Origin of the sequence: Streptomyces sp. NPDC025273, assembly GCF_040638585.1 — a bacterium.
In the GTDB taxonomy this organism is placed as follows: Bacteria; Actinomycetota; Actinomycetes; order Streptomycetales; family Streptomycetaceae; genus Streptomyces; species Streptomyces cinereorectus.
In genome coordinates this window covers 115,344-169,336 of sequence record NZ_JBEZYP010000001.1, presented here as the reverse complement: position 1 = coordinate 169,336, position 53,993 = coordinate 115,344, and the positions used below count along the sequence as shown (strand labels likewise).

Genomic DNA, 53,993 nt, shown 5'->3' with positions numbered 1-53,993 from the left:
GCTGCGTGGTGGTGACCGCGCCCGACGAGGAACGGTCCGAGATCAAGCGGCTCTGGACCGACCCCGCGTTCCGTGGCCGGAGCGTGGCCTCCCGTCTGATCGAGGCCGCGCTCACCCACTGCGCGGAGAGCGGCGTCGGCGGGGTTCGGCTCTCGGTGTGGGACTGGCGCACGGGGGCCATCGCCCTGTACGAGCGGCTCGGCTTCGCCGCCACCGAACCGTGGGACGAGAGGGACCGACTCGTCTGCATGGAGCGCGCCGTATGAACGGTTGGCGCCCGCGGCGCTCCGCGGATCCCTCTGCGGGGCGCCGCATCCGCTCACAGCCTTCAACAACTGGTGAAGGCCTGCTCACCCCCGCAGACCCGCACGGGAGACACTCATGCTGTTCGTCATCGCCCTCATCGGAATCTCCAGCTTCGGCTTCACATTGTGGTACTCGGTGCGCGTCGCCGGAATGCGCGGCCTGCCCGCGTGGCGCAGGTTCCTCCCCCTCTGCCTTCTTGTGCTGTCCGTCGCGGCCAGCCTGCTGCGAGCCGCCGACATCCCCCAGGTCGCGAACGCTGTCGCCTTCCCCCTGCTCCTGGCTGCGATCGCGGTGTCCCTGGTGGAGGTACGGGCCGAGGGCAACCGGCGCACAGCAGCAGTGACGCAGTAGAAACCCTCGCCCGCCCCGTCTCCGGGCACACGTCCGTCATCGGCGTCCCGGCCGGTGCCTCGCGGCCGGTGAGGAACAGCGGACCACGGGCGCGGCCCGCGATCAGGCGAGACAGCGGCTGGGCTCTGCCGGACCGCCGGAGAAGCTCTCCGGCACACCGGACCTCCCCCGCGCCTCACACATCTTCAGGTGCGTAGGCGCGCGCTGACTTCGCGCACCGATTGCGGCCACGTCCGACACGCGGCACGCCCCGGCCTCCCCGCCGGGTGCCGGAGGTCGCGCCTCCGGCACCGGGGAGGCGTCACGGGGCGACGCCTTTGCACATGAACGCCTCCGCCAGGCCCCGCTCGCCCTGTCCCTACGCGGACGGAGACGCGGACGGGGAGGAGGCCGGGGGCACCGCCGTCACGCTCAGCGGCAGGAGCTCCGGGCGCTTGGCGCTACGGCCGTCACCCGAGGACCTGCCGCGCAGCCGGCGGCCGATCCAGGGGCCGAGGAATCCGGCCGCCCAGCGCACCTCGGCTCCGGCCGCCCGCAGGCCCGTCGGGTGCGCCTGGGGCGGCAGGGGCAGCGCCCACGACTCGTCACTGCCGGGCAGGTGGAGGGCGTACGCGGCCGCCGCGGCGATCCGGGCGTGGCCCAGGGGGCTGGCGTGGAGGCGGTCCTCGCTCCACAGGCGCGGGTCGGTGGCGACCGCCAGCGGGGCGAAGTCGGCGACCGTGACGCCGTGGCGGGCCGCGGCGGCGCGGATGCGGGCGTTGATGTCGAAGACGCGGGACCGGACCGGCCGGGCGATGGGCGCGATCTTCCCGACGTCGGGGAAGGTCAGGGTGACCACATGGGCCCCGGCGGCCGTGAGCGCGGCGAACATCTCCTCCAGGTGTCCGGCCACCTCCTCCGCGTCGAACTTCGGCCGGAGCAGGTCGTTGACCCCGGCGACGACGGAGGCCAGGTCGGGGCGCAGGGCCAGCGCGGGCGCGAGCTGTTCCGCGTGGACCTGGGCGGCGACCCGTCCTCGGACCGCCAGATTGGCGTACCGCACACCGGGGCTGACGGCATCCAGGTGCTCGGCGAACCGGTCGGCCCAGCCGCGCAGGCCGAGGGTGTCGTCCCCGTCGCCGACGCCCTCGGTCTGGCTGTCGCCCAGGGCGACGTAGCGCAGGTACTCACCGCTCGGCATGGCTGCTCCGTCTCTCTCCCAGTACGGCCGCGATCCGCCGGCACCACTGCCGGTGCTCCCGTTCGAAGGACAGGCCGCGCAGGCAGGTCAGGTAGGGGCCGATGCGCTCGCCGGTCCGCAGGAACTCCTCCTCGTCCGCGTCGCCGCGCAGCCGGAGCAGCAGCTCGCCGAGCAGCTCGATCTTGGCGTCGGCCGCGGCGGCCCGCTCCTGAAGCTGCTCGATCACCGAAGCCGTGCCGATGCGGTCGGCGGCCTGCACCTTGACGAGCAGGTCGTCGCGGATGAACGAGGGCTTCGACACGTCGGCGGCGAACCGCTCCAGTTCGGCCTGACCGGCGTCGGTGACCCTGAAGAGGCGCTTGTTGGGCCGGGATTCCTGGATCACCTGCCGGCCGGCGACCAGCCCTTCCCTCTCCAGCTTGGCGAGCTCCGTGTAGAGCTGCTGAGGCAGGGCGTGCCAGAAGTTCGCGACGCCGATGTCGAACGCCTTCGCCAGCTGGTATCCGCTGTACTCGCCGTCCAGCAGCGCCGCCAGCACGGCATGCCGCAAGGCCATCGCCGCACCCCCTTCGTTCTCCGTGTCCGTCTGTGGGACTGGGACCTCCACCCTACTCAACAATCTGCCTATTCATATAATTGAGTATCGAGAAAGAGGGGCCGCGACGATGATGGCGGCATGAGAAACCACCCAGTTCCCGTAGAGGCCCTGATCGTCGTGGACGTCCAGGTGGCGTCCGTCACCGGTGCCGGGGCGCTGCCCGAGGCCGCCCGGCTGCTGGACAGGACGACGGATCTGATCGCGCGGGCCCGCGAGGGCGGGGCGGTCGTCGTCCACATCCAGAACGACGGGCCCGCCGGTGCGGGCGACGCGCCGCACACGCCCGGCTGGGAGCTCCACCACCCCGTCCAGGCCGGTCCCACGGAGACCGTGATCCGCAAGACGCACGACGACGGCTTCGAAGGGACGGCGCTGGGTGACCTGTTGACCGGCGCGGGCGTGCGGTCGCTCGCCGTCTGCGGCCTGATGTCCGAGATGTGCGTCCAGGCCACGGCCCGTACGGCGCTGGCACTGGGATACCGGGTCGTCCTGCCGTACGACGCCCACGCGACGCACGACATACCGGCGGAGCCCGGCATCAGCGAGACGGTCCCGGCCGCCGTGGTGTCCCGGGTCGCCGCATGGCCGCTCAGCGTGGACGCCGACGTCACCGTCCGGGCCGCCGACGTCACGTTCACGGCCCCGGCCGCCCGGGGGTGAGAAGCGGACCTACGCCACGGCCGCCGCGAGCGGGGAGCGGGGGGCGCGGCCCAGGAGTGCGCGCAGATCACCACCGGTCCTGGCCATGAATCCGGCGGCGATCGCGGAGTAGGTGCCGGTCAGCATCGGCACCTGGAACGCTTCGGCGCCGGAGGCGGCGAGGTGCGCGCGGGCCTGCGCGAGCGTGCCCGGTTCGTACGTGACGTGCGGGCCGTACGCCCGGGCGAGGTCGGCGCCGCCCACCGTCTCCTCACCCACGAGTTCGTGGACGCGGCCCCGATGGGCGGGTGCCTCCAGCACCACACGCACCGCCGCCTCGGCCAGGTCCGCGCGGGCGACGGCGGCCAGCCGCCCCTCACCGAGCGGGGCGGCGATCCGTCCGTCCGCCGACGGGGCCGCGAGCACCGCCAGCAGTTCCGCGTAGAGACCGTTGCGCAGCACGGTCCAGCTCAGCCCGCTCCCGCGGAGCCGCCGCTCGGTCCAGCGGTGCGGCAGCGCGTACGGGAGGTGGTCGCCGTCGGCGGTCAGGCTGGTGTACACGAGGTGACGCACCCCGGCCGCGCGCGCCGCGTCGATCGCGGCGCCGTGCCGGGCCGTGACGGCGTCGTCCTCGCCGTAGCCCGCCGAGATCATCAGCAGGACGTCCACGTCCGCGAAACCCTCGGTGAGGGAGCCCGGATCATCGAAGTCGATGCGGCGTACGGGCAAGGAGGCGGTCAGCCGCCCCGGATCGCGTGTCCCGAGAACGACGTCGTCGCGGCCCGCCAGGTGCTCGGCGACCAGCGTGCCCAGGGCGCCCGCGGCGCCGGTGACCAGGATCATCAGGGTCTCCCCGTTCAGGTAGGTTCTTTTCGGTAACCAGCACCATCCTGCGGATTCGAACCCGCTCCCGTAAGGAGGCACTTCCATGTCGGTGGGGCACACGGAGGTAACCGGGCCCGGGGAGGCGACCGGCGCGCCCGGGCAGGAGCCCGTGGTCACGTGCGGTGAGGAACACGAGGACTGCGGGATCCGCGACGTGCTCGACCGGATCGGCGACAAGTGGTCGGTCATGGTCGTGGTCGAACTCGCCTCGGGTGTCCGCCGCTTCCGTCAGCTGCAGCGCGCGGTCCCCGGGATCTCCCAGCGGATGCTGACCCTCACCGTGCGCCGGCTGGAGCGGGACGGGCTGGTGAACCGGACCGTCCACCCGACGGTGCCCCCGCAGGTCGAGTACGAACTCACCTCGATGGGCCACAGTCTGACGCACCTGGTCAAGGCCCTCGCGGACTGGTCGGCGGAGCACCGCGCCCCGATCGCCCACGCGCGCCACGCCTATGACACCGCACACCCCGACTCCGGAATCCGCTGACCGCGGTCGGAGCAACTCCCGCTGGCGTTCGACGAGTTCTACCGGACCCTCGCGCCCGGCGGTCATCTCCTGCCCGGCGGCCACCTCGGCGACGAACACCTGAGCCCGGCCCGGTCGTTCGGTCACCCGGTGTCCTACCGGTCCTACTTCCTGCCGCTGCCCCGTCTCGCCGGACTCCTGCGCAGCTCCGGCCCGATCGTCACCGCGCGGATGGAACAGGAGCCCGACGGACGGGTCAAGCGCCGCAGCGCCTGCCTTCTGGCCCGCAAGCCGGTACGCCCGTGAGCGGTCCGGCCCGCGGGATCAGGCGTAGTAGTTCACACTGACCGGACGGGTCCCGGTCCACGGCGTCCAGCCCTGCAGCGTGGCGGGCACCCCCACGCGGGTACTGCAGTTGATCACCTGGAAGTGCAGGTGCGGGGCCGTGGAGGCGCCCGTGCTCCCCGAATAGCCGACGATCCGGCCCTGCGGGACCCAGTCACCCGGTTCGTAGAACGACTGGTTCAGGTGGGCGTAGTGGGTGCACTGGCCGTTCGAGTGCCTGATGATCACCTCGATGCCGTTCTGCCAGTACGGCGACCAGTTCGAGTAGAGGATGGTGCCCCCCTGCGCGGCGGACACCTCGTACCAGGCCGGCAGCCCGAAGTCCCAGGCGTACTCGTTGTACGGGCCCGTGTGCGAGTACGTGCCCTCCGGCCCCTGGGTGACCGTGTAGGCCTCCCCCGCCGGATAGGGCATCTCGTAGTAGTAGTCCGCGGCGGCGGCGGGTGACGCTCCCACCATCGTGATGCCCACCGCTGTCAGCAGCGCACTGGCCCCTATGACCGTGCGGCGCAGCGCCGACTTGAGTCCGCTCATCTGCGTCTCCGTTCGTGTTCCACCAGAACCGGACTCCGCGTCCTGTCGGGGCGGAGGATGGCCAGAATTGACCCTGACGGTCTGTCACGCAAGGCCGCCGGGAAGAACCTGCAAGGCCCCGGATTGGTCTCGACCACTCACTCGCCGAACGTGCCGGTCCTGCGCATCGGCGCAGGCCGACGGGGTGTAACGGGGAAGCGGAGGACAAAAGTCCAGGCAGGGCGCCGAGAGCCGTCAGCCACCCCGCACACAGCGGCCGGCCGATCCGGCGGAAGATTCGGCCGGAAGGCGCGCAAACCCTCGCGGGGGAAGAAGTGCCGTCGCGAGAGCGTGGGAAGAGCGGGTCAGCTCTCGGAGGGCTCCGACCGCGTCCCCGACTCCGGCTCAGAGTCCGGCTCCGGCTCCGGCTCCGGCTCCGGCTCCGGCCCCGACGCGGCCAGTCTCCGCCGCGCGTGCGCGCGTTCGGGTTCGGTGCCGGCCAGACGCAGCGCCTCCCGGTACGCCGCCGCGGCCTCCGAACGGCGGCCGAGACGGTGCAGCAGGTCGGCCCGGGCGCTCGCGTACGGGTGGTAGGCGCGCAGCCGGGGCTCGTCGGCCAGCTCGTCGAGGAGTGCCAGGCCGGCCTCCGGGCCGTCCCGCATCGCGACGGCCACCGCCCGGTTCAGGGCGACGACCGGGGACGGGGCGAGCGCCCGCAGTACGTCGTAGAGCGCGACGATCTGCGGCCAGTCGGTGGTGGCGAGCGAGTCCGCCTCGTCATGCAGGGCGGCGATCGCGGCCTGCACCCCGTACGGGCCGGGCGGGCCGCCCTCCAGTGCGGTGACCACCAGCCGTGAGCCCTCCTCGATCATCGCGCGGTCCCAGCGGCCCCGGTCCTGGTCCTCGAGCAGCACGATCGCGCCGTCGGGTCCGGTCCTGGCCTCGCGCCGGGCGTGGACCAGCAGCATCAGGGCGAGCAGCCCGGCCGTCTCCCGCTCGGCGGGCAGCAGGGCCCGCAGGATGCGGGCCAGCCGGATGGCCTCCTGTGCCGGTCCGGTCCGCTGCAGGTGCGGGCCCGAGCTGGCGGCGTACCCCTCGGTGAAGATCGAGTAGAGGACCTGGAGAACCCCCGGCAGGCGGTCCGGCAGCTCGTCGGGCCCGGGCACGCGGAACGGGATGCGGGCCTCGCGGATCTTCCTCTTGGCCCGCACGATCCGCTGTGCCATCGTCGCCGGCGGGACGAGGAAGGCCCGCGCGACCTCGGGGGTCGTCAGGCCGGCGAGGCAGCGCAGGGTGAGCGCGCCGCGGTCCTCGGCCCCGAGCGCCGGATGGGCACAGGTGAAGAAGAGCTGCAGCCGCTCGTCGGGGAGGCCGCCGTCCGCATCGGCGGGCGGGGCCGGCCCGGCCCGTTCCGCCTCGACCTGGAGGACGGCCAGCCGGGCGGCGTACGCCTGGTCGCGGCGCAGCCGGTCGACGGCCTTGCGCCGGGCCGTCGTCAGCAGCCAGGCGCCCGGCCTGGCCGGTACGCCGTCGACCGGCCAGTGCACCAGGGCCGCCTCGATGGCCTCGGACGTGACCTCCTCGGCCAGGTCCAGATCGCCGTAACGGCGGACGAGGGAAGCCAGCAGCCGGCCGTGCTCCTCCCGGAAGACCGCGGCGACGGACGCCACGGCGGGCGGTGCGGGCCCGCGCTTCCCGGCACCGCCGGCTCCCTCGTCCATCACCGTCAGGCCCCGAAGTCGGCGACCGGGCGCACCACGACCGCCCCGCTGCCGCGCGCGCCCGGACACCGGGCGGCCCAGTCGAGGGCCGCGTCGAGATCGGGCACGTCGATGACGAGGAAGCCGCCCAGGACCTCACGGGTCTCGGCGAACGGCCCGTCCGTGACGGTCCGGTCCCCGGCGGGCCCGACCCGGACCGTCGTGGCGGTGACCAGGTCGGCGAGCGACTCCCCGGAGACCAGGATCCCGGCGTCCTTGACCTCCTTGTCGTAGATCATCCAGTCCTCGACCGTGCATTCGGCCGCGCCGCCGTTCTCGTCGGTCGCTCCGCTGTGGATCAACAGCATGTACTTCATGGTCCTGCTCCTGTCCGGCTCTGTCGTCTCCCGTACGCGTTTCCCGCGTACACCATGACGACGTACGGGGCACGCGCGTATCGACACACCCTTCGGAGATTCTCTGTCCGGCTTCTCCGCACGGGTCTGCTGAGAGGGTTCCGCCATGGCCACTCTGCCCCGGATCGCCCCCATGCTCGCCACCCCCGGACACCTGCCGCCCGCGGCCACCGACGACCGGTGGGCGTACGAGGTGAAGCAGGACGGTCAGCGGGCCGTGGCCTACCTGCCGGGGGACGGATCGCTCCAGCTGCTGGCGAGGTCAGGGGCCGACATCACCCCCGCCTACCCGGACCTCGCGGGGCTCGGGGCCGTGCTCGCCGGCGTACCCGCCGTGCTGGACGGCGAGATCGTCGCGCTGGACGGCCGGGGGCGCAGCGACTTCGAGCGGCTGCAGTCGCGGATGGGCCTGACCGGATCGCCGGCGAAGGCGGCGCGCATGGCCCGGCGGGTCCCCGCCCATCTCGTCCTGTTCGACGCCGTGTTCCTGCGCGGCAGGGAGCTCGTACCCCTGTCGTACACGGAGCGGCGCGCCGCTCTGGAGGGCCTCGGACTGGACGGGACCCACTGGTCGACGCCCGCGGCGGTCGTCGGGCACGGTGCGCAGGCCCTGGACATGACCCGGGAGGCCGGACTGGAGGGCGTGATCGCGAAGCGGCTGACCTCCGCGTACGAGCCGGGGGTGCGCTCCCGTGCGTGGATCAAGATCCGCCATGTCCGCACCATGGACGTGATCGTCGGCGGCTGGGTGCCGGGTCGCGGGCGGCTGGGCGGGCTCCCCGGGGCGCTGCTGGTCGGGGAGCGGCACGAGGGCGGCCTGCGGTACGCGGGCAGCGTCGGGACGGGGTGGAGCGACGCGGAGCGGACCAGGATCGCCGGGCTGCTCGGGGTCGCCGCGATCGACACGTGCCCCTTCGACGAGGTGCCCCCGGTCGCGGGCGCGCGGTGGGTACTGCCGCGGCTGGTCGGCGAGGTGCGGTACGCGACCCGGACCAGGGCGGGGAGGCTGCGCCAGCCCTCCTGGCACCGGCTGCGGCCCGACCTCGCGCCGGACGACCTCGCCTGACGGGCCTCAGGACGCGGTCCGCTTCCTCGCGGCCGTCTTCTTCGCCGTCTTCCCGGCCGTGCCCGTCGCCTTCGCCGTCTTCCCGGCCGTCTTCTTCCCGGCGCTCTTCTTCGCGGCCCGCTCGCGGGTGCCGGACTTCATCTCGTGCACGGTCGCGTGCTCGTCCTGCGTCGCTTCTCCCCGCGTCTCGCGCGCCGCCTTCACCGAGGCGTTGAGCGCGGCCATCAGGTCCATGACCTTCCCCGTCTCCTGCTCCTCGCCCTCGCGCGGCTCCGGCAGCTCCCTGCCCTGCGACTTGGCCGCGATCAGCTCCTCCAGGGCCTCCCGGTAGCGGTCCCGGAAGCCGGAGATGCCGTCGAGGGTCATGGTGGCGGTGAGCTGCACGGCCCGCTCGATCTCGTCCTCGTCCAGCTCGACGTCCCGGGGGGCCAGGGAGTCCGGGCTGCGGATCTCGTCCGGCCACCGCATGGCGTGCAGCACGATCGCGTCGTCCCGTACCCGCAGCAGGCCGAGCCGCTCCCGGTTGTGCCAGGCGAACTTCGCGACGGCGACCTTGTCGCTGCGCTCCAGCGCCTTGCGCAGCAGGGTGTACGGCTTCGCCGCGACCTGGCCGTCGACCGCGAGGTAGTAGCTGTCGCTGATCCGTACGGGGTCGACCGTGTCCGCGTCGACGAACGCGACGATCTCGATGGCCTTCGCCGTCGGCAGCGGCATCCGGTCGAGCTCCTCGTCCGTGACGGGCACGGTCCGGTCCTTGCCGACCTCGTACCCCTTGCCGATCTCCTCCTGCGAGAGCACCTCGCCGTCGAGCTCGCAGACCTTGCGGGTCCGGATCCGGCCCATGTCCTCCAGGTGGTACTGGTGGAAGGAGATCGAGTGGTTCTCGGTGGCGGACACCACCTTGATCGGGATGGTGACCAGCCCGAAGCTGATCGCTCCGGTCCACAGGGGCCGCGGCATCGAGTACCTCCAGACCCCCCTGGTGGCTTGGCCGGGAGGTGGACCGGGGCGCCCGGAAGGGAGAACCGACCCGAGAGGGTCAGGGCGCGCCCGGGCCACCGCCCGTAATCCCGATCCTCGCGCCGCAGCCCCGGGACCGCATGTGGATCACGGGCAGCCCGTCACCGAAGCCCCTCACCGGTGTGCGCCGCGGCCCGCCGGGCAGGCGCGGTCAGCCCTTCAGCGCGTACGCCGTGTTCGGGCCTGCCTCGATGCCGATGACGCCCGACTGCACCGTGCTGGGGACGGTGCCGGCCGCGCGTCCGCTGCCCCAGGCGATGACCTTGCCGTTCTTCAGCGCCAGGCTGTACCACTCGCCCGCCGAGATCGCCGACACCCCTGACAGGGCCTCCGCCGGCACGTTGGTCTGGCCCTGCCGGTTGTCGCCCCAGGCGATGACCTTGCCGTCCTTGAGCGCCAGGCTGTGGAAGATGCCCGCGGCGACGTCGTCCACGCCGGACTGCGCCTCGGCCGGCACCGTGATCGCACCGAAGAAGTCGCTGCCCCAGGCGATCGCCCGGCCGTCCTTCACGGCGAGCGCGGTGTAGACGCCCCCGGCCACCGCGGTGACGCCCGACAGGGCTTCGGCGGGAACGGTCGACTGGGCCGGGGTGTGGGTGCCCCAGGCGATGACCTTCCCGTCCTTCAGGGCCAGGCTGACCAAGGAGCCGGCCGCGATCGCGTCCACGCCGGACCGGGCCTCGGCGGGCACGGTCGTCTGCCCGTACTCGTTGCTGCCCCAGGCGATGACCTCGCCGTCCTTGAGCGCCAGGCTGTGGTCGTTCCCGGCCGCGATCGCGTCCACGCCCGACTGCGTCGCCGCGGGCATCGTCAGCTGCCCGTCGAAGTTCGTGCCCCAGCCCAGCACCCGGCCGTCCTTGAGCGCCAGACCGTGGTAGTAACCGCCCGCGATCGCGTCGACGCCCGACTGCGCCTCGGCCGGGACCGTCCCCTCGCTCCAGTCGTTGTTCCCGCCCCAGGCGACGACCGAGCCGGCCGCCGGCAGTGCGGCGGACGGCTCCGACGCCACCGCGGGGGCGGCGAGCAGTGCGGACAGGAGGCCGCTCATCACGAGCACCGCTCCGAAGCGGTGGCGTCGGACGAATCCGTTCGGCATGGATCAACCCTCACACGTCGTCGGTGGAACCGGATGTGCCCCCCATTCAAGTCCACCGGCCGCGCCGCCAGAGCGAGTTAATCGGCCAGTCCCGAGCGCGAGAGACGGCGGAGAGCGCCGCCCGGGTCACCTGCGCGCCACAGCTCCGGTCGCCACCGGAGGAGGGCTGCTCTTTTCATAGCTGATTTAAACAAGCTATAAATGAGCAACTTCGAGCACCATCCATCAGGAATCATGCACCTGCGAAGGAAGCCATGCCGCTCACATCCACCGGGGACATCGCACACGCCGCCCGAACGCACGCGACGGGCGTCGGCGCCTTCAACGTCGTGCAGATCGAACACGCGCAGGCCATCGTCAGCGGCGCGGAGGCGGCCGGGCTTCCGGTGATCCTGCAGATCAGCCAGAACACCGCCCGCTACCACGGCTCCCTCGAACCGATCGGACTCGCCTCGCTCGCCCTCGCGCGGGCGGCCGGCGTCCCCGTGTCCGTCCATCTCGACCACGCCGAATCGGCCGACCTGGTGCACGAGGCCGTCGGACTCGGCTTCACGTCCGTCATGTTCGACGCGTCCACACTCCCCTACGACGACAACGTCGCCGCGACCCGCGCGATCACGGAGTACTGCCACGGCCGGGGCGTCTGGGTCGAGGCGGAACTCGGCGAGGTGGGCGGCAAGGACGGGGCACACGCGCCCGGAGCACGGACCGATCCGGAGGAGGCCCGCGCGTTCGTCGGCGCCACGGCCGTCGACGCCCTCGCCGTGGCCGTCGGCAGCTCGCACGCCATGCTCACCCGGGACGCCGTCCTCGACTTCGCCCTCATCTCCCGGCTGCGGGACGCGGCGGGCGTCCCGCTGGTCCTGCACGGGTCGTCCGGTGTCGGGGACTCCGGCCTGGCCAGGGCCATCGGCGCGGGCATGACGAAGGTGAACATCTCCACCCACCTGAACAAGCTGTTCACCCGGGCCGTCCGCACCTACCTGGACGCCCACGCGGAGACGGCCGATCCCCGCACGTACCTCGGCCCGGCCCGCGACGCCGTGGCCGCGGAGGTGACACGCCTGCTGGGAGTCCTGTCCCGGCCCGCGCGATAGGGTTCGGCGGCGAACGAGGAGGCAGGCGGACGAGGAGGAACAGGTGGCGGCCCACACCCGATGGACCCGGTTGCTGGAGATTCTCGGCGACCAGGGCCATCTCGACGTGCTCGACGCAGCCGAACGCCTGGGCTGCTCCGCCGCCACGGTCCGCCGTGATCTGGACGAGCTCGCCCGGCAGAACCTCCTGACCCGCACCCGGGGCGGCGCGGTCGTGAGCACCGTCGCCTACGACCTGCCGCTGCGCTACAAGGTGGCCCGCAAGGCCGACGAGAAGCAGCGCATCGCCAGGGCCGCGGCCGAACTGATCCCCTCGGGCTCCACGGTGGGCATCAACGGGGGTACGACGACCTCCGAGGTGGCCAGGGAGCTGGCCGTACGGCCGGAGCCGGCGGGCACCGGCGGAGGCATCGCGCTGACGGTCGTGACCAACGCGATCAACATCGCCAACGAGCTCGCGGTCCGCCCCCAGATCAAGATCGTCGTCACCGGCGGTGTCGCCCGGCCGAACTCGTACGAGCTCGTCGGTCCCCTCGTCGACACCGTCCTGAGGACCCTCGCGCTGGACTACACGATCCTCGGCGTGGACGCCGTGCACCCCCGCTTCGGTGCCGCCACCCACGACGAGTCGGAGGCCGGCGCCAACCGGGCGCTCGCCGAGTGCGCCGGCACCGTGATCGTGGTGGCCGACTCCTCCAAGCTCGGGCGCCGGGCCTTCGCCCAGGTGTGCGAGACGGCCGCCGTGTCGATCCTGGTCACGGACAAGGACGCCCCCGAGGACATCGTCGAGGAGTTCACCGCCCTCGGCATCGAGGTGCTGCGCGTCTGACGGCCTCCCGACGCCGCGTCAGCGGCAGTCCTCCGGGGGGACGGCCTCCAGGTGTGGACCGGTCCCGGACCTGCCCCGCCCTTACCGCCCCGCCGCCGGGGGAACCCGGGGCGGCGCGTTAGCCTCGGAGTCCTCGACCTGTACGACGGAGACGAAGGAAACGAAGGTGGCGGCGATGGCGAAGGTTCCGGCAGCGGCGGTGGCGGCGAGCGGGCTCGTCGGTGGGTACGCAATCGCCCGGTGGACCGGGAAGCGCCCCCTGGGCGGGGTCGCGCTGGCCGCCGCCGGATCGGTGGCCGCGTACGAGTGGAACCGGCAGGCCGGGACCCGGGCGGCCGTCGGGCTGAGCGTCGCGTACGTCGCCGCGTTCGCCGGATCGCACCCGCTCGCCAAGAAGGTCGGCGCCTGGCCCGCGGTGTTCGCCGTGGCCGGCGGCGTGGCGGCGGCCTCGTGGGCGGTCACGCGTCGCGGCGCCTGACGCCGCACCTGCCGAGAGAGCTCGTGCCGGGAGATGGAACACGGGCGCCGCGGGGTGCGTGCTGAACGGCGACTCCCCGCGTGACCCGGGGGGGTGCCCGTACGACAGGACGGGCACCCCCGGAGCCTTCCCCAGGACCGGTACAGCCCCGCGAGCGCCGTCAGGCGCCCAGCGCCCGCGAGAGCGAATAGATCACCAGACCGGCCAGCGCACCCACCACCGTGCCGTTGATCCGGATGAACTGCAGGTCCCGGCCGATGTTCGCCTCGATCTTCTTCGACGTCTGATGCGCGTCCCAGCCGGCGACGGTGTCGCTGATCAGCGAGGTGATCTCGGTGCGGTACGTCGTGACGACATACACCGCGGCGTCCTCCAGCCAGCCCTCCAGCTTGGCCTGCAGCCGGTCGTCCGTCGCCAGCCTGGCGCCCAGCGACATGAGTGAGGCCCTGGCCCGCAGGCGCAGTTCGCTCCGCTCGTCCTCGGCCGCCGCGATGATCATCGTACGGACGGAGGACCACGCCGAGGCGATGACATCCTGGACCTCACCGCGCCCCAGGATCTCCGACTTCAGCCGCTCCACCCGGGCCCGGGTGTCCGTGTCCGTCTGGAGGTCGGCGGCGAAGTCCGTCAGGAACGAGTCGATCGAGCCGCGCGCCGGGTGGCCCGGCATGTCACGCATCTCCGTGACGAAGCGCAGCAGCTCCTTGTAGACCCGCTCCCCCACCCGCTTGTCGACGAACCGGGGCGTCCAGCCCGGCGCCCCGCCCTGCACCGCGTCCATCACGGACTCGCTGTGCTCGACCAGCCAGTCGTGCGCCCGTGCGCAGACGAGGTCGACGACCCTGCGGTGGCCGCCGTCCGCGACGATCCTCTCCAGCATCTTCCCCATGCCCGGACCGACTTCCGCCGCGTTCGCCCGCCGGGTGATCGCCTCGCCGACCACCGCCTGGACGTCGGAGTCCCGCAGCACCGTCAGCGCACCGCGCAGCGCGGTGGCCAGCTCGGCCGTGACCCGGTCGGCGTGCTCCGGCCGGGCCAGCCAGGATCCGAGCCGCGCACCGACGCCCAGGGCGTGAATTCGGTCACGAACGACGTCTCCGGAGAGAAAGTTCTCCCCCACGAAGGAACCGAGTGACTCCCCGAGCTGGTCCTTCTTGGTGGGAATGATGGCGGTGTGGGGGATGGGCAGGCCGAGCGGGCGCCGGAAGAGCGCCGTGACGGCGAACCAGTCCGCCAGCGCACCGACCATCCCCGCCTCGGCAGCCGCTGCGACGTAGCCCGGCCAGCCCCCCACACCCGAGTTCTTCGCCCAGGTGGCGAGGACGTACACGAGCGCGACGAACAGGAGCAGACCCGTGGCCGTGGCCTTCATGCGGCGCACACCGCGCTGCTTCTCCTCGTCGGCGGCGGTGTACGCGAACACGGCGAGCGGCGCCGCGGCCCGCCGCCCGGTGCCGCCCGGAGCCGCCGTCCGGTCCCCCGCGCCCTCCGGCCCTGTCACGTCGACGTGCCCGGGCGCGAGGGTCCGCGCCCCCGGCTCACCACCGGGCCCGGCCTCCGGTGCCGGCCCGGGCCCGCCGGGGTCACCGCCCCCCGCTCCGGGTTCCGTTCCCTGCCCCGCGTCCTGTTCCATCCGCTCCACCCGTCCGCGTACGCGTCACCCCGTGCCGTACGCATTGTCCCTACCTCACCTACTCCCGGGCCGCACGTCGAGTTCCCCAGGGCCTGTCGCATCATGGGACCAGCCCGAACACCGCAAGGAGAAACACCGCACATGCCCAGGCGCCAGGGGTATGCCCTGCTCATCGCCCTCGTCGCAGGAACCGCCGTGCTCGCCGCCGCCATCGCGTTCGGCACCTCACTGCTGACCGCACCACGGCAGCCGCCGACCATCGCGCAGGCGGCGGCGCACAACCCCGCGGCACCGGCCAACTCCACCGGCACCTGGGTCGTCACCTGGACCGGAGCACCCGTCAGCGGCGAGCCGGACACCGCCTACGGCTTCCCCGGCCGCACCATCCGCAACATCGTGCACACCAGCGTCGGCGGTGACGCCGCCCGCATCACCCTGTCCAACCTCTTCGGCGCGGCTCCCCTCGTCATCGAGCAGGCCACCGTCGACACCCGCCCGGTGACCTTCCGCGGCCTGCCCACCGTCACGGTCGCCGCGGGCGGGCAGATCGTCAGCGACCCGGTCGTCGTCCCCGTCGCACCCGACGCCGATCTCGTCGTCGCCCTGCGCACCCCGCGGGCCGGCGGGCCCGTCACCCACCATCCGCACGCCCACCAGACGTCCTACCTGGCCGACGCCGACGGCACCTGGCGGACCGCGACGTGGCGCTACCTGACCGCCGTCGACGTCCGCAACGACACCTCACCGGGTGCCGTCGTCGTGATCGGTGACTCGCTCACGGCGGGCAGCGGCTCCACCACCGACGCCAACAGCCGCTGGACGGACGTCCTCTCCGACCGGCTGGACCACCGCTACGGAATCGCCAACCAGGGCATCGCGGGCAACCGCCTCCTGCGCGACAGCCCGCGCGAGGTGAACGGCCGCGGCGGCCCGGCCGGCGTCCACCGCTTCGAGCGCGACGTGCTCTCCGTCGCCGGCGCGCGGACCGTGATCATCGCCCTCGGCATCAACGACGTGCAGCAGGCCCCCCAGGAGCCGGACCCGCAACGCGTCGTGGACGGACTGCGCTCCCTCACGGAACGGGCCCACGCACGCGGGCTGCGGGTCGTCGGGACGACGCTGACGCCGTTCCGGGGCTTCGCCACCTGGACACCCGAACGCAACGCCGTACGCCTCGCGGTCAACGAACAGATCCGGACCGGACGGGTCTTCGACGACTTCGTCGACTTCGACCGGGCCGTGCGCGACCCCTACGCACCCGACCGGATCCTGCCCGCCTACGACTCCGGCGACCGGCTCCACTTCAACGACACCGGCTACCGGACCCTGGGCCGGCTCGTCGACCTCGCCACCGTGGCCGGAACACCGAAGTCCGACCGGTTCTGACCGCGCCCTCCCCCGGACGCCTCCCCGGGAGAACGCTCCCGGGACCGTTCTCAGAAACCGTCGGGCTTCTCCAGGCGCCGCCGCTCCGTCTCCTCGATGCGCTGCCGCTGCGCCTTGCTCCACTTGCGGTCCACGCCGACCCCGCCCATCAGGGCGAAGCCGGTCACCCGCACCCGCGGCGCGTCCGGAGCCGGGTCGCCGTAGTCGGCGTCCTTCGTCTGCTCGTCGAAACCGCCCATGATCCCGATGCCGTTGACCTGGAGGTGGACGTTCGGCGGGACCTTCACCAGCATCCCGCCCATGATCGTGAAACAGCGGATGACGACGTCGCGCTCCTCGAAGTCCGCCTCGCGCAGATCGATCTCGCCCCCGCCCCACATCGCGAACGCGGTGAACGTCCGCCCCACCGTCCAACGGCCCTTGCGGCTGAAACCGCCCCAGAAGGCGAACCCTCCCGAAGACGTCGCGGGCCCGCCGATACGCCTCGGCCAGTCGTCGGACGTCCCCGGGACCGGCGCGGTCGACGGGGCGCCCAGGGGCGCGACCGCCGTACCCGGCACCGGGAGATCGCTCACCAGTGGCTCCAACTCCCCGTGCGTACGCGCCTTGTACGTCGCGTCGAGCCGCTGCTCGAACTCGTCCATCTGCAGCCGGCCCTCGGCCACGGCCTCCCGCAGGGTCTCGGCGACCCGCTCGCGTTCCGCATCGGAAGCACGCATGTCCGGACGTTCATTTGTCATACCGCGCAGCCTATAGAGCAACCCGAAGACGGGCCTAAGGGCTGTCCCGCAATTCCTGGTGGATCAGCGCGCGGCGTCAGATGCGGTGCATCGCAAGGCGGAGGGACGCCCGAATACTGGACGTATTCGGGCGTTCCGACAACGCGGCGAGGTGCCGTAGCTGTCGTCGCGCGCCCGCCAGGAGTTGCGGGACAGCCCTTAGGGACGCGGATCCGACACGTACATCTTCGCGATCACGGCCTCGATGTCCGGCTCCCGCACCGAAAGGTCCACCAGCGGATAGTCCGCCGCGATGCGCGCCACCAGCGGAGCCGCGGACGCCGACGCGGGAAACGCCAGCCACTGCCGGGGCCCCTCCACCTTCACCACCCGCACCGAAGGCTCCGACGCCAGCTCGATCGGCGGAAGCACCCGCTCCAGATCGACCACCAGCGTGCGCTCGCTCTCCCCCACCCCGTGCAGCCCCGCCAGATCGCCGTCGTACACGAGACGGCCGTGGTCGATCACCATCACCCGCTCGCAGAGCTGCTCGATGTCGGTCAGATCGTGCGTGGTCAACAGCACGGTCGTGGACCGCTCCGCGTTCAAGTCCCGCAGGAACTCGCGCACCTTGGCCTTCGAGATCACGTCCAGCCCGATCGTCGGCTCGTCCAGGTACAGCACCTCGGGATCGTGCAGCAGCGCCGCCGCGATGTCGCCCCGCATCCGCTGCCCCAGCGACAACTGCCGCACCGGTACGTCCAACAACGGTCCCAGATCGAGAAGTTCCACACAGCGGTCCAGGTTCTCCCGGAAGCGGCGGTCCGGGATCCGGTACATCCGGTGCATCAGCCGGTACGAGTCACGCAGCGGCAGGTCCCACCACAGCGTCGTGCGCTGCCCGAACACCACCCCGATCCGGTGCGCCAGCCTCGTACGCTCCCGCGAAGGGTCGATGCCGGCGACCCGCAGCCGGCCGCCGCTCGGGGTGAGGATCCCGGTCAGCATCTTGATCGTCGTCGACTTGCCCGCCCCGTTCGGGCCGATGTACCCGACCATCTCACCGCGCGGCACCCGGAAGCTGATGCCGTCCACCGCACGCACCTCGTGCCGCTCCCTGCGCAGGAAGCCCGTCCTGCGGCGTACGTCGAAGACCTTCTCGACGCCGTCCAGCTCGATGAAGTCCATGTCCACGCCCACTCCTCAGCTCCCCGTGCTGCGATACGCCCGCAGCCCCGCCCGCCAGGCCAGTCCCGCAAGCACCCAGCACAGCCCCGCCACCAACGGCGGCAGGAACGCCGCCCACTCGGGCAGCCCCAACGGATAGTCCCGGTCCAGCACGTACAGCGCGGGCAGCCAGCTCACGAACGCCAGCGGCACCACGAACGTCACCCCGCGCACCAGGTCCTTCGCGAAGATCGACGGCGGGTACTGGAGCAGCGTCGTCCCCCCGTACGTGAAGGAGCTCTGCACCTCCGCCGCGTCCTGCGCGAAGAACTGGAACGCCGCCCCCGCCACGAACACCGCCCCGAAGATCGCCGCCCCGCTCAGCACCATCAGCGGCAGCATCAGCACCTTCAGCGGCGTCCACGCGATGTCGAGCGTCACCAGCGCATAGCCGAACACCAGCAGCCCCTGCGTGACCCGCCCCAGCCTGCGCAGCGCGAACCTGTCCGCCGCCACCTGTGCCAGCACTGGGACGGGCCGCACCAGCAGTGTGTCGAACGTCCCGTCACGCACCCGCCGTCCCAGCCGGTCCATCGACCCCAGCAGCAGATCGGACAGCCCGAACGCCGTCGCCGATGCCCCGTACAGCAACGCGATCTCCGGCAGCGCATAGCCGCCCAGCGCGTCGACGTGAGCGAACATCAGCATGATCGTCACGAAGTCGAACGCCGTCACCATGAAGTTCCCGAGCGTCGTCATCACGAACGACGCGCGGTAGGCCATCGTCGAGCGCAGCCACATCGCCACGATCAGCCCGTACGCCCGGACCCCCTCCACCAGCCGCGACCGGTCCTCGAACGCGACCTCCGGGAGGTGGTGCGGCTCCCCCGCGGCCACCCTCTCCGCCTGGACCTCAGCCACCCTGGACCACCACCCTCCTGGTCGCCACCGACTGCAGCAGCCGCCCCGCGAGCAGCAGCGTCACCGCCCATCCCGCCTGGAAGGCGTACGCCCGCACCAGGCCCCACCCCGTGTGCCTGCCGAGGAACACATCGGCAGGCACCTGCAGCAGCGACGACCAGGGCAGGGCGCGCGCCACCTCACCCAGCGCCCCGGGGAACAGGTTCAGCGGCAGCAGCATCCCCGAGAAGAACAACCCCGCCAGCCAGGCGATCTGCATCGCGCCCGCCCCGTCCATCAGCCAGAACGCCGACAGGGACACCAGGAAGCGCACCGCGAAACTGACCACGACACCCAGCGCCACCGACACCAGGAAGGCCAGCCACGTCCACGGCGACCCCGGCAGCGCCAGGTCGAAGACCAGCGCCCCCAGCAGCATGGGCACGATCCCGCGCCCCAGCAGGTGGAACGCGGCCCGGCCCAGGTCCCCGGCCATCCACCACAGCTGGAGATCGACCGGCCGGTACAGGTCGACCGCGATGTCCCCCGTCCGGATGCGCTCCATCAGCTCGTCCTCGAAGCCGCCGCCCATCAGCGCACAGGTCATCAGCAGCGCCTGGCCCAGCCACACATAGGTCAGCGCCTGGGACACGTCGTAGCCGCCGAGCTGCGGACGCGCGTCCCACAGGGCGATATAGGTGTACGCCATGATGAAACCGAAGACGGTGTTGGTGAACACCCCCGCCGCCGTCGCCACCCGGTACGTGGCATACCGCCGGAATCCACCGGCCGCCACCACCGCATAGAGCCGCACCGCGCCCCCCTCCCCCCAGCTCACCGGGCCAAAGCGCACGACCCTAGTCCAGGACTGGCAGCCGCCGCGACCCCTTTATCCGCAGAGGATCCGGTGCATATCACCCCGAAAAGGGCACTATGGGATAACTGCCCGCAGCCGAGGAGCCTCCACAGCCATGAGCCACGAGCAACCACAGCCCGGCGGAGACCACCCGGAGCCAGGCCGGAAGGGTCACGGCGGCTGGCCGCCACGGGACCCCACCACCGCGGCGACCACCCGGAACGCTCGGCCCTCGGACGGCGCACACGACCGCAAGGGGCGCACAAGACGCGCTGAACGGCCCAGACGCACCGGTTGGCGCCGGGCGGTCCCCACCTGGCGCATGACCCTCGGAGGCGCGCTCCTCCTCGGCCTGCTCCTCATCGGCGCGTTCTTCGCCGGATACCAGCTCGTCGGCATCCCCGCCGCCAACGCCAGTGCCACCGCCCAGTCCAACGTCTACCTCTACACCGACGGCAGCGTCATCGCGCGCGACGGCGAAGTCAACCGGGAGAACATCCCGCTCCACCGGATCCCCCGCACCGTCCAGCACGCCGTACTCGCCGCCGAGGACCGGGACTTCTACTCCGAGCCCGCCATCGACGTCAAAGCCATGACCCGCGCAGGCTGGAACACCCTCACGGGCAAGGGCCGCCAGGGCGGCTCCACCATCACCCAGCAGTACGTCAAGAACTACTACCTCGGCCAGGAGCAGACCCTCGTCCGCAAGGCCAAGGAATTCTTCATCTCGATCAAACTCGGCCGCGAACAGAGCAAGGACGAGATCCTCGAGGGCTACCTCAACACCAGCTACTTCGGCCGCAACTCCTACGGCATCCAGGCCGCCTCCCACGCGTACTACGGCAAGAACGCCGAAGACCTCGACACCGGCGAAGGCGCCTACCTCGCCTCGCTGCTCAACGCCCCCAGCGCCTACGACGTCGTGGCCCACCCCGAGAACAGGGCCGCGGCCCTCGCCCGCTGGAGCTACGTACTCGACGGCATGGTCAAGGAGGACTGGCTCGGCACCGCCGAACGCACCGCGATGACCTTCCCCGTCCCCGGCCCGGCCAAGCCCGCCACCGCGCTCTCCGGCCAGCGCGGCTACCTCGTCCAGGCCGTCGAGGACTACCTCACCGGCAACAGGATCGTCGACGAGAACACCCTCGCCACCGGTGGCTACCGCATCACCACCACCCTCCAGAAGAAGAAGCAGAAGGCCCTCGTCGGAGCCGTCGAGGACAACGTCCTGTCCCGGACCAGCGAGGACCGTGAGGCAGACCGCAACGTCCGCGTCGGCGGCGCCTCCATCGCGCCCGCCACCGGACACGTCGTCGCCATGTACGGCGGCATCGACTACACCAGGCAGTTCGTCAACAACGCGACCCGCCGCGACTACCAGGTCGGCTCCACCTTCAAGCCCTTCGTCCTCGCCGCCGCCGTCGCCAACGGATCCACCACCCAGGACGACCGGGCCATCACCCCCAACACCCGCTACGACGGCACCAACGAACGCACCGTCCAGAGCTCCGCCGGATCCACCGGCTACGCGCCCGCCAACGAGGACGACGTCGACTACGGCTCCCTCACCGTCCGCGAGGCCACCGACAAGTCCGTCAACGCCGTCTACGCGCAGATGGCCCAGGACGTCGGCCCCGCCGAGGTCAAGGACACGGCGATCGCCCTCGGCATCCCCGGGACCACCCCCGACCTCACCGCGTCCCCCTCGATCGCCCTCGGCCCCGCCACCGCCAGCGTCGTCGACATGACCGCCGCCTACGCCACCCTCGCCGACCACGGCAGACAACGGGCGTACACCCTCGTCACCAAGGTCAGCAAGAACGGCACCGACCTCCGCCTGCCCACCCGCAACACCCGGCAGGCCGTCAGCCGCGAAGCGGCCGACACCACCACCTCCGTCCTGCGGAGCGTCGTCGAAGGCGGCACGGGCACCGCCGCCCGCGCCGCGAACCGCCCCGCCGCGGGCAAGACCGGCACCGCCGAGGAGGACAAGGCCGCCTGGTTCGCCGGCTACACCCCCGACCTCGCCACCGTCATCGCCGTCATGGGCCAGGATCCCGACACCGGCGTGCAGAAGCCGCTGTACGGAGCCCTCGGCCTCGCCCGCATGAACGGCGGCGGCCCACCCGCCCGGACCTGGGCCGCGTACACCGCCGCCGCACTCGAATCCAGCGAGGTACAGGACTTCGAGCTGGAAGCCGAGGAAGGCCCGGAAGAGCCCGACCCCGACGAGGAAACCGAGGACACGGGCGAAACCGCGAAGCCCGACGAGGAGCAGGCGGAAGAGGCCGGCACCACCGCCTCCCCCGCGTCGGACGCGCCCGGCCGCCGCACCGACCCCACGGACACCCCGGAAACCCCCGCCACCACCACCCCGGCCCGGACAGCCCCGCCCGCGCCCGTCGGCAGGGCACCCGCACCCACCGCCCCGGCGGGCGCACCCGAGCGCGACCGCTTCGAGGACGACGGCTCCGTCGAAGGCGCCCGAGGCCCCGGCCGCTGACCCGTCAGTGCCCGGACGTCGCCTTCAGCCCCACCACGGCCACCAGCAGCAGACAGACGAAGAAGATCCGGGCGGCCGTCACCGGCTCGTGCAGCACCACCATGCCCAGCACCGCCGCGCCCGCCGCACCGATCCCGACCCACACCCCGTACGCCGTACCGATCGGCAGCGTCTTCGCCGCCTGCGACAGCAGCACCATGCTGGCCACGATCCCGAGCCCGGTGAACACACTCGGCCACAGCCGCGTGAACCCCTCGGTGTACTTCATCCCGATCGACCAGCCCACTTCCAGCAGACCGGCCACGATCAACAGAACCCACGCCACGACAGCACCTCCACGACCGAACACGCGAACCACGGGTGCGTCGTCTTTGCGGAAACCCGGTACGGCGCGTCTCGTCGGGGGTCGGCCCACCGTAGCAAGACGGAGCAGACAGCGAAAAGGCCTGGTGACAGCAGTCACCAGGCCACTCACCCAGGCAGGGGTCCGGACTGCGGACCCGGACTACAGATACAGCCCGGTCGAATCCACCGACCCCTCGAACCGGTCCGCGGCCACCGCGTGCAGATCCCGCTCCCGCATCAGCACATACGCCACGCCGCGCACCTCGACCTCCGCACGGTCCTCCGGGTCGTACAGCACCCGGTCACCCGGCTCCACGGTCCGCACGTTCTGACCGACCGCGACCACCTCGGCCCACGCCAGACGCCGGCCGACCGCCGCCGTCGCCGGAATCAGGATGCCGCCGCCCGAACGCCGCTCGCCCTCGGGCGAATCGGACCGGACCAGCACACGGTCGTGCAGCATCCGGATGGGCAGCTTGTCGTCGGTGTTGTTGCTCACGCACCGAAACCTACCTGCCCCGCACCGCCCCGCACGTCCCCGGGCACCCCGGAATCCGCGCTCAGCGCTTCTTCCGCCGCGTCGACACCGTCAGCAGCGCCACCGCGCCGGCCACCAGCAGCGCCGCCGGGATCACCCGCTCCAGTCTCGGCGAACCGTCCTCCGAGACGAACTGCGCCTTCACGTCCGACACCGACCGGTTCACCGCGACGTAGGCACGTCCCGCCGTCCGGTCCACCGTCGACGCCACCTTGGCCTTCGCGTCACCGATGATCGTCTTCGGGTGCACCCGCACCCCGATCTCGTCCAGCACCACCGCAAGCTGCTCACGCCTGCTGATGATGTCCGCCTCGATCTGCGCAGGGGTCCTGGTATCCGACACTGCGCCGCCTCCGTGGTCGTCGTCGGGTAAACCTTCATCGACAGTCTGTCAGCTCGGCCGCCCGTACACCCGGCGGCACCCCCTATTACGCTCGGCCCCACACACCCCGCGTGCCACTCGAGGAGAAATATGAGCGAGCGACTCCAGACCGGCGACACCGCCCCCGCCTTCACCCTTCCGGATGCCGACGGCAACGAGATCTCGCTCGCGGACCACAAGGGCCGCAAGGTCATCGTCTACTTCTACCCCGCCGCACTTACCCCGGGCTGCACCAAGCAGGCCTGCGACTTCACCGACAACCTCGAGCTCCTCACCGGGGCCGGGTACGACGTCATCGGCGTGTCCCCCGACAAGCCGGAGAAGCTCGCGAAGTTCCGCGAGAAGGAAGACCTCAAGGTCACACTGGTCGGCGACCCCTCCAAGGAGACCCTGGAGGCGTACGGCGCCTACGGCGAGAAGAAGCTCTACGGCAAAGTGGTGACGGGCGTCATCCGATCCACGATCGTCGTCGACGAGGAGGGCCGGGTGGAGCGGGCGCTCTACAACGTCAAGGCGACCGGTCACGTAGCCAAGATCATCAAGGATCTCGGCATCTGACGTGAACAACCTGTGAGCGAGACCGCAATCGCGCACGGATTCGGTTTGCCGCCGCCATGACCGCGCAGAAGCCTTTCCTGGAACATACTTCGAGGAAAGGAACCGGCCATGGCGGCCTCCGATCCCCACCAGGCGGCCGACCCGGAAGCGGTCAAACGTCACCCCACGCTCTTCCGCGCCGTCAGGAAGCGCCGCAACCCCCGGCTCCGTCGGACCGACATCACCGTCACCGACGACCAGGCGGTCAAGCGCGCGGTGAAGGCCGCATCGCTCGGAAATGCCATGGAGTGGTTCGACTTCGGCATCTACTCCTACCTCGCCGTCACCATCGGGCACGTCTTCTTCCCCTCGGGGAACGAGACGACCCAGCTCCTCTCCTCCTTCGCGACCTTCGCCGTGGCCTTCCTCGTACGCCCACTCGGGGGAATGTTCTTCGGCCCCATGGGCGACAAGATCGGCCGGAAGAAGGTCCTGGCCCTCACCATGATCCTCATGGCGATCGGCACCTTCGCGATCGGCCTCATCCCCTCCCACGGCACGATCGGCCTGTGGGCCCCCGCCCTGCTGATCCTCTTCCGCATGCTCCAGGGCTTCTCCACGGGCGGTGAGTACGGCGGCGCCTCCACGTTCATCGCCGAATACGCCCCCGACAAGCGCCGCGGATTCTTCGGCAGCTTCCTCGAATTCGGCACCCTGGCCGGATACGTCGGCGCCGCGGGGCTGGTCACCGCGCTGTACGCCCTCCTGGACACCGGCCAGATGGAGTCCTGGGGCTGGCGCATCCCGTTCCTCGTCGCCGGTCCTCTCGGCCTGGTCGGCCTCTACCTGCGACTGCGCCTCGACGAGACCCCGGCCTTCCAGAAGCTGGAGGGCGGCACCGCCCACGCGACCGAGGCGGCCGACCACGTCGAGTCCACCGCCAAGGGCGACCTCGCCAAGATCTTCCGCCAGTACTGGCCGACACTGATCCTCTGCATCGCCCTGGTCGGCGCGTACAACATCACCGACTACATGCTGCTGTCGTACATGCCGACGTACCTCTCCGACGAGCTCGGATACAGCGAGACCCACGGACTGCTCATCCTGCTCGGCGTCATGGTCTTCCTGATGCTGATCATCAGCCGGTTCGGCAAGCTCTCGGACCGCTTCGGCCGTAAGCCGCTCCTGATGACCGGCATGCTCGGCTTCCTCTTCCTCTCCCTGCCGTCCTTCCTTCTGATCCGCCAGGGCAGCATCCCCGCGATCGCCCTCGGCATGCTGATGATGGGCCTGTCCCTGGTGTGCCTGCTGGGCACGATGTCCGCGGCCCTCCCGGCCCTGTTCCCCACCAACGTCCGCTACGGCTCGCTGTCCGTGGGCTACAACCTCTCGGCGTCGATCTTCGGCGGCACGACCCCGCTGGTGATCACCGCCCTGATCAGCTGGACCGGCTCGAACCTGATGCCGGCGTACTACGCGATGGCGGCGGCGCTGGTCGGCGTGATCGCGGTGGCCTGCATGAAGGAAACCGCCAACCAGCCCCTGGCCGGCTCCCCGCCCTCGGTGGAAACGGCGGAGGAAGCGGCGGAACTGGTGCACGCCCAGAGCCCGGACCCGAAGTTCTGACACACGCTCCGGGCGGAAACCTTCGCTGCCTGTGCCCGACACGCTGACCGCCACCTGGTGTCGCAGCCGGGGCCGAACCAGGACAGCGGCCGATTAGCCTCTTCCTGCCTACGATCGTTCCCCTTGTAGACTGCCGACACGTGCGCGAGTGCTGGAATTGGCTAGACAGGCTGGTTTTAGGTACCAGTGCCCTAGTGGCGTGAGGGTTCGAGTCCCTTCTCGCGTACTTCACGAAAGGCTCAGCTCGTGCCCTACGAGCTGAGCCTTTCGCGCGCCGGCAGGCGTCAGCCCACCAGCTCCCGCACCACCGGCACCAGCGCCCTGAACGCCTTCCCCCGGTGACTGATCGCGTTCTTCTCCGCCGGGGTCAGCTCCGCGCAGGTGCGCGTCTCGTCGTCGGGCTGGAGGATCGGGTCGTAGCCGAAGCCGTGCGTGCCCGCGGGGGTGTGGCGCAGGGTGCCCGTCAGACGGCCTTCGACCACGCGTTCCGTGCCGTCGGGGAGGGCCAGGGCCGCCGCGCAGGCGAAGTAGGCCCCGCGGTGCCGGGCGTCGATGTCGGAGAGCTGGGCCAGGAGCAGGTCCAGGTTGGCGCGGTCGTCGCCGTGGGTGCCGGCCCAGCGGGCCGAGAAGATGCCGGGGGCGCCGCCGAGTACGTCGACGCAGAGGCCGGAGTCGTCGGCGATGGCGGGGTGGCCGGTGGCGCGGGCCAGGGCGTGGGCCTTGAGGAGGGCGTTCTCGGCGAACGTGACGCCGGTCTCCTTGACGTCGGGGATGTCGGGGTACGCGTCCGCGCCGACGAGGTCGTGGGTGAGACCTGCGTCGGCGAGGATCGCGTGGAGTTCGGTGATTTTCCCGGCGTTGCGGGTGGCGAGGATCAGGCGGGTCATGTCCTGATTATGGCCGGGTGCCGTCCCTGCCCCGCCGGTGCGTCACGGGGTGCAGACGTTGCCGATCTCGGTGGCCGCGTCCGTGACCGGGGTGATGTCGGGGGTGGCGTCGCCCTTCTCGATGGACTCCCGGACGTTGGTGACTCCCGCCTGGAGGTCGTCGACGGCCTTGCTCAGGTCGGCGTTGTCCGTGGTGTCACCGAGATCCTTGAGCTCCCTGTCGATGTCGTCGAGGGCTTCGGATGCCTGCGTCGGGTCGTTGGAGGCGTTGGAGATGGCCCGCTGGAGGTTGTCGACGCTGGTGGCGATGGCGTCGGCGGTGCGGACGCAGTCCAGGGCCTTGTCGACGGCTCCGCAGCCGGCGGCCGCGGTGAGCGTGAGCAGGGTGGCCGTGACGGCGAGTGCGGTGCGGTGGTGGCGGCGCGAGGCCATGGTGCGGTCCCTCCCCAGGGTCGATACGTGGACGGACGCACGGTTTCGACCCGTGCGCCCGTACCCGTACGGACGTTTCGTGGTGTGCAGGTGGTTCCCCCTTCACTCACCGAGAGTGCGGGCGAGTGCCTCTTCCTGGAGCTTGGCGAGGTCGGTGCAGCCGGCGGTGGCGAGGTCGAGGAGTGCGTTGAGCTCGTCGCGGTCGAAGGGCTCGGCCTCGGCGGTGCCCTGGACCTCGACGAAGCGGCCGTCGCCGGTGCAGACGACGTTCATGTCGGTCTCGGCGCGGACGTCCTCCTCGTAGCAGAGGTCGAGGAGGGGGATGCCGTCGACGATGCCGACGCTGATCGCGGCGACGGTGCCGGTGAGCGGCTTGCGGCCGTGCTTGACGATCTTCTTGCCCTGGGCCCAGGCGATGGCGTCGGCGAGGGCGACATAGGCGCCGGTGATGGCCGCGGTGCGGGTGCCGCCGTCGGCCTGGAGGACGTCGCAGTCCAGGACGACGGTGTTCTCGCCGAGGGCCTTGTAGTCGATCACGGCGCGCAGCGAGCGGCCGATGAGGCGGCTGATCTCGTGGGTGCGCCCACCGATCTTGCCGCGTACGGATTCGCGGTCGCCGCGGGTGTTGGTGGAGCGGGGCAGCATGGAGTACTCGGCGGTGACCCAGCCCTCACCGCTGCCCTTGCGCCAGCGGGGGACGCCTTCGGTGACGGAGGCGGTGCAGAAGACCTTGGTGTCACCGAAGGAGATGAGCACGGAGCCTTCGGCGTGCTTGCTCCATCCGCGTTCGATGGTGACGGGGCGGAGCTGATCGGGGGTGCGGCCGTCGATGCGAGACATCTGCCGAGCCTATCGGCTGGCGGGGTGGCTCCGTTCGGGTGCACCGCAGGCCCCGCTCCTCGGCCGGGAACCGGCGGGTGCGGGGCCTGCGGGGTGTGGCGTGGACCTGGGTGGGCCGGCCGGGATCAGCCGGTCACATCATGTCTTCGATGTCGGCGGCGATGGGGTCGGCGTCGGTGCCGATGACGACCTGGATCGCGGTGCCCATCTTGACGACGCCGTGGGCGCCGGCGGCCTTGAGTGCGGCTTCGTCGACCTTGCTGGGGTCGTGAACTTCGGTGCGGAGGCGGGTGATGCAGCCTTCGATCTCGTCGATGTTCTCGATACCGCCGAGCCCGGCGACGATCTTCTCAGCCTTGCTGGCCATGTCCTACTCCCTGGTCTGTACGTGCGGGGGCGGCCCACCATGGGTCCCGTTTCGTCACGGTAACGCACGGTTGGACCAGCTTCACGGGCGGGTGACCGCACCGTCCCTCATGATGACGATCACCGGCGCCCTGCCTTCCGGCCGGGCTCCGCACCGTATCGCAAGTGGTCTACACCAGTGTGCAAGTCCGCCTGATCCGGCGCGTTCCAGAAGGATGCCGATGAGCTCCAGCAGCGCAGACCTCCCGCAGAAGAAGTGGTGGAACGGCCTCTTCCAAGGCCTGCAGAAGATGGGCCGCAGCCTCCAGCTGCCGATCGCCGTACTCCCCGCGGCGGGCATCCTGAACCGGCTCGGCCAGCCGGACGTCTTCGGCGACGACGGTCTGGGCTGGACGAACGTCGCCAAGGTGTTCGCGGCGGCGGGCGGGGCCCTGCTCGACTCCGGGCTCGGCCTGCCGCTGCTCTTCTGCGTCGGTGTCGCGATCGGCATGGCGAAGAAGTCGGACGGTTCGACCGCGCTCGCGGCCGTCGCGGGATTCCTCGTCTACTACGCGGTGCTGCGCGCGTTCCCGGTCGACTGCGCGGAAGGGGCGGACTTCAGCGGGGCGGGCATGTGGGGCGGCGTCTGCGTCGCCGAGGACACCACGGTGACCGCCGCCGCCTACCAGAACCCCGGGGTGTTCGGCGGCATCATCATGGGGCTGATGACCGCCTGGTTCTGGCAGCGGAACCACCGGGTCAAGCTGGTCGACTGGCTGGGCTTCTTCAACGGCCGCCGGCTCGTCCCGATCATCATGGCCTTCGTCGGGCTGGTGTTCGCGGGACTCTGCGCCTGGCTGTGGCAGCCGGTCGGTGACACCCTGACCAGCTTCTCGGAGTGGCTGGTCGATCTGAACTGGCTGGGCTCCGGCATCTTCGGCATCGCGAACCGCGCCCTGCTCGTGTTCGGCCTGCACCAGTTCCTGAACACGTTCGTCTGGTTCCAGTTCGGTGACTACACCAAGCCGGACGGCACGGTGGTGCACGGTGACATCAACCGGTTCCTGGCGGGCGACCCGACGGCCGGTCAGTTCACCACGGGCTTCTTCCCGATCATGATGTTCGCGCTTCCGGCGGCAGCGCTGGCGATCTACCACTGCGCCAAGCCGCACCGGCGCAAAGCGGTCGGCGGCATGATGGTCTCGGTCGGCCTGACATCGTTCGTGACCGGCATCACCGAACCGATCGAGTACTCGTTCCTCTTCGTCGCGCCCCTGCTGTACGTGATCCACGCGGTGCTCACCGGCGTCTCGATGGCGGTGACGTGGGCGCTCGGGGTGAAGGACGGCTTCAGCTTCTCGGCGGGCCTGATCGACTACGTCATCAACTGGAGTCTGGCGACCAGGCCATGGCTGATCATTCCGATCGGCCTGGCGTTCGCGGTCGTCTACTACGTGATCTTCCGGTTCGCGATCACGAAGTTCGACCTCCAGACGCCGGGGCGGGAGCCCGACGAGGTGGAGGCGGAGATCGAGAAGGATCTCACCAAGTAGGCGCTTCGGGGCTTCGGGCCCGGCTCGGCACGGCCCTCGGACCTGGCGGTCCGGGGGCTTCGTCGTGTCACGGAGGGTGTCGGGTGGGCTACCGCACAGGGAGAAGGTTCCTTATCCCGCCCTCACCGTGCTAAAACTGGTCTACACCACTCAGTGGTGTAGACCACGCGGCCGCTTTCCCGCCGCGTTCCTCGAGTCGCCGCCTCCTCTCCTCACCGACCTGGGCGGCACCGTGCCCCATGGAGGAAGTTGATGAGTACGGATACCGCTCCGGCGGCGCCCGCGAAGAAGCGGGGCTCCGGCGTGTTCCAGGGCCTGCAGAAGGTGGGACGCAGCCTGCAGCTGCCGATCGCGGTGCTGCCCGCCGCGGGACTTCTGCTCCGCCTGGGCCAGCCGGACGTGTTCGGTCCGGACGGGCTCGGCTGGGACCAGGTCGCCAAGGTCTTCGCGGGTGCGGGTGGTGCGCTGCTCGACGCCTCGTTCGGTCTGCCCCTGCTGTTCTGCATCGGCGTCGCGATCGGTTTCGCCAAGAAGGCCGACGGCTCGACGGCGCTCGCCGCCGTGGTCAGCTTCCTCACCTACTACGCGGTGATCCACCAGTTCCCCGTCGAGGTGGAGGGCGGCACCTACATACCGACCGGCCTCTTCGGCGGCGCGTACGAGAAGGGCGGGGAGGTCACGGCCGCCGGGTTCCAGAACCCGGGTGTGCTCGGTGGCATCATCCTGGGCCTGCTGACGGCGGTGCTGTGGCAGAGGTACCACCGCACCCAGCTCGTCGACTGGCTGGGCTTCTTCAACGGCCGTCGGCTCGTGCCGATCATCATGGCCTTCGTCGGTACGGCCATGGGTGTCCTGGTCGTGCTCGGCTGGGAGCCCATCGGTGACGTCATCACCGACTTCGGTGAGTGGATCACGGGTCTCGGTGCCGCGGGTGCGGGCGTGTTCGGTCTGATCAACCGTGGTCTGCTGCCGATCGGCATGCACCAGTTCGTCAACACCGTGTCGTGGTTCCAGATCGGGGACTTCACCAAGCCGGACGGTACGGTCGTCCACGGTGACCTGACGCGTTTCTTCGCCGGTGACCCCGACGCGGGCCAGTTCATGTCGGGCTTCTTCCCGATCATGATGTTCGGTCTCCCGGCCGCCGCCCTGGCCATCGCCCACTGCGCCCGGCCCGAGCGCCGCAAGGTCGTGACCGGCATGATGATGTCGCTGGCCCTGACCTCGTTCTTCACGGGTGTGACGGAGCCGATCGAGTTCTCGTTCATGTTCATCGCACCGCTGCTCTACGTCATCCACGCGGTCCTCACCGCGCTCTCCATGGTCGTGACCTGGGCGCTCGGTGTGCATGCCGGCTTCACGTTCTCGGCCGGCGGGATCGACTACTTCCTGAACTACAGTCTGGCGACCAAGCCATGGCTGATCATTCCGATCGGTCTCGTCTTCGCGGTGATCTACTACGTGGTCTTCCGCTTCGCGATCACCAAGTTCGACCTGCCGACGCCGGGCCGCGAGTCCGACGAGGAGCTGGCCGAGCTCCAGAAGGCCGAGGCCAAGTAGGCCCCGCCAGTTCACGGCGGACCGAAGGCCCCGCTCCCCTCTCACCGCTTGGGTTCCAGGAGTCGTTGCAACACCCCAGTTCAAGGGGTTCGATGGACTTCGAGATCCGCAGGGTGCGGACGGTGGCGCAGGGCCGCAGGAAGCCGGTTCGTGAGCGGGAGGAAGACTTCCGGCTCATGGACCAGGGCCTGAGCAGTTCCGAGGCCTGCAGACGCGTCGGGATCAACCTGCGCACGGGCAAGCGGTGGCGTAACGGCCGCAACCCGTCGGGCAAGCAGAAGGCGGCAGCACCGGTTCGTCCGGTACTGCCGCCTTCTGGTACATCCCGGTACCTGCGAGAGGCCCGGGCGAGCGGTCAGATCTCGTACACCGCACCGGGGACGGCCAGCTCGACCGGGCCGTCGTAGACCTCGCGGGCGTCAGCGAGGTTGCGTTCGGCGTCCGTCCACGGAGGGATGTGGGTGAGGACGAGGCGTCCCGCTCCGGCGCGTGCGGCGTACTCGCCGGCTTCGCGGCCGTTGAGGTGCAGGTCCGGGATGTCTTCCTTGCCGTCGATGAACGACGCTTCGCAGAGGAACAGGTCCGCGTCCTCGGCGAGTTCGGCGAGGGCGTCGCAGGTGCCCGTGTCACCGGAGTACACGAGTGTGCGGCCGTTGTGCTCGATGCGGATGCCGAAGGAGTCGACGGGGTGGAAGAGCTTCTCCGTGCGGACCGAGAAGGGGCCGATGTCGAACGAACCGGACTTGAGCGTGTGGAAGTCGAAGACCTCACCCATCGCGTGCTCGGACGGGGTGTCGGCATGTGCGGTGGTCAGCCGCTGTTCGGTGCCTTCGGGGCCGTACACGGGGATGGACGCGGGGCGACCGCCGTCGAAGCGGTAGTACCGGACGACGAAGTACGCGCACATGTCGATGCAGTGATCGGCGTGGAGGTGGCTGAGGAAGATGGCGTCGAGGTCGTACAGACCGACATGGCGCTGCAGCTCGCCGAGGGCGCCGTTGCCCATGTCCAGGAGCAGCCGGAAGCCGTCGGCCTCTACGAGGTAGCTCGAGCATGCCGAACCCGCGGACGGGAACGAGCCGGAGCAGCCGACGACGGTGAGCTTCATGGAGCGTGAACCTCCGAGGCCTGGGAACGGGGAGGGTTCGTGCGGTCCGTCGAGCGTAAGGCGCGAAACCGCTGGTCGCTCCTCCAGGGCCTGCCGTTGTGGGGGAACTCACCTGCGCTGTCACCGGTTCGATGGAAGGCCCGGCGCCGGTACGGTCGGGATATGAACACGTGGTGGTGGGTGGCACTGGCCGCCGTCGTCCTGCTGGCTCTCGTCGTGACGGTGACCGATGCGCGGGGGCGGGGCGGGCGGGGGCCGCGGCGTCCCGGCGGTCGTACCCGGCCGCCGGGACGGGCGCCGGAGCGGAAGCGGCCGAGGCCGCACGGCGATCCCCGGCCCGGGGAGATCTGGTGGGCGGACGTGCCGTACGAGGACGGGCCCGGGTCCAAGGACAGGCCGTGTCTCGTGCTGTCGGTACGGAGTGGCACGGCGGTCGTCGCCAAGATCACCAGTAAGCATCACGAGGAGCGGCCCGGGGTGATCGCGCTGCCGCCCGGGGTGGTGGGGGACGCGCGGGGGCGGCAGAGCTTCCTGGAGACGGACGAGCTGCGGGACGTGCCGGTGTCGGGGTTCCGCCGGAAGGCGGGCGCGCTGGATCCGGGGATGTGGGCGCGGGTCCGTAAGCAGGTGTAACGCCGGAATGCCGAGGAGCGCCGGACGCGCTGGTCTCCCAGCCGGTCCGGCGCTCCCAGGTGCGGTGCGTGCGTGCCGGGCGCCGGCCCGGCCGCTACGCCCAGAGCTGGCCCTGCAGGGTCTCGATGGCGGCCTCTGTCGTGGGGGCGGTGTAGACGCCCGTGGACAGGTACTTCCAGCCGCCGTCCGCGACGACGAAGACGATGTCCGCCTGCTCCCCCGCCTTGACGGCCTTGCGGCCGACGCCGATCGCGGCGTGGAGTGCGGCGCCCGTGGAGACGCCCGCGAAGATGCCCTCCTGCTGGAGGAGTTCGCGGGTGCGGGTGACCGCGTCGGCGGAGCCGACGGAGAAGCGTGTGGTGAGCACGGACGCGTCGTAGAGCTCGGGGACGAAGCCCTCGTCGAGGTTGCGCAGGCCGTACACGAGGTCGTCGTAGCGCGGCTCGGCCGCGACGATCGTGACGTCCGGCTTGTGCTCCCGGAGGTAGCGGCCGACGCCCATGAGCGTGCCGGTGGTGCCGAGGCCCGCCACGAAGTGGGTGATGGACGGGAGGTCGGTGAGGATCTCGGGGCCGGTGGTGGCGTAGTGGGCGCCCGCGTTGTCCGGGTTTCCGTACTGGTAGAGCATCACCCAGTCGGGGTGCTCGGCCGAGAGTTCCTTGGCGACGCGTACGGCCGTGTTGGAGCCGCCCGCCGCCGGGGACGAGATGATCTCGGCTCCCCACATGGTGAGCAGGTCGCGCCGTTCCTGCGAGGTGTTCTCCGGCATGACGCACACGATGCGGTAGCCCTTGAGCCTGGCCGCCATGGCGAGCGAGATGCCGGTGTTGCCGCTGGTGGGTTCCAGGATCGTGCAGCCGGGGGTGAGGCGGCCGTCCTTCTCCGCCTGCTCGACCATGTGGAGCGCGGGGCGGTCCTTGATCGAGCCGGTGGGGTTGCGGTCCTCCAGCTTGGCCCAGATGCGGACGTCCTCGGACGGGGACAGCCGCGGGAGGCGGACCAGGGGCGTGTTGCCCACGGCCGCCAGCGGGGAGTCGTACCGCATCAGCGCATGCCGCCGGCGACGGCCGGGAGGATGGTGACGTTGTCCCCGTCGGCGAGCTTGGTGGAGATGCCGTCGAGGAAGCGGACGTCCTCGTCGTTGAGGTAGACGTTCACGAAACGGCGGAGCTGGTCGCCGTCGACGATGCGCTCACGGATGCCGTTGTGGCGGCTCTCCAGGTCGGCGAAGAGGTCGGCGAGGGTCTCCCCGCTGCCTTCGACCGCCTTGGCGCCGTCGGTGTAGGTGCGGAGGATGGTCGGGATGCGGACCTCGATGGCCATGGCGTGGGCTCCTGTCGAAAGCGGGGAGGGGTGGCGTGGGGCGCGCGTTTGTGCCCCCCGCGCAGGGGGTTGCTCCGTACGTGGTGGCGCCCGGACCGCGACTCAGGCCGTGCGGCTCACGGGCATGCCGAAGCGGGACACATCGCGCTGGACAGCCTGCACAGGTCGACGTGCAGCCGCGCGACGAGCAGCATGCCCGGCGTCTTGTCGCTCACGTCATGGGGAACCATGCGCTCATCGTATAGATTCCCGGCCCGGAACCCGGAGTGTGATCCCACATGGTGGATGGTGGGCGTTCACCAGCTGGACTACGCGGCGGGGCGGGGCGTGGCGCACCGCCCCCGGGAGGTCAGGCCACCGACGGGTACGCCTCGACGACCTCGACGTCCTCCTCCGTGATCTCGCCGTCCACGATGCGGTACGAACGGAACTGGAAGGGGCCGGCGGCGTCGGCGTCCGCGGTGGAGACCAGGACGTAGTGGGCGTGGGGCTCGTTGGCGTAGGTGACGTCGGTGCGGGAGGGGTAGGCCTCGGTCGCCGTGTGCGAGTGGTAGATGATCACCGGCTCCTCGTCACGGTCGTCCATGTCGCGGTAGAGCTTCAGCAGGTCCGTCGAGTCGAACTCGTAGAACGTGGGCGAGCGCGCGGCATTGAGCATCGGGATGAAGCGTTCGGCGCGGCCCGTTCCGGCCGGACCGGCGACCATGCCGCACGCCTCGTCGGGGTGGTCGGCGCGCGAGTGCGCCACGATCTGGTCGAACAGCGCCTGGGTGATGGTCAGCATGGCGCCCAGGATAAGCACCCGGGCCCTCCCGTACCGAAGGGTGGTACGGGAGGGCCCGGGTGCCGGACGCGACCGTTGGGGCGGCCGGTGTCCTCGGGTGCGCCGTGGCGCGGGTCAGCGCTTGGCGAAGGAGCTGTTCCCGGGGTCGCGGGACTTGAGCGTCAGGTAGGAGACGCCGAGGACGAGGCCCCACAGCGGCGCGCAGTACAGCGAGATCCGGGCGTCCTCGTCCACGGCCATCATCACGATGACCAGGCCGATGAACCCGAGCGCGAACCAGCTGCTGAACGGTGCGCCGGGTGCCTTGAAGGTGGACTGGGGCAGCTCACCGCGGTCGGCCTTCGCCCGGAAGCGGATCTGGCAGACGAGGATCATGATCCAGGCCCACATGCCGGAGATGGTGGCGAAGGAGACGACGTAGGTGAAGGCGTCGCCCGGCCACTGGTAGTTGATCCACACGCCGACCAGCATCAGGGCGGCGGAGAAGGTGGTGCCGGCCAGCGGGAGGCCGTTCTTCGTCAGCCTGGTGAACGCCCTCGGACCCTGCCCGTTGAGCGCGAGGTCACGCAGCATGCGGCCGGTGGAGTACATGCCGGAGTTGCAGGAGGAGAGCGCGGCGGTGAGCACGACGAAGTTGACGATCGCGGCGCCGATGCCGAGGCCCATCTCCTCGAACGCGGCGACGAACGGTGAGACGCCCGGCTCGAAGGTGCTCCATGGGACCACGGACAGGATCATGATCAGCGCGCCGACGTAGAAGACGGCGATGCGCCACGGCACGGTGTTGATCGCCCGGGGCAGGACGGTCTCGGGGTCCTTGGACTCGCCCGCGGTGACGCCGACCAGTTCGACGGCGAGGAAGGCGAACATCACGATCTGCAAGGTCATCAGCGTGCCGCCGATGCCTTCGGGGAAGAAGCCGCCGTCATTCCACAGGTTGGCGACGGTCGCGGTGTCACCGGCTTCGGAGAAACCGATCGTGAGCACACCGGCGCAGATGAGGATCATGCCGATGATCGCGGTGACCTTGACCATCGAGAACCAGAACTCGAGCTCGCCGAAGAGCTTGACCGAGATCAGGTTGGCGCCGTAGAGGATGACGGTGAACACCAGCGCGGACAGCCATTGCGGGATATCCCACCAGTACGTCATATAGGTGGCCGCGGCGGTGACTTCGGTGATTCCGGTGACGACCCAGAAGAGCCAGTAGGTCCATCCGGTCACGAATCCGAAGAACGGGCCCAGGAATTCGCGTGCGTACTCCGAGAAGGAGCCGGACACCGGGCGGTACATGAGGAGTTCGCCCAGGGCCCGCATGATGAAGAAGATGACCAGGCCCGCGATGGCGTACGCCAGGATGAGGCTGGGCCCGGCCCGGTCGATGGCTTTGCCCGCACCGAGGAAGAGCCCCGTGCCGATGGCGCCGCCGATGGCGATCATCTGGATCTGACGGGCTCCCAGTCCTCGCTGGTAGCCCTCGCCCGCTGCGGCTGTGCCGGTTCCCCCGGCCTCGGGGCCGTCCGCCTGCCCCTTGTCGACCTGCGCCGATGTCATGGTGGTGCGCCTTTCTCCACGCCGACCCGCGCCCTCGTAGGCGTCGGATCAGGTCCTGATCCCCCCGGATATGGATGGAGTGCCGCCGGCGTTCGGCCGGCCCGTAGCGCCCACGGGGACAGGGATGGCGTCCCCGGGCGGTCGTGAAGATCTATCACGGTCGCCCGGTTGAGCCGTCGGACATTATGTGGCGCACACCACAGGAAAAAGCGGACAAGAGTTTCCAGCCGCTGCAAAGAAGGCCGATCGGGTGACGGGATCGTTATTCGGATTTGAGGCTCCGTTGAGCGAACCCGTACCGGCCTTCGCGGACTACTTGGGCATCATCGTTTCGACGAGTGTTTCCTGGAGCGCGCCGAGCCAGAGATAGGCCATGACCATCGGCTTGCGCGGATCGCTGTCCGGAAGCCGGTAGAGCGAGCCGCCCTGCCCCTCGTCCTCGTCGGACACCTCCAGGCGGGTGCCGATGGTGAGCCTGAGGTCGTTCAGGGATCCCAGCCAGCCGCGGCACTCGTCGGCGCCGAGCGTGAGCACCGCCCCGCCGTCCTCACCGGGGGACAGGCCGTCCAGCGTCCTCACGACGGTGAGGGCGTCCTCGCGCTTGCGGGTGCGCAGGTCGTTCTCCGTGAAGCGGCGGAATTCCGCGGACGCCTCGCGCAGCTCCTTGTCCTCGTCCCCGTACGCCTCGGGGAAGAGCCTGGCCAGTGCCGGGTCCGAGGGCGGCTCGCTCGGCCCTTCGGCGAACAGGGCGGCGAGCGGGTCCTCGCCCTCGACGGGTTTCTCGCCGGGACCGATCAGTTCCAGCAGCTGGACGGCGAGGGAGCGCAGGATGGCGATCTCGACCTCGTCGAGCGCGACGGCCGCGCCGCCGCCAGGGGTGGCCTCGAAGTGGCCGGCCATGAATTCTCCGATGGTGGGTCGGACGGAGGGGCAGCGGTGTGTCAGTTGCGGTCCTGGGTCAGCGTCGCCCAGAGACCGTAGCCGTGCATGGCCTGGACGTCGCGTTCCATCTCCTCGCGGCTGCCGCTGGAGACGACCGCGCGGCCCTTCTGGTGCACATCGAGCATCAGCTTGTGCGCCTTGTCCTTGGAGTAGCCGAAGTAGGCCTGGAAGACATACGTCACGTAGCTCATGAGGTTGACCGGGTCGTTGTGCACCAGCGTCACCCAGGGAACATCGGGCTCAGGGACGGCGAAGGTCTCCTCGGCCGATTCGGGACGTTCGATCTCTACGGGGGCAGCAACGCTCACCTACCCCATGCTGCCACCAGTAAGGGTCTCGCGCATAAACGGAGGCCCCATCTCGTCACTTTGACGAATAGGGGGTAGCATCCCCGTCATGAACTCAGCGGACCTTGGGCGACGGGTCGGTGTCCCGTCGACCGCGCTCTTCACCGACCAGTACGAGCTCACGATGGTGCAGGCCGCACTGAAGGCCGGCACCGCGGACCGGCGCTCCGTCTTCGAGGCCTTCACCCGGCGGCTGCCCGAGGGGCGGCGCTACGGGGTCGTCGCGGGCATCGGGCGAGTGCTGGACGCGGTGGAGAACTTCCACTTCGACGACGAGATGCTCGCCTTCCTGCGCGACCGGCGGATCGTGGACGCCCCCACGGTCGACTGGCTGGCGGACTACCGCTTCAGCGGCGACATCTGGGGCTACCCGGAGGGCGAGGTGTACTTCCCCGGCTCACCGCTGCTACGGGTCGAGGGCTCCTTCGCCGAGTGCGTGCTGCTGGAGACCGTGATCCTGTCGATCCTGAACCACGACTCGGCGATCGCCGCCGCGGCGTCCCGGATGGCGGCCGCGGCGAGCGGCCGCAGGCTGATCGAGATGGGCGCGCGGCGCACGCACGAGCTCTCGGCGGTGGCGTCGGCCCGTGCCGCGTACATCGGCGGCTTCCACACCACCTCCGACCTGGCGGCCGGCTTCCGCTACCACATCCCGACCGTCGGAACGAGCGCGCACGCCTTCACGCTGCTGCACGACAGCGAGCGGGACGCGTTCCGGGCGCAGGTGGACTCGCTGGGCCGGGGCACGTCGCTGCTGGTCGACACGTACGACGTGACCGAGGCGGTCCGTGCGGCGGTGGAGATCGCGGGGCCGGAGCTCGGGGCCGTGCGGATCGACTCGGGCGACCTGCTGCTGGTCGCCCACCGGGTGCGCCAGCAGCTGGACACGCTGGGCGCCACGGAGACGAAGATCGTGGTGACGTCGGACCTCGACGAGTACGCGATCGCGTCGCTGGCCGCCGCACCCGTCGACGCGTACGGGGTGGGCACGCAGCTGGTCACCGGGAGCGGGCACCCGACGTGCTCGATGGTCTACAAGCTGGTGGCGCGCGCGGGGTCCGCCGATCCGGCCGATCCGCTGCTGCCGGTCGTGAAGAAGTCGCTGGGCGCGAAGTCGTCGCGCGGCGGCCGCAAGTGGGCGGCCCGCCGGCGGGACGAGCACGGGGTGGCCGAGGCCGAGGTGATCGGCACGGGTCCGGTCCCGGCGGAGCTGGTGGACCGGCAGCTCCAGGTGGAGCTGGTCCGGGGCGGCGAGGTGGTCGCCCGGGAGCCGCTGGAGGACGCGCGCGAGCGGCACATCGCCGCGCGCTCGGGCCTGCCCATGTCGGCGATCCAGCTGTCGCGGGGCGAGCCGGTGATCCCCACGGAGTACGTGTGACGGACCATGAGGCCCGGGGGGCGCAGACCCGGAAGGTGTGACCCCTCCCGCGGGGCCTGTCGAGTCTCTAGGCTCGATGTCATCCCCACCGCACCCACGACCGCCGTCCCCTCTCCCCCGTCGAAACCCCCACCGAAGGACACCCGTCATGCATCGCGCCTTGATCGTCGTCGACGTTCAGAACGACTTCTGCGAGGGCGGCAGCCTCGCGGTGGCGGGCGGCGCCGATGTCGCCGCCGCGATCACCGATCTGATCGGCGAGGCCCAGCCCGGGTACAGCCATGTGGTGGCCACCCGCGACCACCACATCGACCCGGGTGACCACTTCTCCGCGGAGCCCGACTTCGAGCACTCCTGGCCGGCGCACTGCGTGGCCGGTACGGAGGGCGTGGGCTTCCACCCGAACTTCGCCCCGGCCGTCGCCTCCGGCGCGATCGACACCGTTTTCGACAAGGGCGCGTACGCCGCGGCGTACAGCGGTTTCGAGGGCGTCGACGAGAACGGGACCGGGCTCGCCCAGTGGCTGCGGGACCGTTCCGTCACGGAAGTGGACGTCGTCGGCATCGCCACGGACCACTGTGTGCGGGCCACCGCGCTGGACGCGGCCCGTGAGGGCTTCACCACGCACGTACTGCTGGACCTGACCGCCGGTGTCGCCGAGGGGACCACGGAACGGGCCCTGGAACAGCTCCGCGCCGCGGGCGTGGAGCTGACCGGCAAGCCGGTCGTCTGACCGCTCTCAGGCGGCCGGGCGGACCGGTCCCGCGTGACCGGCGGGTCCCAGCAGGGCCCGGATCGGGTGCCAGAGCTCCTGGCCGGTCTGCGGCGCGGCCCGCCACAGCAGCCCGTCCGGATGGTGCAGCACCGCCGTGATCTCGTCCGGGGTGGGCGGCTGGGTGTTGCCCCGGAGGTAGACGGAGCGCAGGCCCAGGTTGCGCAGCCTGGTCAGGGCGCGCGCCCGGTTGGCCGCGTGGACCAGCACCCGGACCGGGGCGCCGGGCCGGGCTCCGTCGGCCGGACGGTTCAGGGCCAGTGCCACCACCACCGTGCCGCCCGGCAACCTGCAGAAACCTCCGCCTGCCATGCTCTGCGCTCCCCCATGAGACACCGCGTCAATAAGGATCGAACAAGACGCACCTAAACACGATCGGCCGCCGCCCGCTAGAGGGCGACGGCCGATCATGCTCTGACCTGCGGTGTTGCTGACTACTTGCCCGAGGGGCCGACCTTCACGGTGATCGTCGAGCCACTGAAGGGCTCGTCGACGATCGAGATCCGGGTGTTGGTGTCAGAGACCTTGACACTTCCGGTCGGGTTCTCCGCGTACCAGTAGGTGCCCTTGCGGTCGTCGAAGACCGGGACGCCCAGCGACGGCTTGATCTGCAGCGGAACGTCCGCGTTGTGCAGCGTGAAGCCCTTGTTCGGGTACCGGCTGAACGGCGCGTCGAACGGCTGGATCTTGTTCCGGAGGAGCTTGCCGTCGGACCACTTGAGCGGCTTGGCGTGCGAGTCCACCGGCAGGATCAGGCCCTGGCCGTGGTGCTGCGAGGTGTTGTTGTCCTTCTGGGAGGTGTCCCAGAGCCACACCATCAGACCGTTCTGGTAGGAGTAGTGCTCCACCCAGTCGGGGCGGGTGGCGGAGAAGCCGAAGTTGTACGGGCCGACCTCGAGGGTCTTGTCGTACGACACGTACTGGCGGTTCTCGGCGATGTAGTACTGCGGGTAGTCGTTGGTGAACGACTCACCGATCCGCGAGAAGCCCTTGGCGGTCCAGCCGTTGTCGTCGCCCTCGGCGTTGTCCGTGAAGAGCACGGCGCCGTCGGCGGTGACCGTGATGGCGTCGGCCGTGAAGCCCTTGCCGCCCGCGCCGCCGTCCGTCTGGTAGCGGAAGCGGAGCTCGATCTTCTGGCCCGCGTAGGCGTCCAGCGGGTACGAGAGCTCCTTGACCGCGCCGGAGACGTCGGTCAGGGCCGGCTTGTCGCTGGCGTCACGCGGGATGGCCGTGCCGTCCGCCGTGCCGTCGAGCGCGGTCCAGGAGGAGCCGCCGTTCGTGGAGACCTCGGTGTAGAGGTAGTCGTAGTCGGCCTCGATGTCGTACCAGCCGGAGAGGTCCAGCGAGGCGGACGTCCTGCCGGTCAGGTCGACCGAGCGGGTCAGGGTGTTCGACAGGTCGTCACCCATGTCGCTCCACCACTGCTTCGCGCCCTCGGCGGGCTTCGCGACCGTCGTGGTGACGGACTTCTCGGGCAGCTCGACGACGAGCGCCTGCTTGTTCTTGGTGTTGTACTCCGCGACACCCAGCTTGTGCGTCGACTTCGTGGCGGCCTTGGCCGTGGCGTAGTCGAGCCAGCCGAGCTGCAGCTTGTCCCAGGCGGTCATGTCGCCGGGCAGGTTGCCGATCTCGCCCGTGCCGGTGCCGAGCCAGGAGCCCGCCGACATGAGGGACCAGAAGCCGACCGAGTTCTCGCCGCCGCCGGAGGTGTCGTACAGGTCCGGCAGACCGAGGTCGTGGGCGTACTCGTGGGCGAAGACGCCCAGGCCGCCGTTCTCGGGCTGCGCGGTGTAGTCGCCGACCCAGATGCCCGTGTCGCCGATCTCCGCGCCGCCGGCCTTGTTGCCCGCCGGGCCGGTCGCGCCCGCGTTGGTGCCGTAGGCGTACCAGCGGTGCGCCCAGAGGGCGTCCGTGCCCTGTGCGCCGCCGCCCGCCGACTCGTCCTCGCCGGCGTGGACCAGCTGGAAGTGGTCGATGTAGCCGTCGGGCTCGTTGAAGTTGCCGTCGCCGTCGAAGTCGTAGCGGTCCCACTCGTCGTACCGAGCGAGGTCCGCCTTGATCTGGTCGAGCGTGCGGCCCTTGGTCTTCTGGTCGGCGACCCACGCGTTGACGCCGTCGCGGACCGTGTCCCAGACGTTGGCGCAGTTGCTGGAGCCGCAGTAGTTGGAGCCGTAACGGGCCTCGTTGTACGGGACCTTGACCCAGTCGGAGACCTCGCCGTCGACCGAGTAGCGCCCGGAGGACGTCTTCTCGTAGTACGTCTTCAGCGAGTCCTTGCCCTTGCCCTCACCGAAGTAGAGGTCCTGGAAGTGCGCCTGGTCGTAGTCGGCCTGCCAGGCGGTGCTGTTGTCCTTCGCCGGGTCCGGCTCGGCTATCTCGTTGTGCAGGGGGCCGGGCGTGCCGCCGTACTTCTTGACGGGCGGCTCGGGGCCGTCGCCGTCGGGGTCGAACATCGTGGTGTCGTCGACCTGGTCGCCGAACTCCACGAGGATGGTGAAGATCTTGTCGGTCTTCTCCCGGCCGAGCTCGACGTACTTGCTCTTGCCGAGCTTGACGACCTTGGAACCGCCGCGGGTCGACACCTTCTTGTCGCCCGCCAGCACCTGCTCCAGCGCGGCCTGACGCTGAGCGTCCTGCTCCTTGCTGAAGGGGCCTTCCAGGTCGTGCTCGTGCGCCTTGACCGGCGCGGGATCCCGGCGGTCCACGATGGAGGCGCCCGATCCTGACGTCCTGTCATCCGCCTGGGCGGTGGCGAAGGCCGATGCCGTCGCGGCGGTGGCGGCCAGGGCCACGGCTACCGCGGTGGCGCGTAGCGCCCGTCTCTGAGTGGTCACTTGATGCAGTCCTCCCCGGCGTTCGCGTCCGCGGCCAGGGGGGTGGAGAGGGCCGCGCGCGTTAACGCGTCACAAGTGACGACATTTGATCGGAGTTATGAGAGAAAAGACAGGTCTTGACTTGCGCACACCAAGTGCACTATGCGGGAGTCACCTTCCGGTATCCGGACGTTCACCGGAGCCCGCCGCCGACGGACGAACCGGCGCGCCGAACTGCCCCATTGGCAACCGCGTGACTCAATGCGCCCCCCGTGCACCGGTACCGTGGGTTAGGTCACGCTTACTACCTGTTCCTCACGGGCATCCACCGTCATAGAGTCGATCGACAGTGCGAACGTGTTGAGAGACCGCCCCATCCGACACCCCGAGGACGGATACCGCCATGCCGCGTCCGACTGCCGCACAGTTCTCCTACGGTTCGGTCACCGTCATCGTCTCGACCCTTGCCATGCTGCTGCTGTCCCGCACCGACTCGGGCGTCGGTGTGGCTGTCGTCTGCGCCGCGGGGCTGGCCCTCGGTCTGCTGGTGGCCCTGACCGTGCCCCTGCCCCGGGGCGGAAGGACGGCTGAGCGGGCCACGGCGCCGGCCGCTGTGCGTACGCGGCGCCCGGTCAAGGACATCGAGCTCACCACCGCGCACGAGGAGCGGGTGAGCCGGCATTCCCTCCGCCGCTGAACGACGTCCGGGCCGCCGCGGCCTCAGGGGACGGTGACCACCACGGTCTTGGCCGCCTTGTCCTGCAGACCCTGCCGGTAGGGCTTGTCGGTGAACATCAGCACGATGTTGATGAGCCACCACAGGCACGGGCAGCACAGCAGCGCGGGGAGCCAGAGCACCACGGCCCGCATCAGCGCGGACCCGGTGTCGGGCACCGTGCCGTCGTTGAGCATCGCGACGCGCATCTTCAGCAGCCGCTTGCCGAGCGTCCGGCCGTCCTTGTGCGTCAGATACGTGTCGTAGGCGACGTAGACCACCAGGCCGATCAGCGACCAGACGAACTGATGACCGCTGTAGGAGTTGCTGATGGCGTCGCCGAAGTCGTCGTCGCCGTTGTCCGAGGTGACGTCCAGCGCCCCGCCGAACGGCAGCGAGAGCAGGTACAGCGGAATCGAGATGATGAGGAAGTCGATCAGCCGCGCCAGGATCCGCTTGCCGGGCTCGGCCAGCGGCGGCATACCGGCCAGTGGATCGGCACCGCCGTAGGGACCGGGGCCGTACGGACCACCGCCGCCGTACGGCGGGGGCGGGGGCGGCGGCGGGGGCGGCCCGCTCCCGTAGGGCGAACCGCCCGGCGGCGGGCCCTGCGGGGGCTTCTTGGAGAAGGGGTCGTCCTCGGGTGGCTGCCCGGGCGGCGGCGGAGGCGGTTCGTTGCTCATGGGGGCAGTGCACCCCGGGCCGCAAAAGCCCGCAACGGCTGAGGTGCTTTCGGGGGACGGGCCGTCAGCACACGGGCGTACGGGGCCGCTCCGCGGTGCGAGGACCGGTCCCGCGTCCGTGGCCGCCCGTCAGCCCGCGACGAAGGTGCGGGCGGCCTTGTCGTGCCAGCACTGGCGCCAGGGGCGGTCGACCAGGCACCACAGCACGTTGACCACGCCGACGAGGAGCAGGCCGAGCACCCCGTACACGAGCCAGCGGCGCAGTGCCGCTCCGAGGGTGGGCGGACCATGGGACTCGATGTCCCGCACCTCGAGGCCGCAGAGCTTCTTGCCCAGCGTGCGGCCCCACTTGGCGGTGGGCAGCGCCTCGAGGACGAAGCCGAGCACCAAAAAGACGCCGATCACCGCGCCGAACAGCCCGGCCGTGGTGGAGTCCAGCAGCCAGACGGTGACCGTCTCGCCGGACTGCTTCGCCGTCTCGATCTTCCCGTCGATGTGATCCCTCGCCCGCGTGACCAGCGGGAAGCCGATCGCGCCGACGAGCGCGCCGAGCACGAGCGCGTCGACCAGCCGGGCGGCCAGCCGCTTGCCGAGCCCGGCGGGCCTGGCGGATGCCTGCGCCCGGGCCAGCTGCTGGAAGTGGTCATCGACCGGCGGCTTCCAGGGCACGACGGGCTGCTGCTCGGGCCGGACGCCCTGCTGCTGTGCGGGCATCGGGCGCGGCTGCTGGGGAGCCGCCTGCTCGGGCCGGGGGAGCTGGTGCGCCTGCTGGGCCCAGGACGCGGACCCGCCGCCGGGGCCGGGGGTCATGGGGTTCGGCGGATCCGTCCGCACCGGGGCGTGCGCCCGGGGCGGTCCGGGGGACGGCTCGGGCGCCGGTGAGGGCGCCTGCGGAGCGGTGGTGCGCGGGGCGTGGGCCTGCGGAGCGGTCGTGCGCGGGGTGGCGCCGGGTCCCGTGGCGCGGATCGCCATCGTGCCGTCGGCGGGCGCGGCGGCCTCCTCGCGCGGACGCGGGGGGCGGGCGGCACCCGCGGGCCCCCCCGCACGGATGGTGACCGTACCGTCGGCGGGCGGACGGCCCGCGTCACCGCCGGTGCCCCTGTCGCCGGACGGAGAGCGCAGGGCGGCGGGTCCGTCGGTGGCCCCGCCGTTGCCGTTCCGCATGCCGGGAAGGGCTCCGCGCGTCGGATCCTGGGCTGCGGGCCCGCGCGGATCGGCGGGTACGCGACCGGCGGGTCCGTGGTCCGCGGGAGTGGCGGCGGGCGGGGTGGCAGCGGGTGCCGCCCCGGCCGCCGTACGCGGATCGGGGCCGCCCCACGAGACACGGTGATCGCGTTCGCCGCCGAAACCGGTCTGCCGGGAGGTGTCGGCCTGCCAGGCGGACGCCGGTTCGGGGCGGCTGCCTGCCGTGCCCCCTTCGCCGGGTCCGCCGAACGCCGCGGGCTCGTCGACTTCGTCGAGGTACATCGGCCCGGTCTCGTCCACCGGGGCCGGCCGCTGCGCGGTCTGCCGCGGGACGGCGTCCGCCACCGGGGCGGGCGGCGGAGCAGGTGTCGTTCCGCCCTGCTGCGGCGCGGGCCGGCTCGTACCGGGAACCCATGATGCGCCGTTCCAGTACCGGACGTATCCGGGAATGGACGGGTCGGGGTAGTACCCCTCGCGGGGGCTTTCGTCACCGGGTGCCGGGGTTGGGGCGCTCATCACCGTGGTCCCGTATCTCTTAGGCCTCAATACAAGGCTCCACATCTATCAGACCGCCACGTACCCCCGGGGCCGTCCTGCCGTTTGGACCACTTTCCGGGCCCGGAGAAGTTTTTCTGGGAAGTCGCGTCATGGATCGCCTGGAGGGCGCTCTCTCCTTGTGCGGACCGGTCATGGGACCGGCCCCTACGAGCACCGGAAGGTCGTGCACCCCATGCAGCACATCGTGGAACGCGAACTGGAACTCAAGCTGGTCCTGTCCCCCGGGCGGTCCGTCCCCGTGCCCGCCCGGCTCTCCTACCTGACCGACGACCCGTACGCCGTGCACATCACCTTCCACATCGGCTCCGAGACACCCGTGCACTGGACGTTCGCCCGTGAGCTGCTGGTGGACGGGGTGTTCCGGCCGTGCGGGCACGGGGACGTGCGGATCTGGCCGGCCAGGGCCGAGGGCCGCGGCGTCATCCGCGTCGCGCTCACCTCGCCCGACGGCGACGCCCTCCTGGAGCTGCCGTCGACCGCCGTGGCCGCCTGGGTGGAGCGCACCCTGCGGGTGGTGCCGCCGGGGACCGAGGGCTCGCTGCTCGGCCTGGACGACGCGCTCGCCGAGCTGCTCACCCCGCTGCCGGCCGACGACCCATGGCTGAGCGACCCGTGGTCCTCGGACGAGCCCCAGGACGGAGAGGCCTGAGTGGGGGCGGGGTCAGAACAGCTTGCCGGGGTTGAGCAGCCCCAGCGGGTCGAAGGCCGCCTTGATACCGCGCTGCAACTCGAGTCCCACCTCGCCGAGTTCGCGGGCGAGCCACTCCTTCTTCAGGACGCCGACACCGTGCTCGCCGGTGATGGTGCCGCCCAGTTCGAGGCCCAGCCCCATGATCGCGTCGAAGGATTCGCGGGCCCTGCGGGACTCGTCGGCGTCGGTGTGGTCGAAGCAGACGACGGGGTGGGTGTTGCCGTCGCCCGCATGGGCGACGACGCCGATGGTCAGGCCGAACCTGTCGGCGATCTCGGCGGTCCCCTCGATCATCGCGCCGAGCTCGGAGCGCGGTACGCACACGTCGTCGATCATCGTGGCGGGTTTGAGGGTCTCCATGGCGGGGAGCGAGAGCCGGCGTGCCTGCAGGAGGAGTTCGGACTCGGCAGCGTCCTCGGCGGGCACGACCTCGGTGGCGCCCGCCTCGCGGCACAGGGCGCCGACGGCGGTGAGATCGGCGGTCGGGTCGGGCGTGTCGAAGGCGCAGAGCAGCAGCGCCTCGGTGGATTCGGGGAGGCCCATGGAGGTCATCGCGTTGACGGCACGCACAGTCGTACGGTCCATCAGTTCGAGGAGTGACGGAGTGTGTCCGCGCTCCATGATCCGGCACACCGCGTCGCAGGCGGCGCTCGCGGAGGGGAACTCGGCGGCGAGCGCGAGCTGCTGCGGCGGCCGGGGCCGCAGTGCGAGGACGGCCTTGACGACGATGCCGAGGCTGCCCTCCGAACCGACGAAGAGCCGGGTGAGGTCGTATCCGGCGACGCCCTTGGCCGTGCGCCTGCCCGTGTTCAGCAGCCGCCCGTCGGCCAGGACCACCTCGAGGCCCAGGACGTACTCGGCGGTGACGCCGTACTTCACGCAGCACAGCCCCCCGGACGCGGTGCCGATGTTGCCGCCGATGGTGCACGTCTCCCAGCTGGACGGGTCCGGCGGGTAGCACAGGCCGTGTTCGTTGACGGCGCGGGAGAGCGTGGCGTTGACGACGCCCGGCTCGACGACCGCGATCCGGTCGACGGGGCTGATCTCCAGGATCCGGTCCATCTTCACCAGGGAGAGCACGATGCAGCCGTCGGAGGCGTTGGCCGCGCCCGACAGGCCCGTCCTCGCCCCCTGGGGCACCACGGGAACGCGCAGCGCCGTGGCGGTCCGCATGACGTGCTGGACCTCCTCGACCGTGCGCGGGAGCACGACGACGGCGGGAGCTCCCGCCTCGCAGAAGCTCGCCATGTCGTGGGCGTACGAGGCGGTGACCTCCGCGTCCGTGATCAATGCCTCGGCCGGAAGACCCGCGCGCAGTTGTTCGAGGAGTGCGTTCATGATCCAAGGGTGACACCCGGGGCCAATGGTGTGAACCCGTCTGCTCCCGCGTTCGCGCAACCCGATGTGATCTTCGTACTGACGCAGAGTGATGACCATGGATGCCATGCCGCAGCGGAACCCGGAGCCACCGCCCTCCACCCTGCCGCCGGAGGGTGCGACGTCCGTGCCTCCGCCCCCGGCGCCGATGCGCACCACGCTGCGCAGGGCGGCGTTCGGCGCGGTGGCCGGCGCCGTGCTCGTGGCCGGTGCGGTGGTCGCCGTACCGGACGACGCGAACGACGCCGCACCGCCCGCACCGGGGCCGGTGGCGCGGGCCGAGGCTGCGGCGGCGGCGGGTTCCCCGGCGTCCCTGTCCGACCTCACCGCCCTGATCGGCGACCGGCAGCAGTGGGTGGAGACGCACCCGTCCGACGCACCGTCCTGGGCGGTGCTCGGCACGGCGTACGTGGAGTGGGGCCGGCGCTCCGCGGACGCGACGTACTACACCCGCGCGGAGCAGGCGCTGCAGCGCTCGCTGGCCGCACAGCCCGGCGAGCGCGGGAACGCCGAGGCCTGGCTGGGGCTGGGGGCTCTCGCCAACGCACGGCACGACCACCTCGCGGCGAAGAAGTGGGGCGAGACGGTACGCGCGCGGCAGCCGAAGGACTGGGCGGCGTACCCGGTCCTGATCGACGCGTACAACGGTCTCGGCGAGTACGAGGCGGCCGGCCGGGCGACGGAGAGGTTCGGGGCACTGCGCAAGGGCGTCCCCGCGCTGGCCAGGACGGCGGAGATGTACCGCAACCAGGGCTGGCGCGAGGACGCCCTGGCCACCGCGCAGGAGGCGGCGGACCGCGCCACCGCGCCCGCGGAGAAGGCGGCGGCGCTGCACCGCCTCGGCGACCTGGCGTGGGAGCGCGGCGAGCCGGCGGAGGCCGTCGCCCAGTACGAGGCGGCCCTGCGCACCGACTCCGGGCACCTCGCCTCCCGGGCCGGCCGGGCCCGCGCGCTGGTGGCCCTGGACCGCACGGACGAGGCGCTGGCCGACTACCGGACGGCGACGGCGAAGCTGCCGCGCCCGGAGTACGTACTCGAACTGGGCGAGCTGTACGAGTCACTGGGTCTGGACGGCGACGCCCGCGCCCAGTACACGAAGCTCCGCGAGCTGCTCACGCGGGCCAGGACGGCGGGGGTCGACGAGTCCCTGACCGAGGCCCGCTTCGAGGCCGACCACGGCGACCCGGAAGCGGCCGTGGAGCTGATGCGCACGGAGTGGTCCGCGCTGCGCCGCAGCTCGGAGGTGTCGGACGCGCTGGGCTGGGCGCTGCACCGGGCGGGCCGGTCGGAGGAGGCACTGCGGTACGCGGAGCGGGCGGTGGAGTCCGGGGTACGGAACGCCTCGTACGCGTACCACCTGGGCATGATCGAGAACGCGCTCGGCCAGGGCGGTCCCGCGCGCGCCGATCTGGAGGAGTCCCTCCGCACGAACCCGGACTTCTCCCCGCTGGCCGCACCCCTGGCCCGGGACGCCCTGGACGCGCTGGGCGAGCCGTCTCCGGGCGGTCCGGCGGACATGGAGCCGCCGCCGGCCCCGGAACCCGCGCCGGAACCGACCCCGGAGCCGCCCCCCGGGACGCCGGAGAAGGACGGGACGCAGGAGGGACCGGGGAAGGCGGAGAGGGACGGGCCGGAGCCGGAGCGGTCCGCGCGGGAGGCCGCCCCTTCCCCGAAGGCGAAGCCGGGCGCGGCCACGGCGTCGGCGGCCCCGTAGCCCCTCCTCCGCACGTACGGGGCTCCGGCGGGGCGGCCGGGGCCCTTCGGGGGTCGGCTACAGGTTGCCGCGCTTCTCCTGCTCTCGCTCGATCGCCTCGAACAGGGCCTTGAAGTTGCCCTTGCCGAAGCCCATCGAGCCGTGGCGCTCGATCATCTCGAAGAAGACCGTCGGCCGGTCCTGGACCGGCTTGGTGAAGATCTGCAGCAGGTAACCGTCCTCGTCGCGGTCGACCAGGATCTTCAGCTCGCGCAGCGTCTCCACGGGCACGCGGGTCTCGCCCGCCCACTCGCCGAGGGTGTCGTAGTACGAGTCCGGGGTGTCCAGGAACTGCACGCCGGCCGCCCGCATCGCCCTGACGGACGCGACGATGTCGTTGGTGGCGAGCGCGATGTGCTGGACGCCCGCGCCGCCGTAGAACTCAAGGTATTCGTCGATCTGCGACTTCTTCTTCGCGATCGCCGGCTCGTTGATCGGGAACTTCACCTTCAGCGTGCCGTCGGCGACGACCTTCGACATGAGGGCGGAGTACTCGGTGGCGATGTCGTCGCCCACGAACTCCTTCATGTTGGTGAAGCCCATGACCTTGTTGTAGAAGGCCACCCATTCGTTCATCCGGCCGAGCTCGACGTTGCCGACGCAGTGGTCGATGGCCTGGAAGGTCCGCTTGGCGGGCGCCTCGACGATCGGCTCGGCGGCGGTGAAGCCCGGGAGGTACGGGCCGTCGTAGCCGGAGCGGTCGACGAGGGTGTGGCGGGTCCTGCCGTACGTGGCGATGGCGGCGAGCACGACCGTGCCGTGCTCGTCCTTGAGCTCGTAGGGCTCCGTGATGCCCTTCGCCCCGTGCTCGACCGCGTACGCATAGGCCGCCCGGGCGTCCGGGACCTCGATGGCGAGGTCGACCACACCGTCGCCGTGGGCGTTCACGTGGTCGGCCAGGAAGGTGCCCCACTCGGTGGAGGCCTTGATGACGGAGGTGAGGACGAAGCGGGCGGCGCCGTTGGTCAGGACGTAACTCGCGGTCTCGCGGTTACCGTTCTCCGGTCCGGAGTAGGCGACGAGCTTCATGCCGAAGGCGGTCGAGTAGTAGTGCGCCGCCTGCTTGGCGTTGCCCACGGCGAAGACCACCGCGTCCATTCCCTTGACCGGGAAGGGATCGGCCTGCCGTGCGGTGTCGGGGGTGGTGTGCAGAGTCTCAGTCATGTCCGAAGGTTCCCGCCGCTTCGCAAGGTGCGCAACAGTTCGCGCGATCGCTGGTCAATCTGCCCAGTGGGTGACCATGATGGGCGGGCTATCTGTACAGGGTGACCATCAGGAGACGGATCATGGCGATCGATCAACTGGACGGCCGGCTCATCGCGCTGCTGGCCCGTGAACCCCGTATCGGCGTACTGGAGGCCTCCCGGCGGCTCGGGGTGGCGCGCGGGACCGTTCAGGCACGGCTGGACCGCCTTCAGTCGAATGGCGTGATCCGCGGTTTCGGTCCGGACGTCGACCCCGCGGCGCTCGGCTATCCCGTCACCGCGTTCGCCACGCTGGAGATCAGGCAGGGCCAAGGCGCCGACGTGCGAGCCCATTTGGGTGGAGTGCCCGAAGTGCTCGAGATGCACACCACCACCGGACACGGCGACATGCTCTGCCGGCTCGTCGCCCGCTCCAACGCCGATCTCCAGCGGGTGATCGACCGGGTCGTCGGTTTGGATGGGATTGTCCGGGCCTCCACGGCGATCGTCATGGAAAACCCGGTCCCCCTGCGTATTCTCCCGCTCGTCGAGCAGGCTGCACAGGACACCGACTGACCCGAGGAGCGGCGCGTGAACTTCTGGGAGTACGTGAGCACCCGCCACCAGCAGCTGCTCACCGACGCGTTCCAGCACGTCAGCGCCGTCTTCCAGTGCATGGTCATCGCCACCGTGCTCGGCGTCCTGATCGGCGTGGTCAGCTACCGGAGCAGTTGGGGCGGGGCGTTGGCCATCACGTCCACGGCCATGATCCTCACCATTCCGTCGCTCGCCGCGATCGGCCTGCTGATCCCGCTGGTCGGCCTCGGGGTCCCGCCCACCGTGATCATCCTGACCCTGTACGGGCTGCTGCCCATCGTCCGCAACTGCGTCGTCGGACTGCGCGGCGTCGACCCGTCCCTGGTCGACGCCGCGAAGGGCATCGGGATGTCACGTACGGCGCGGCTGTGCAGGGTGGAACTGCCGCTCGCCTGGCCGCCCGTCCTCACCGGGATCCGGGTCTCCACCCAGATGCTGATGGGCATCGCCGCCATCGCCGCGTACGCCTCGGGTCCCGGCCTCGGGAACGAGATCTTCCGCGGTCTCGCCTCGCTGGGCAGTGCCAACGCGATCAACCAGGTCCTCGCGGGCACGCTCGGCATCGTCATCCTCGCCCTGCTCTTCGACGCCGCGTACGTCCTGCTCGGACGGCTCACCATCCCCAGGGGGATCCGTGTCTGAAACCGTCACCGGACCGTCGGGGACTCCCGCGTCCGGCGCCACCACCTCGGGTGCCACCATCCAGCTGGAGAACCTCACCAAGTCCTACCCCGGCAACCCCGCTCCGGCCGTCGACAACGTGTCCATGGACATCAGGGCCGGCGAGACCGTGATCCTCGTGGGGCCCTCGGGATGCGGGAAGTCCACCACGCTGAAGATGATCAACCGGCTGATCGAGCCGACGTCCGGCCGGATCAGGATCGGGGACGAGGACGTCACCGACATCGACCCGGTGAAGCTGCGGCGCAAGATCGGCTACGCGATCCAGTCCTCCGGGCTCTTCCCTCACATGACGGTGGCGGAGAACATCGCCCTCGTGCCGAAGATGACCGGCTGGTCGAAGTCCGGGGTGAAGGACCGGGTCGAGGAGATGCTCGATCTGGTCGGTCTGGATCCGCGCGAATTCCACGGACGGTATCCGCGCCAGCTCTCCGGCGGTCAGCAGCAACGGGTCGGCGTGGCACGGGCGCTGGCCGCGGACCCGCCGGTGCTGCTGATGGACGAACCGTTCGGCGCGGTCGATCCCATCACCCGTGACCACCTCCAGGACGAGCTGATCCGGCTCCAGCACGAGCTGCACAAGACCATCGTCTTCGTCACGCACGACTTCGACGAGGCGATCAAGCTGGGCGACCGGATCGCGGTGCTGCGGGAGCGTTCGCACATCGCGCAGTTCGACACCCCGGAGGCCATCCTCACCAACCCGACGGACGACTTCGTCTCCGGGTTCGTGGGGGCGGGCGCGGCGCTGAAGCGGCTCAACCTCACCCGCGTGCGGGATGTGGGGATCGCCGACTTCCCCACGGTCACCGTCGAGGACCCGCTCCAGTCGATCTTCGACAAGCTGCGCGACGGCTCGCACAACGAACTGCTGATGCTGGACCGCAGGAACCGCCCGTACAAGTGGCTGCGGCGGGGCGACCTGATGCGGGCCAAGGGTTCGCTGGCCCGGGCCGGACAGCTGGTGCACGACACGGTCACCCGGGACGCGACGCTCCACGACGCGCTGGAGGCCGTGCTGACCGACAGCGGCGGGCGGGTCGCGGTGACCGGGCGGCGCGGGGAGTTCATCGGCGTCGTCGACATGCACACGCTGATGAATTCCGTGCACGAGCTCCTGGAGGCCGACCGGCTCACCGCGATGGAGCACCAGCACGATCTGGAGGAGCTGCGTGTCCATCGGACGGAGCAGGAGCTGGAGGGGGGTGGCAGCGGGCTATGACTCCCAGTCATCAGGCGCCCCCCAAGGGGGAGCGGCCTCCCGGGGAGCACGACGTGGGAGGGCATGCCTTCCGTGACGAGGAGGCGGAGCCCCCACCGCCGCCCTCCGGTCCGCGGCGCCGTTTCACCTGGAAGAAGCTCGTGGTGGTGCCGGCCGTCTGCGCGGTCGTCCTCGTGGCGACGTACCTGTGGATCTCGAACGTCGGCCTCGACTCGATCGCGGAGAACTCGCTGGCCGGTGACACCGTCGAGGTGCGCTGGTGGCAGCACGTCAGGCTGACCGCGATCTCCACCTTCTGGGTGCTGATCATCGCCATCCCCCTCGGCATCGCACTGACCCGGCGCGGCCTGGACAAGGCGGCCCCGGCGGTCACGGCGCTCGCCAACATCGGCCAGGCGACCCCCGCGATCGGGCTGCTGGCCCTGCTGGTGATCTGGCTGGGCATCGGGCCGTCGACGGCGATCATCGGGATGGTGATCTACGCGGTGCTGCCGGTGCT

The 53,993-nt window shown here is 70.7% G+C and carries 59 protein-coding genes, 1 tRNA gene and 1 riboswitch (2 of these 61 cut by a window edge); of the genes, 26 read left to right on the top strand and 34 right to left on the bottom strand.

Features of this window, described 5'->3' with window-relative positions; translation table 11 throughout:
• Both AB0F38_RS00730 and AB0F38_RS00725 read left to right on the top strand, forming a co-directional pair.
• Positions 1-266, top strand: partial view of a GNAT family N-acetyltransferase gene (locus AB0F38_RS00730; RefSeq protein ID WP_361884720.1) — the 3' portion only. Its footprint begins 235 nt before the window's first position; the window shows 266 of its 501 coding nt (coding positions 236-501); its start codon lies off the left edge, out of view; the stop codon is at positions 264-266.
• 115 nt (positions 267-381) lie between these two features.
• Complete coding sequence (locus AB0F38_RS00725; RefSeq protein WP_361884718.1) at positions 382-657, top strand: hypothetical protein; 276 nt, start codon at positions 382-384, stop codon at positions 655-657.
• 358 nt (positions 658-1,015) lie between these two features.
• Here AB0F38_RS00725 and AB0F38_RS00720 read toward each other — a convergent pair whose 3' ends face one another.
• Complete coding sequence (locus tag AB0F38_RS00720; protein WP_361884716.1) at positions 1,016-1,837, bottom strand: SGNH/GDSL hydrolase family protein; 822 nt, start codon at positions 1,835-1,837, stop codon at positions 1,016-1,018.
• Positions 1,824-2,393 (bottom strand): PadR family transcriptional regulator, encoded by a 570-nt coding sequence (locus AB0F38_RS00715; RefSeq protein WP_361884714.1) that lies wholly within the window; start codon positions 2,391-2,393, stop codon positions 1,824-1,826. The genes AB0F38_RS00720 and AB0F38_RS00715 overlap by 14 nt, the downstream gene beginning before the upstream one ends.
• A 120-nt stretch (positions 2,394-2,513) precedes the next feature.
• Here AB0F38_RS00715 and AB0F38_RS00710 point away from each other — a divergent pair, with 120 nt between their 5' ends.
• A complete protein-coding gene (locus AB0F38_RS00710; protein WP_361884712.1) occupies positions 2,514-3,095 on the top strand; it encodes an isochorismatase family protein in 582 nt (193 codons plus the stop codon).
• A 9-nt stretch (positions 3,096-3,104) separates the two neighbouring features.
• Here the strand turns inward: AB0F38_RS00710 and AB0F38_RS00705 are convergent, their stop codons facing one another.
• Positions 3,105-3,917 carry an NAD(P)H-binding protein gene (locus tag AB0F38_RS00705; protein ID WP_361884710.1) on the bottom strand — a complete coding sequence of 271 codons (813 nt, stop codon included), beginning with the start codon at positions 3,915-3,917 and terminating at the stop codon, positions 3,105-3,107.
• A gap of 85 nt (positions 3,918-4,002) precedes the next feature.
• Between AB0F38_RS00705 and AB0F38_RS00700 the strand changes: the two genes are divergently transcribed.
• On the top strand, positions 4,003-4,446 hold the full coding sequence (locus AB0F38_RS00700; RefSeq protein ID WP_361884708.1) for a helix-turn-helix domain-containing protein: 444 nt from the start codon (positions 4,003-4,005) through the stop codon (positions 4,444-4,446).
• Between the two features lie 129 nt (positions 4,447-4,575).
• Positions 4,576-4,731, top strand: a complete 156-nt coding sequence (locus tag AB0F38_RS00695) for a hypothetical protein (RefSeq protein WP_361884706.1) — start codon at positions 4,576-4,578, stop codon at positions 4,729-4,731.
• An 18-nt stretch (positions 4,732-4,749) separates the two neighbouring features.
• On the opposite strand, the gene AB0F38_RS00690 is transcribed toward AB0F38_RS00695, so the two are convergent.
• The 3 genes from AB0F38_RS00690 to AB0F38_RS00680 all read right to left on the bottom strand — a co-directional run bounded on the left by AB0F38_RS00690 (position 4,750) and on the right by AB0F38_RS00680 (position 7,360).
• Positions 4,750-5,304 carry a M23 family metallopeptidase gene (locus tag AB0F38_RS00690; RefSeq protein ID WP_361884704.1) on the bottom strand — a complete coding sequence of 185 codons (555 nt, stop codon included), beginning with the start codon at positions 5,302-5,304 and terminating at the stop codon, positions 4,750-4,752.
• Positions 5,305-5,648: 344 nt separating this feature from the next.
• Positions 5,649-7,004: an RNA polymerase sigma factor gene (locus AB0F38_RS00685; RefSeq protein WP_361884702.1), complete on the bottom strand. Its 1,356-nt coding sequence runs from the start codon at positions 7,002-7,004 to the stop codon at positions 5,649-5,651.
• Positions 7,005-7,009: 5 nt separating this feature from the next.
• A complete protein-coding gene (locus AB0F38_RS00680; RefSeq protein WP_361884700.1) occupies positions 7,010-7,360 on the bottom strand; it encodes a YciI family protein in 351 nt (116 codons plus the stop codon).
• A gap of 145 nt (positions 7,361-7,505) precedes the next feature.
• On the opposite strand from AB0F38_RS00680, the gene AB0F38_RS00675 reads away from it, so the two are divergent.
• The gene (locus tag AB0F38_RS00675) at positions 7,506-8,465 is read left to right on the top strand and encodes an ATP-dependent DNA ligase (protein ID WP_361884698.1); all 960 of its coding nucleotides are present in this window, start codon (positions 7,506-7,508) and stop codon (positions 8,463-8,465) included.
• 6 nt (positions 8,466-8,471) lie between these two features.
• On the opposite strand, the gene AB0F38_RS00670 is transcribed toward AB0F38_RS00675, so the two are convergent.
• Both AB0F38_RS00670 and AB0F38_RS00665 read right to left on the bottom strand, forming a co-directional pair.
• Positions 8,472-9,425, bottom strand: a complete 954-nt coding sequence (locus tag AB0F38_RS00670; RefSeq protein ID WP_361884696.1) for a Ku protein — start codon at positions 9,423-9,425, stop codon at positions 8,472-8,474.
• A 211-nt stretch (positions 9,426-9,636) separates the two neighbouring features.
• Entirely contained in the window at positions 9,637-10,581 is a 945-nt protein-coding gene (locus tag AB0F38_RS00665) for a hypothetical protein (RefSeq protein ID WP_361884695.1), read from the bottom strand.
• Positions 10,582-10,835: 254 nt separating this feature from the next.
• Here AB0F38_RS00665 and AB0F38_RS00660 point away from each other — a divergent pair, with 254 nt between their 5' ends.
• From AB0F38_RS00660 to AB0F38_RS00650, 3 genes are all read left to right on the top strand, one after another.
• Positions 10,836-11,678: a class II fructose-bisphosphate aldolase gene (locus AB0F38_RS00660; RefSeq protein WP_361884694.1), complete on the top strand. Its 843-nt coding sequence runs from the start codon at positions 10,836-10,838 to the stop codon at positions 11,676-11,678.
• A 43-nt stretch (positions 11,679-11,721) separates the two neighbouring features.
• Positions 11,722-12,507 (top strand): DeoR/GlpR family DNA-binding transcription regulator, encoded by a 786-nt coding sequence (locus AB0F38_RS00655; RefSeq protein WP_361884693.1) that lies wholly within the window; start codon positions 11,722-11,724, stop codon positions 12,505-12,507.
• Between the two features lie 175 nt (positions 12,508-12,682).
• Complete coding sequence (locus AB0F38_RS00650) at positions 12,683-12,985, top strand: hypothetical protein (RefSeq protein WP_361884692.1); 303 nt, start codon at positions 12,683-12,685, stop codon at positions 12,983-12,985.
• A gap of 160 nt (positions 12,986-13,145) precedes the next feature.
• On the opposite strand, the gene AB0F38_RS00645 is transcribed toward AB0F38_RS00650, so the two are convergent.
• The gene (locus AB0F38_RS00645) at positions 13,146-14,618 is read right to left on the bottom strand and encodes a DUF445 domain-containing protein (RefSeq protein WP_361884691.1); all 1,473 of its coding nucleotides are present in this window, start codon (positions 14,616-14,618) and stop codon (positions 13,146-13,148) included.
• A 141-nt stretch (positions 14,619-14,759) separates the two neighbouring features.
• Here AB0F38_RS00645 and AB0F38_RS00640 point away from each other — a divergent pair, with 141 nt between their 5' ends.
• The gene (locus AB0F38_RS00640) at positions 14,760-16,004 is read left to right on the top strand and encodes an SGNH/GDSL hydrolase family protein (protein WP_361884690.1); all 1,245 of its coding nucleotides are present in this window, start codon (positions 14,760-14,762) and stop codon (positions 16,002-16,004) included.
• Between the two features lie 50 nt (positions 16,005-16,054).
• Here AB0F38_RS00640 and AB0F38_RS00635 read toward each other — a convergent pair whose 3' ends face one another.
• The 4 genes from AB0F38_RS00635 to AB0F38_RS00620 form a co-directional block, all read right to left on the bottom strand.
• On the bottom strand, positions 16,055-16,723 hold the full coding sequence (locus tag AB0F38_RS00635) for a DUF1707 domain-containing protein (protein ID WP_361884689.1): 669 nt from the start codon (positions 16,721-16,723) through the stop codon (positions 16,055-16,057).
• 219 nt (positions 16,724-16,942) lie between these two features.
• Positions 16,943-17,911 carry an ABC transporter ATP-binding protein gene (locus AB0F38_RS00630; protein WP_361884688.1) on the bottom strand — a complete coding sequence of 323 codons (969 nt, stop codon included), beginning with the start codon at positions 17,909-17,911 and terminating at the stop codon, positions 16,943-16,945.
• Between the two features lie 15 nt (positions 17,912-17,926).
• Positions 17,927-18,787, bottom strand: coding sequence for an ABC transporter permease (locus AB0F38_RS00625; protein ID WP_361886686.1), 861 nt, complete (start codon positions 18,785-18,787; stop codon positions 17,927-17,929).
• 16 nt (positions 18,788-18,803) lie between these two features.
• Positions 18,804-19,604: an ABC-2 family transporter protein gene (locus tag AB0F38_RS00620; RefSeq protein WP_361884687.1), complete on the bottom strand. Its 801-nt coding sequence runs from the start codon at positions 19,602-19,604 to the stop codon at positions 18,804-18,806.
• A 157-nt stretch (positions 19,605-19,761) separates the two neighbouring features.
• Between AB0F38_RS00620 and AB0F38_RS00615 the strand changes: the two genes are divergently transcribed.
• Positions 19,762-22,149, top strand: a complete 2,388-nt coding sequence (locus AB0F38_RS00615; RefSeq protein ID WP_361884686.1) for a transglycosylase domain-containing protein — start codon at positions 19,762-19,764, stop codon at positions 22,147-22,149.
• A gap of 4 nt (positions 22,150-22,153) precedes the next feature.
• Here AB0F38_RS00615 and AB0F38_RS00610 read toward each other — a convergent pair whose 3' ends face one another.
• The 3 genes from AB0F38_RS00610 to AB0F38_RS00600 all read right to left on the bottom strand — a co-directional run bounded on the left by AB0F38_RS00610 (position 22,154) and on the right by AB0F38_RS00600 (position 23,375).
• On the bottom strand, positions 22,154-22,474 hold the full coding sequence (locus tag AB0F38_RS00610; protein ID WP_361884685.1) for a multidrug efflux SMR transporter: 321 nt from the start codon (positions 22,472-22,474) through the stop codon (positions 22,154-22,156).
• 34 nt (positions 22,475-22,508) lie between these two features.
• Positions 22,509-22,571: riboswitch (guanidine-III (ykkC-III) riboswitch) on the bottom strand.
• Between the two features lie 83 nt (positions 22,572-22,654).
• Positions 22,655-22,993, bottom strand: coding sequence for a co-chaperone GroES (locus AB0F38_RS00605; RefSeq protein WP_361884684.1), 339 nt, complete (start codon positions 22,991-22,993; stop codon positions 22,655-22,657).
• A gap of 61 nt (positions 22,994-23,054) precedes the next feature.
• Complete coding sequence (locus tag AB0F38_RS00600; RefSeq protein ID WP_361884683.1) at positions 23,055-23,375, bottom strand: DUF3618 domain-containing protein; 321 nt, start codon at positions 23,373-23,375, stop codon at positions 23,055-23,057.
• 129 nt (positions 23,376-23,504) lie between these two features.
• On the opposite strand from AB0F38_RS00600, the gene bcp reads away from it, so the two are divergent.
• The 3 genes from bcp to AB0F38_RS00585 all read left to right on the top strand — a co-directional run bounded on the left by bcp (position 23,505) and on the right by AB0F38_RS00585 (position 25,803).
• On the top strand, positions 23,505-23,972 hold the full coding sequence (gene bcp / locus AB0F38_RS00595; protein WP_361884682.1) for a thioredoxin-dependent thiol peroxidase: 468 nt from the start codon (positions 23,505-23,507) through the stop codon (positions 23,970-23,972).
• A 108-nt stretch (positions 23,973-24,080) separates the two neighbouring features.
• Positions 24,081-25,577 carry a glycine betaine/L-proline transporter ProP gene (gene proP / locus AB0F38_RS00590; RefSeq protein WP_361884681.1) on the top strand — a complete coding sequence of 499 codons (1,497 nt, stop codon included), beginning with the start codon at positions 24,081-24,083 and terminating at the stop codon, positions 25,575-25,577.
• Between the two features lie 142 nt (positions 25,578-25,719).
• Positions 25,720-25,803: transfer RNA gene (locus AB0F38_RS00585), tRNA-Leu, on the top strand.
• A gap of 58 nt (positions 25,804-25,861) precedes the next feature.
• On the opposite strand, the gene rdgB is transcribed toward AB0F38_RS00585, so the two are convergent.
• The 4 genes from rdgB to AB0F38_RS00565 form a co-directional block, all read right to left on the bottom strand.
• Positions 25,862-26,464: an RdgB/HAM1 family non-canonical purine NTP pyrophosphatase gene (gene rdgB / locus AB0F38_RS00580; RefSeq protein WP_361884680.1), complete on the bottom strand. Its 603-nt coding sequence runs from the start codon at positions 26,462-26,464 to the stop codon at positions 25,862-25,864.
• 42 nt (positions 26,465-26,506) lie between these two features.
• Positions 26,507-26,896, bottom strand: coding sequence for a hypothetical protein (locus AB0F38_RS00575; protein WP_361884679.1), 390 nt, complete (start codon positions 26,894-26,896; stop codon positions 26,507-26,509).
• Positions 26,897-26,998: 102 nt separating this feature from the next.
• The gene (gene rph / locus AB0F38_RS00570; RefSeq protein WP_361884678.1) at positions 26,999-27,736 is read right to left on the bottom strand and encodes a ribonuclease PH; all 738 of its coding nucleotides are present in this window, start codon (positions 27,734-27,736) and stop codon (positions 26,999-27,001) included.
• Between the two features lie 133 nt (positions 27,737-27,869).
• The gene (locus AB0F38_RS00565; protein ID WP_014156020.1) at positions 27,870-28,103 is read right to left on the bottom strand and encodes a PTS glucose/sucrose transporter subunit IIB; all 234 of its coding nucleotides are present in this window, start codon (positions 28,101-28,103) and stop codon (positions 27,870-27,872) included.
• 220 nt (positions 28,104-28,323) lie between these two features.
• Between AB0F38_RS00565 and AB0F38_RS00560 the strand changes: the two genes are divergently transcribed.
• Positions 28,324-29,634 carry a PTS transporter subunit EIIC gene (locus tag AB0F38_RS00560; protein WP_361884677.1) on the top strand — a complete coding sequence of 437 codons (1,311 nt, stop codon included), beginning with the start codon at positions 28,324-28,326 and terminating at the stop codon, positions 29,632-29,634.
• 252 nt (positions 29,635-29,886) lie between these two features.
• Positions 29,887-31,194 carry a PTS transporter subunit EIIC gene (locus tag AB0F38_RS00555; RefSeq protein ID WP_361884676.1) on the top strand — a complete coding sequence of 436 codons (1,308 nt, stop codon included), beginning with the start codon at positions 29,887-29,889 and terminating at the stop codon, positions 31,192-31,194.
• Between the two features lie 355 nt (positions 31,195-31,549).
• Here AB0F38_RS00555 and AB0F38_RS00550 read toward each other — a convergent pair whose 3' ends face one another.
• Entirely contained in the window at positions 31,550-32,302 is a 753-nt protein-coding gene (locus AB0F38_RS00550; protein WP_361884675.1) for an MBL fold metallo-hydrolase, read from the bottom strand.
• Between the two features lie 162 nt (positions 32,303-32,464).
• Here AB0F38_RS00550 and AB0F38_RS00545 point away from each other — a divergent pair, with 162 nt between their 5' ends.
• Positions 32,465-32,935 carry a type II toxin-antitoxin system PemK/MazF family toxin gene (locus AB0F38_RS00545; RefSeq protein ID WP_361884674.1) on the top strand — a complete coding sequence of 157 codons (471 nt, stop codon included), beginning with the start codon at positions 32,465-32,467 and terminating at the stop codon, positions 32,933-32,935.
• A gap of 94 nt (positions 32,936-33,029) precedes the next feature.
• Here AB0F38_RS00545 and AB0F38_RS00540 read toward each other — a convergent pair whose 3' ends face one another.
• The 7 genes from AB0F38_RS00540 to clpS all read right to left on the bottom strand — a co-directional run bounded on the left by AB0F38_RS00540 (position 33,030) and on the right by clpS (position 37,846).
• The gene (locus AB0F38_RS00540) at positions 33,030-33,980 is read right to left on the bottom strand and encodes a cysteine synthase (RefSeq protein WP_361884673.1); all 951 of its coding nucleotides are present in this window, start codon (positions 33,978-33,980) and stop codon (positions 33,030-33,032) included.
• Positions 33,980-34,258, bottom strand: a complete 279-nt coding sequence (locus tag AB0F38_RS00535) for a MoaD/ThiS family protein (protein ID WP_203186534.1) — start codon at positions 34,256-34,258, stop codon at positions 33,980-33,982. Before AB0F38_RS00535 ends, AB0F38_RS00540 begins: the two co-directional genes overlap by 1 nt.
• Positions 34,259-34,374: 116 nt before the next feature.
• Complete coding sequence (locus tag AB0F38_RS00530; protein WP_319106416.1) at positions 34,375-34,488, bottom strand: putative leader peptide; 114 nt, start codon at positions 34,486-34,488, stop codon at positions 34,375-34,377.
• A 119-nt stretch (positions 34,489-34,607) separates the two neighbouring features.
• Positions 34,608-35,042, bottom strand: a complete 435-nt coding sequence (locus tag AB0F38_RS00525; RefSeq protein ID WP_361884672.1) for a M67 family metallopeptidase — start codon at positions 35,040-35,042, stop codon at positions 34,608-34,610.
• Positions 35,043-35,156: 114 nt separating this feature from the next.
• Complete coding sequence (locus tag AB0F38_RS00520) at positions 35,157-36,596, bottom strand: amino acid permease (RefSeq protein WP_361884671.1); 1,440 nt, start codon at positions 36,594-36,596, stop codon at positions 35,157-35,159.
• 312 nt (positions 36,597-36,908) lie between these two features.
• Positions 36,909-37,496: a DUF2017 domain-containing protein gene (locus AB0F38_RS00515; protein ID WP_361884670.1), complete on the bottom strand. Its 588-nt coding sequence runs from the start codon at positions 37,494-37,496 to the stop codon at positions 36,909-36,911.
• A gap of 41 nt (positions 37,497-37,537) precedes the next feature.
• Positions 37,538-37,846, bottom strand: a complete 309-nt coding sequence (clpS, locus tag AB0F38_RS00510) for an ATP-dependent Clp protease adapter ClpS (RefSeq protein WP_031100168.1) — start codon at positions 37,844-37,846, stop codon at positions 37,538-37,540.
• Positions 37,847-37,934: 88 nt separating this feature from the next.
• Here clpS and AB0F38_RS00505 point away from each other — a divergent pair, with 88 nt between their 5' ends.
• Positions 37,935-39,263 carry a nicotinate phosphoribosyltransferase gene (locus AB0F38_RS00505; protein WP_361884669.1) on the top strand — a complete coding sequence of 443 codons (1,329 nt, stop codon included), beginning with the start codon at positions 37,935-37,937 and terminating at the stop codon, positions 39,261-39,263.
• 148 nt (positions 39,264-39,411) lie between these two features.
• Positions 39,412-39,996: an isochorismatase family protein gene (locus AB0F38_RS00500; protein ID WP_361884668.1), complete on the top strand. Its 585-nt coding sequence runs from the start codon at positions 39,412-39,414 to the stop codon at positions 39,994-39,996.
• A 6-nt stretch (positions 39,997-40,002) separates the two neighbouring features.
• On the opposite strand, the gene AB0F38_RS00495 is transcribed toward AB0F38_RS00500, so the two are convergent.
• Both AB0F38_RS00495 and AB0F38_RS00490 read right to left on the bottom strand, forming a co-directional pair.
• Positions 40,003-40,347: a hypothetical protein gene (locus AB0F38_RS00495; protein WP_361884667.1), complete on the bottom strand. Its 345-nt coding sequence runs from the start codon at positions 40,345-40,347 to the stop codon at positions 40,003-40,005.
• Between the two features lie 122 nt (positions 40,348-40,469).
• Positions 40,470-42,869, bottom strand: coding sequence for an immune inhibitor A domain-containing protein (locus AB0F38_RS00490; protein WP_361884666.1), 2,400 nt, complete (start codon positions 42,867-42,869; stop codon positions 40,470-40,472).
• A gap of 382 nt (positions 42,870-43,251) precedes the next feature.
• Here AB0F38_RS00490 and AB0F38_RS00485 point away from each other — a divergent pair, with 382 nt between their 5' ends.
• Positions 43,252-43,545, top strand: a complete 294-nt coding sequence (locus AB0F38_RS00485) for a hypothetical protein (protein WP_361884665.1) — start codon at positions 43,252-43,254, stop codon at positions 43,543-43,545.
• A 23-nt stretch (positions 43,546-43,568) separates the two neighbouring features.
• Here the strand turns inward: AB0F38_RS00485 and AB0F38_RS00480 are convergent, their stop codons facing one another.
• Both AB0F38_RS00480 and AB0F38_RS00475 read right to left on the bottom strand, forming a co-directional pair.
• On the bottom strand, positions 43,569-44,246 hold the full coding sequence (locus tag AB0F38_RS00480; protein WP_361884664.1) for an RDD family protein: 678 nt from the start codon (positions 44,244-44,246) through the stop codon (positions 43,569-43,571).
• 129 nt (positions 44,247-44,375) lie between these two features.
• Positions 44,376-45,947, bottom strand: a complete 1,572-nt coding sequence (locus AB0F38_RS00475) for an RDD family protein (RefSeq protein ID WP_361884663.1) — start codon at positions 45,945-45,947, stop codon at positions 44,376-44,378.
• Between the two features lie 214 nt (positions 45,948-46,161).
• On the opposite strand from AB0F38_RS00475, the gene AB0F38_RS00470 reads away from it, so the two are divergent.
• Positions 46,162-46,638: an SsgA family sporulation/cell division regulator gene (locus tag AB0F38_RS00470; protein ID WP_361884662.1), complete on the top strand. Its 477-nt coding sequence runs from the start codon at positions 46,162-46,164 to the stop codon at positions 46,636-46,638.
• A gap of 12 nt (positions 46,639-46,650) precedes the next feature.
• Here AB0F38_RS00470 and AB0F38_RS00465 read toward each other — a convergent pair whose 3' ends face one another.
• Positions 46,651-48,018, bottom strand: coding sequence for an FAD-linked oxidase C-terminal domain-containing protein (locus tag AB0F38_RS00465; protein WP_361884661.1), 1,368 nt, complete (start codon positions 48,016-48,018; stop codon positions 46,651-46,653).
• A 97-nt stretch (positions 48,019-48,115) separates the two neighbouring features.
• Here AB0F38_RS00465 and AB0F38_RS00460 point away from each other — a divergent pair, with 97 nt between their 5' ends.
• Positions 48,116-49,771: a tetratricopeptide repeat protein gene (locus AB0F38_RS00460; RefSeq protein ID WP_361884660.1), complete on the top strand. Its 1,656-nt coding sequence runs from the start codon at positions 48,116-48,118 to the stop codon at positions 49,769-49,771.
• Positions 49,772-49,828: 57 nt separating this feature from the next.
• On the opposite strand, the gene hppD is transcribed toward AB0F38_RS00460, so the two are convergent.
• Positions 49,829-50,974 (bottom strand): 4-hydroxyphenylpyruvate dioxygenase, encoded by a 1,146-nt coding sequence (gene hppD / locus AB0F38_RS00455; RefSeq protein WP_361884659.1) that lies wholly within the window; start codon positions 50,972-50,974, stop codon positions 49,829-49,831.
• A gap of 122 nt (positions 50,975-51,096) precedes the next feature.
• On the opposite strand from hppD, the gene AB0F38_RS00450 reads away from it, so the two are divergent.
• The 4 genes in view from AB0F38_RS00450 to AB0F38_RS00435 are tightly spaced (at most 15 nt apart) and all read left to right on the top strand, a layout consistent with a single transcriptional unit that may run on beyond the window.
• Positions 51,097-51,570: an Lrp/AsnC family transcriptional regulator gene (locus tag AB0F38_RS00450; protein ID WP_361884658.1), complete on the top strand. Its 474-nt coding sequence runs from the start codon at positions 51,097-51,099 to the stop codon at positions 51,568-51,570.
• A gap of 15 nt (positions 51,571-51,585) precedes the next feature.
• Positions 51,586-52,233 carry an ABC transporter permease gene (locus AB0F38_RS00445; RefSeq protein ID WP_361884657.1) on the top strand — a complete coding sequence of 216 codons (648 nt, stop codon included), beginning with the start codon at positions 51,586-51,588 and terminating at the stop codon, positions 52,231-52,233.
• Entirely contained in the window at positions 52,226-53,494 is a 1,269-nt protein-coding gene (locus AB0F38_RS00440; RefSeq protein WP_361884656.1) for a betaine/proline/choline family ABC transporter ATP-binding protein, read from the top strand. Before AB0F38_RS00445 ends, AB0F38_RS00440 begins: the two co-directional genes overlap by 8 nt.
• Positions 53,491-53,993 carry the 5' portion of an ABC transporter permease gene (locus tag AB0F38_RS00435; RefSeq protein ID WP_361884655.1) on the top strand. It continues 352 nt past the right edge of the window, so only the first 503 of its 855 coding nucleotides appear in the window; the start codon lies at positions 53,491-53,493; its stop codon lies beyond the right edge, outside the window. The genes AB0F38_RS00440 and AB0F38_RS00435 overlap by 4 nt, the downstream gene beginning before the upstream one ends.

Coding starts and splice junctions, on each gene's coding strand:
- AB0F38_RS00725 (WP_361884718.1), top strand. CDS start 382: ATGCTGTTCGTCATCGCCCTCATCGGAATCTCCAGCTTCGGCTTCACA.
- AB0F38_RS00720 (WP_361884716.1), bottom strand. CDS start 1,837: ATGCCGAGCGGTGAGTACCTGCGCTACGTCGCCCTGGGCGACAGCCAG.
- AB0F38_RS00715 (WP_361884714.1), bottom strand. CDS start 2,393: ATGGCCTTGCGGCATGCCGTGCTGGCGGCGCTGCTGGACGGCGAGTAC.
- AB0F38_RS00710 (WP_361884712.1), top strand. CDS start 2,514: ATGAGAAACCACCCAGTTCCCGTAGAGGCCCTGATCGTCGTGGACGTC.
- AB0F38_RS00705 (WP_361884710.1), bottom strand. CDS start 3,917: ATGATCCTGGTCACCGGCGCCGCGGGCGCCCTGGGCACGCTGGTCGCC.
- AB0F38_RS00700 (WP_361884708.1), top strand. CDS start 4,003: ATGTCGGTGGGGCACACGGAGGTAACCGGGCCCGGGGAGGCGACCGGC.
- AB0F38_RS00690 (WP_361884704.1), bottom strand. CDS start 5,304: ATGAGCGGACTCAAGTCGGCGCTGCGCCGCACGGTCATAGGGGCCAGT.
- AB0F38_RS00685 (WP_361884702.1), bottom strand. CDS start 7,004: ATGGACGAGGGAGCCGGCGGTGCCGGGAAGCGCGGGCCCGCACCGCCC.
- AB0F38_RS00680 (WP_361884700.1), bottom strand. CDS start 7,360: ATGAAGTACATGCTGTTGATCCACAGCGGAGCGACCGACGAGAACGGC.
- AB0F38_RS00675 (WP_361884698.1), top strand. CDS start 7,506: ATGGCCACTCTGCCCCGGATCGCCCCCATGCTCGCCACCCCCGGACAC.
- AB0F38_RS00670 (WP_361884696.1), bottom strand. CDS start 9,425: ATGCCGCGGCCCCTGTGGACCGGAGCGATCAGCTTCGGGCTGGTCACC.
- AB0F38_RS00665 (WP_361884695.1), bottom strand. CDS start 10,581: ATGCCGAACGGATTCGTCCGACGCCACCGCTTCGGAGCGGTGCTCGTG.
- AB0F38_RS00660 (WP_361884694.1), top strand. CDS start 10,836: ATGCCGCTCACATCCACCGGGGACATCGCACACGCCGCCCGAACGCAC.
- AB0F38_RS00650 (WP_361884692.1), top strand. CDS start 12,683: ATGGCGAAGGTTCCGGCAGCGGCGGTGGCGGCGAGCGGGCTCGTCGGT.
- AB0F38_RS00645 (WP_361884691.1), bottom strand. CDS start 14,618: ATGGAACAGGACGCGGGGCAGGGAACGGAACCCGGAGCGGGGGGCGGT.
- AB0F38_RS00640 (WP_361884690.1), top strand. CDS start 14,760: ATGCCCAGGCGCCAGGGGTATGCCCTGCTCATCGCCCTCGTCGCAGGA.
- AB0F38_RS00635 (WP_361884689.1), bottom strand. CDS start 16,723: ATGCGTGCTTCCGATGCGGAACGCGAGCGGGTCGCCGAGACCCTGCGG.
- AB0F38_RS00630 (WP_361884688.1), bottom strand. CDS start 17,911: ATGGACTTCATCGAGCTGGACGGCGTCGAGAAGGTCTTCGACGTACGC.
- AB0F38_RS00615 (WP_361884686.1), top strand. CDS start 19,762: ATGAGCCACGAGCAACCACAGCCCGGCGGAGACCACCCGGAGCCAGGC.
- bcp (WP_361884682.1), top strand. CDS start 23,505: ATGAGCGAGCGACTCCAGACCGGCGACACCGCCCCCGCCTTCACCCTT.
- proP (WP_361884681.1), top strand. CDS start 24,081: ATGGCGGCCTCCGATCCCCACCAGGCGGCCGACCCGGAAGCGGTCAAA.
- rdgB (WP_361884680.1), bottom strand. CDS start 26,464: ATGACCCGCCTGATCCTCGCCACCCGCAACGCCGGGAAAATCACCGAA.
- AB0F38_RS00575 (WP_361884679.1), bottom strand. CDS start 26,896: ATGGCCTCGCGCCGCCACCACCGCACCGCACTCGCCGTCACGGCCACC.
- rph (WP_361884678.1), bottom strand. CDS start 27,736: ATGTCTCGCATCGACGGCCGCACCCCCGATCAGCTCCGCCCCGTCACC.
- AB0F38_RS00565 (WP_014156020.1), bottom strand. CDS start 28,103: ATGGCCAGCAAGGCTGAGAAGATCGTCGCCGGGCTCGGCGGTATCGAG.
- AB0F38_RS00560 (WP_361884677.1), top strand. CDS start 28,324: ATGAGCTCCAGCAGCGCAGACCTCCCGCAGAAGAAGTGGTGGAACGGC.
- AB0F38_RS00555 (WP_361884676.1), top strand. CDS start 29,887: ATGAGTACGGATACCGCTCCGGCGGCGCCCGCGAAGAAGCGGGGCTCC.
- AB0F38_RS00550 (WP_361884675.1), bottom strand. CDS start 32,302: ATGAAGCTCACCGTCGTCGGCTGCTCCGGCTCGTTCCCGTCCGCGGGT.
- AB0F38_RS00545 (WP_361884674.1), top strand. CDS start 32,465: ATGAACACGTGGTGGTGGGTGGCACTGGCCGCCGTCGTCCTGCTGGCT.
- AB0F38_RS00540 (WP_361884673.1), bottom strand. CDS start 33,980: ATGCGGTACGACTCCCCGCTGGCGGCCGTGGGCAACACGCCCCTGGTC.
- AB0F38_RS00535 (WP_203186534.1), bottom strand. CDS start 34,258: ATGGCCATCGAGGTCCGCATCCCGACCATCCTCCGCACCTACACCGAC.
- AB0F38_RS00530 (WP_319106416.1), bottom strand. CDS start 34,488: ATGGTTCCCCATGACGTGAGCGACAAGACGCCGGGCATGCTGCTCGTC.
- AB0F38_RS00525 (WP_361884672.1), bottom strand. CDS start 35,042: ATGCTGACCATCACCCAGGCGCTGTTCGACCAGATCGTGGCGCACTCG.
- AB0F38_RS00520 (WP_361884671.1), bottom strand. CDS start 36,596: ATGACATCGGCGCAGGTCGACAAGGGGCAGGCGGACGGCCCCGAGGCC.
- AB0F38_RS00515 (WP_361884670.1), bottom strand. CDS start 37,496: ATGGCCGGCCACTTCGAGGCCACCCCTGGCGGCGGCGCGGCCGTCGCG.
- AB0F38_RS00505 (WP_361884669.1), top strand. CDS start 37,935: ATGAACTCAGCGGACCTTGGGCGACGGGTCGGTGTCCCGTCGACCGCG.
- AB0F38_RS00500 (WP_361884668.1), top strand. CDS start 39,412: ATGCATCGCGCCTTGATCGTCGTCGACGTTCAGAACGACTTCTGCGAG.
- AB0F38_RS00495 (WP_361884667.1), bottom strand. CDS start 40,347: ATGGCAGGCGGAGGTTTCTGCAGGTTGCCGGGCGGCACGGTGGTGGTG.
- AB0F38_RS00485 (WP_361884665.1), top strand. CDS start 43,252: ATGCCGCGTCCGACTGCCGCACAGTTCTCCTACGGTTCGGTCACCGTC.
- AB0F38_RS00480 (WP_361884664.1), bottom strand. CDS start 44,246: ATGAGCAACGAACCGCCTCCGCCGCCGCCCGGGCAGCCACCCGAGGAC.
- AB0F38_RS00475 (WP_361884663.1), bottom strand. CDS start 45,947: ATGAGCGCCCCAACCCCGGCACCCGGTGACGAAAGCCCCCGCGAGGGG.
- AB0F38_RS00470 (WP_361884662.1), top strand. CDS start 46,162: ATGCAGCACATCGTGGAACGCGAACTGGAACTCAAGCTGGTCCTGTCC.
- AB0F38_RS00465 (WP_361884661.1), bottom strand. CDS start 48,018: ATGAACGCACTCCTCGAACAACTGCGCGCGGGTCTTCCGGCCGAGGCA.
- AB0F38_RS00460 (WP_361884660.1), top strand. CDS start 48,116: ATGGATGCCATGCCGCAGCGGAACCCGGAGCCACCGCCCTCCACCCTG.
- hppD (WP_361884659.1), bottom strand. CDS start 50,974: ATGACTGAGACTCTGCACACCACCCCCGACACCGCACGGCAGGCCGAT.
- AB0F38_RS00450 (WP_361884658.1), top strand. CDS start 51,097: ATGGCGATCGATCAACTGGACGGCCGGCTCATCGCGCTGCTGGCCCGT.